The 50,446-nt window shown below is 67.8% G+C and carries 46 protein-coding genes and 6 pseudogenes; 22 read left to right on the top strand and 30 right to left on the bottom strand.

Annotation, left to right across the window (positions count from 1 at the left end):
- The 5 genes and pseudogenes from E3T25_RS16640 to E3T25_RS04255 form a co-directional block, all read left to right on the top strand.
- Positions 1 to 416 (top strand): annotated as a pseudogene (locus E3T25_RS16640) (hypothetical protein); the annotation flags it as partial.
- Positions 417 to 696: 280 nt separating this feature from the next.
- Positions 697 to 2,820 carry an APC family permease gene (locus E3T25_RS04270; protein ID WP_134372386.1) on the top strand — a complete coding sequence of 708 codons (2,124 nt, stop codon included), beginning with the start codon at positions 697 to 699 and terminating at the stop codon, positions 2,818 to 2,820.
- Between the two features lie 3 nt (positions 2,821 to 2,823).
- A complete protein-coding gene (locus E3T25_RS04265; protein WP_134372384.1) occupies positions 2,824 to 3,240 on the top strand; it encodes a fluoride efflux transporter FluC in 417 nt (138 codons plus the stop codon).
- The gene (crcB, locus tag E3T25_RS16635; RefSeq protein WP_166784841.1) at positions 3,237 to 3,605 is read left to right on the top strand and encodes a fluoride efflux transporter CrcB; all 369 of its coding nucleotides are present in this window, start codon (positions 3,237 to 3,239) and stop codon (positions 3,603 to 3,605) included. The genes E3T25_RS04265 and crcB overlap by 4 nt, the downstream gene beginning before the upstream one ends.
- Before the next feature lie 171 nt (positions 3,606 to 3,776).
- Entirely contained in the window at positions 3,777 to 4,034 is a 258-nt protein-coding gene (locus tag E3T25_RS04255) for a DUF3073 domain-containing protein (protein WP_134372380.1), read from the top strand.
- Positions 4,035 to 4,282: 248 nt separating this feature from the next.
- Here E3T25_RS04255 and purM read toward each other — a convergent pair whose 3' ends face one another.
- The 6 genes from purM to E3T25_RS04225 all read right to left on the bottom strand — a co-directional run bounded on the left by purM (position 4,283) and on the right by E3T25_RS04225 (position 9,336).
- A complete protein-coding gene (purM, locus tag E3T25_RS04250; RefSeq protein WP_104099463.1) occupies positions 4,283 to 5,386 on the bottom strand; it encodes a phosphoribosylformylglycinamidine cyclo-ligase in 1,104 nt (367 codons plus the stop codon).
- Positions 5,383 to 6,990 carry an amidophosphoribosyltransferase gene (gene purF / locus E3T25_RS04245; protein WP_104099462.1) on the bottom strand — a complete coding sequence of 536 codons (1,608 nt, stop codon included), beginning with the start codon at positions 6,988 to 6,990 and terminating at the stop codon, positions 5,383 to 5,385. Before purF ends, purM begins: the two co-directional genes overlap by 4 nt.
- Positions 6,991 to 7,106: 116 nt before the next feature.
- Positions 7,107 to 7,505 carry a hypothetical protein gene (locus E3T25_RS16975; protein ID WP_174843922.1) on the bottom strand — a complete coding sequence of 133 codons (399 nt, stop codon included), beginning with the start codon at positions 7,503 to 7,505 and terminating at the stop codon, positions 7,107 to 7,109.
- Positions 7,506 to 7,775: 270 nt separating this feature from the next.
- On the bottom strand, positions 7,776 to 8,228 hold the full coding sequence (locus E3T25_RS04235) for a MarR family winged helix-turn-helix transcriptional regulator (protein ID WP_134372378.1): 453 nt from the start codon (positions 8,226 to 8,228) through the stop codon (positions 7,776 to 7,778).
- The gene (locus E3T25_RS04230; protein ID WP_134372376.1) at positions 8,225 to 8,857 is read right to left on the bottom strand and encodes an NAD(P)-dependent oxidoreductase; all 633 of its coding nucleotides are present in this window, start codon (positions 8,855 to 8,857) and stop codon (positions 8,225 to 8,227) included. Before E3T25_RS04230 ends, E3T25_RS04235 begins: the two co-directional genes overlap by 4 nt.
- Before the next feature lie 119 nt (positions 8,858 to 8,976).
- A complete protein-coding gene (locus E3T25_RS04225; protein WP_134372374.1) occupies positions 8,977 to 9,336 on the bottom strand; it encodes a sterol carrier family protein in 360 nt (119 codons plus the stop codon).
- A gap of 199 nt (positions 9,337 to 9,535) precedes the next feature.
- Between E3T25_RS04225 and purD the strand changes: the two genes are divergently transcribed.
- The 4 genes and pseudogenes from purD to E3T25_RS04200 all read left to right on the top strand — a co-directional run bounded on the left by purD (position 9,536) and on the right by E3T25_RS04200 (position 13,723).
- Positions 9,536 to 10,813 carry a phosphoribosylamine--glycine ligase gene (gene purD / locus E3T25_RS04220; protein ID WP_134372372.1) on the top strand — a complete coding sequence of 426 codons (1,278 nt, stop codon included), beginning with the start codon at positions 9,536 to 9,538 and terminating at the stop codon, positions 10,811 to 10,813.
- 355 nt (positions 10,814 to 11,168) lie between these two features.
- Complete coding sequence (locus E3T25_RS04210) at positions 11,169 to 12,089, top strand: phosphoribosylaminoimidazolesuccinocarboxamide synthase (protein WP_134372392.1); 921 nt, start codon at positions 11,169 to 11,171, stop codon at positions 12,087 to 12,089.
- A 128-nt stretch (positions 12,090 to 12,217) separates the two neighbouring features.
- Entirely contained in the window at positions 12,218 to 12,601 is a 384-nt protein-coding gene (locus tag E3T25_RS04205) for a VOC family protein (protein WP_104099457.1), read from the top strand.
- Between the two features lie 298 nt (positions 12,602 to 12,899).
- A pseudogene (locus E3T25_RS04200) lies at positions 12,900 to 13,723 on the top strand (VOC family protein).
- 57 nt (positions 13,724 to 13,780) lie between these two features.
- Here E3T25_RS04200 and E3T25_RS04195 read toward each other — a convergent pair.
- A complete protein-coding gene (locus E3T25_RS04195; RefSeq protein WP_166785940.1) occupies positions 13,781 to 14,515 on the bottom strand; it encodes a TetR/AcrR family transcriptional regulator in 735 nt (244 codons plus the stop codon).
- 136 nt (positions 14,516 to 14,651) lie between these two features.
- Between E3T25_RS04195 and kynA the strand changes: the two genes are divergently transcribed.
- From kynA to E3T25_RS04160, 7 genes are all read left to right on the top strand, one after another.
- Entirely contained in the window at positions 14,652 to 15,506 is an 855-nt protein-coding gene (gene kynA, locus E3T25_RS04190; protein ID WP_134372368.1) for a tryptophan 2,3-dioxygenase, read from the top strand.
- Between the two features lie 154 nt (positions 15,507 to 15,660).
- Positions 15,661 to 16,674, top strand: coding sequence for an amidohydrolase family protein (locus E3T25_RS04185; protein ID WP_134372366.1), 1,014 nt, complete (start codon positions 15,661 to 15,663; stop codon positions 16,672 to 16,674).
- Between the two features lie 173 nt (positions 16,675 to 16,847).
- Complete coding sequence (locus E3T25_RS04180) at positions 16,848 to 18,251, top strand: kynureninase (protein WP_134372364.1); 1,404 nt, start codon at positions 16,848 to 16,850, stop codon at positions 18,249 to 18,251.
- Positions 18,252 to 18,290: 39 nt separating this feature from the next.
- Positions 18,291 to 18,560, top strand: coding sequence for a phosphoribosylformylglycinamidine synthase subunit PurS (purS, locus tag E3T25_RS04175; protein ID WP_104099452.1), 270 nt, complete (start codon positions 18,291 to 18,293; stop codon positions 18,558 to 18,560).
- The gene (gene purQ, locus E3T25_RS04170; RefSeq protein ID WP_104099451.1) at positions 18,560 to 19,258 is read left to right on the top strand and encodes a phosphoribosylformylglycinamidine synthase subunit PurQ; all 699 of its coding nucleotides are present in this window, start codon (positions 18,560 to 18,562) and stop codon (positions 19,256 to 19,258) included. The genes purS and purQ overlap by 1 nt, the downstream gene beginning before the upstream one ends.
- A gap of 59 nt (positions 19,259 to 19,317) precedes the next feature.
- Positions 19,318 to 20,421, top strand: a complete 1,104-nt coding sequence (locus tag E3T25_RS04165) for a tellurite resistance/C4-dicarboxylate transporter family protein (protein ID WP_104099450.1) — start codon at positions 19,318 to 19,320, stop codon at positions 20,419 to 20,421.
- Positions 20,422 to 20,431: 10 nt separating this feature from the next.
- The gene (locus E3T25_RS04160; RefSeq protein ID WP_104194316.1) at positions 20,432 to 20,764 is read left to right on the top strand and encodes a cupin domain-containing protein; all 333 of its coding nucleotides are present in this window, start codon (positions 20,432 to 20,434) and stop codon (positions 20,762 to 20,764) included.
- Positions 20,765 to 20,819: 55 nt separating this feature from the next.
- On the opposite strand, the gene E3T25_RS04155 is transcribed toward E3T25_RS04160, so the two are convergent.
- From E3T25_RS04155 to pdhA, 3 genes are read right to left on the bottom strand one after another with little or no spacing between them, the layout of a single operon-like run.
- Positions 20,820 to 22,112, bottom strand: coding sequence for a dihydrolipoamide acetyltransferase family protein (locus tag E3T25_RS04155; protein ID WP_174721914.1), 1,293 nt, complete (start codon positions 22,110 to 22,112; stop codon positions 20,820 to 20,822).
- The gene (locus E3T25_RS04150; RefSeq protein ID WP_104099447.1) at positions 22,109 to 23,125 is read right to left on the bottom strand and encodes an alpha-ketoacid dehydrogenase subunit beta; all 1,017 of its coding nucleotides are present in this window, start codon (positions 23,123 to 23,125) and stop codon (positions 22,109 to 22,111) included. Before E3T25_RS04150 ends, E3T25_RS04155 begins: the two co-directional genes overlap by 4 nt.
- Positions 23,122 to 24,252, bottom strand: a complete 1,131-nt coding sequence (gene pdhA / locus E3T25_RS04145; protein WP_134341990.1) for a pyruvate dehydrogenase (acetyl-transferring) E1 component subunit alpha — start codon at positions 24,250 to 24,252, stop codon at positions 23,122 to 23,124. The genes E3T25_RS04150 and pdhA overlap by 4 nt, the downstream gene beginning before the upstream one ends.
- 138 nt (positions 24,253 to 24,390) lie before the next feature.
- Between pdhA and E3T25_RS04140 the strand changes: the two genes are divergently transcribed.
- On the top strand, positions 24,391 to 25,041 hold the full coding sequence (locus E3T25_RS04140) for a TetR/AcrR family transcriptional regulator (protein ID WP_134341991.1): 651 nt from the start codon (positions 24,391 to 24,393) through the stop codon (positions 25,039 to 25,041).
- On the opposite strand, the pseudogene E3T25_RS17325 reads toward E3T25_RS04140, so the two are convergent.
- Positions 24,974 to 25,248, bottom strand: a pseudogene (locus tag E3T25_RS17325) (hypothetical protein); the annotation flags it as partial. The gene E3T25_RS04140 and the pseudogene E3T25_RS17325 sit on opposite strands and share 68 nt — an antisense overlap.
- A gap of 21 nt (positions 25,249 to 25,269) precedes the next feature.
- Entirely contained in the window at positions 25,270 to 28,077 is a 2,808-nt protein-coding gene (locus tag E3T25_RS04130; RefSeq protein ID WP_134372362.1) for a vitamin B12-dependent ribonucleotide reductase, read from the bottom strand.
- A 457-nt stretch (positions 28,078 to 28,534) separates the two neighbouring features.
- Between E3T25_RS04130 and E3T25_RS04125 the strand changes: the two genes are divergently transcribed.
- The gene (locus E3T25_RS04125) at positions 28,535 to 29,086 is read left to right on the top strand and encodes a cob(I)yrinic acid a,c-diamide adenosyltransferase (protein WP_104099443.1); all 552 of its coding nucleotides are present in this window, start codon (positions 28,535 to 28,537) and stop codon (positions 29,084 to 29,086) included.
- 66 nt (positions 29,087 to 29,152) lie between these two features.
- Here the strand turns inward: E3T25_RS04125 and E3T25_RS04120 are convergent, their stop codons facing one another.
- Entirely contained in the window at positions 29,153 to 29,503 is a 351-nt protein-coding gene (locus E3T25_RS04120) for a hypothetical protein (protein WP_134372360.1), read from the bottom strand.
- A 116-nt stretch (positions 29,504 to 29,619) separates the two neighbouring features.
- On the opposite strand from E3T25_RS04120, the gene E3T25_RS04115 reads away from it, so the two are divergent.
- Positions 29,620 to 30,246 carry a wax ester/triacylglycerol synthase domain-containing protein gene (locus tag E3T25_RS04115; RefSeq protein WP_166785815.1) on the top strand — a complete coding sequence of 209 codons (627 nt, stop codon included), beginning with the start codon at positions 29,620 to 29,622 and terminating at the stop codon, positions 30,244 to 30,246.
- 516 nt (positions 30,247 to 30,762) lie between these two features.
- Here E3T25_RS04115 and E3T25_RS04110 read toward each other — a convergent pair.
- From E3T25_RS04110 to mgrA, 5 genes and pseudogenes are all read right to left on the bottom strand, one after another.
- A complete protein-coding gene (locus E3T25_RS04110) occupies positions 30,763 to 31,983 on the bottom strand; it encodes a type II toxin-antitoxin system HipA family toxin (protein ID WP_134341996.1) in 1,221 nt (406 codons plus the stop codon).
- Positions 31,976 to 32,308 (bottom strand): helix-turn-helix domain-containing protein, encoded by a 333-nt coding sequence (locus tag E3T25_RS04105; RefSeq protein ID WP_134372356.1) that lies wholly within the window; start codon positions 32,306 to 32,308, stop codon positions 31,976 to 31,978. The genes E3T25_RS04110 and E3T25_RS04105 overlap by 8 nt, the downstream gene beginning before the upstream one ends.
- A 359-nt stretch (positions 32,309 to 32,667) precedes the next feature.
- Positions 32,668 to 32,940 (bottom strand): annotated as a pseudogene (locus E3T25_RS04100) (IS1380 family transposase); the annotation flags it as partial.
- A 121-nt stretch (positions 32,941 to 33,061) separates the two neighbouring features.
- Complete coding sequence (locus E3T25_RS04095; RefSeq protein WP_233191140.1) at positions 33,062 to 33,580, bottom strand: hypothetical protein; 519 nt, start codon at positions 33,578 to 33,580, stop codon at positions 33,062 to 33,064.
- A 148-nt stretch (positions 33,581 to 33,728) separates the two neighbouring features.
- Positions 33,729 to 34,754 carry an L-glyceraldehyde 3-phosphate reductase gene (mgrA, locus tag E3T25_RS04090; protein WP_134341997.1) on the bottom strand — a complete coding sequence of 342 codons (1,026 nt, stop codon included), beginning with the start codon at positions 34,752 to 34,754 and terminating at the stop codon, positions 33,729 to 33,731.
- Positions 34,755 to 34,906: 152 nt separating this feature from the next.
- Here mgrA and E3T25_RS04085 point away from each other — a divergent pair, with 152 nt between their 5' ends.
- The 3 genes from E3T25_RS04085 (at position 34,907) to E3T25_RS04075 (ending at position 38,933) form a co-directional block, all read left to right on the top strand.
- Positions 34,907 to 35,368: a DUF3817 domain-containing protein gene (locus E3T25_RS04085; RefSeq protein WP_134372354.1), complete on the top strand. Its 462-nt coding sequence runs from the start codon at positions 34,907 to 34,909 to the stop codon at positions 35,366 to 35,368.
- A gap of 116 nt (positions 35,369 to 35,484) precedes the next feature.
- On the top strand, positions 35,485 to 37,794 hold the full coding sequence (gene purL / locus E3T25_RS04080) for a phosphoribosylformylglycinamidine synthase subunit PurL (protein WP_134341999.1): 2,310 nt from the start codon (positions 35,485 to 35,487) through the stop codon (positions 37,792 to 37,794).
- A gap of 185 nt (positions 37,795 to 37,979) precedes the next feature.
- On the top strand, positions 37,980 to 38,933 hold the full coding sequence (locus E3T25_RS04075) for a hypothetical protein (RefSeq protein ID WP_134372352.1): 954 nt from the start codon (positions 37,980 to 37,982) through the stop codon (positions 38,931 to 38,933).
- Positions 38,934 to 39,047: 114 nt separating this feature from the next.
- Here E3T25_RS04075 and E3T25_RS04070 read toward each other — a convergent pair whose 3' ends face one another.
- The 12 genes and pseudogenes from E3T25_RS04070 to E3T25_RS17195 all read right to left on the bottom strand — a co-directional run.
- Positions 39,048 to 40,001: an SDR family NAD(P)-dependent oxidoreductase gene (locus E3T25_RS04070; RefSeq protein WP_104099433.1), complete on the bottom strand. Its 954-nt coding sequence runs from the start codon at positions 39,999 to 40,001 to the stop codon at positions 39,048 to 39,050.
- A 101-nt stretch (positions 40,002 to 40,102) separates the two neighbouring features.
- Positions 40,103 to 40,429, bottom strand: a pseudogene (locus tag E3T25_RS04065) (chorismate mutase); the annotation flags it as partial.
- Positions 40,430 to 40,640: 211 nt separating this feature from the next.
- Complete coding sequence (locus E3T25_RS04060; protein WP_338145463.1) at positions 40,641 to 41,714, bottom strand: DMT family transporter; 1,074 nt, start codon at positions 41,712 to 41,714, stop codon at positions 40,641 to 40,643.
- A 355-nt stretch (positions 41,715 to 42,069) separates the two neighbouring features.
- Positions 42,070 to 42,729, bottom strand: coding sequence for a GNAT family N-acetyltransferase (locus E3T25_RS04055; RefSeq protein ID WP_241980612.1), 660 nt, complete (start codon positions 42,727 to 42,729; stop codon positions 42,070 to 42,072).
- Positions 42,730 to 42,956: 227 nt separating this feature from the next.
- Positions 42,957 to 44,243, bottom strand: a complete 1,287-nt coding sequence (locus E3T25_RS04050; protein ID WP_104099431.1) for an adenylosuccinate synthase — start codon at positions 44,241 to 44,243, stop codon at positions 42,957 to 42,959.
- Positions 44,244 to 44,738 (bottom strand): DUF3151 domain-containing protein, encoded by a 495-nt coding sequence (locus E3T25_RS04045; protein WP_241976913.1) that lies wholly within the window; start codon positions 44,736 to 44,738, stop codon positions 44,244 to 44,246.
- An 8-nt stretch (positions 44,739 to 44,746) separates the two neighbouring features.
- Positions 44,747 to 45,340 carry a TetR/AcrR family transcriptional regulator gene (locus E3T25_RS04040; protein ID WP_134342002.1) on the bottom strand — a complete coding sequence of 198 codons (594 nt, stop codon included), beginning with the start codon at positions 45,338 to 45,340 and terminating at the stop codon, positions 44,747 to 44,749.
- 151 nt (positions 45,341 to 45,491) lie between these two features.
- Positions 45,492 to 47,582: a YhgE/Pip family protein gene (locus E3T25_RS04035; protein WP_134372350.1), complete on the bottom strand. Its 2,091-nt coding sequence runs from the start codon at positions 47,580 to 47,582 to the stop codon at positions 45,492 to 45,494.
- Entirely contained in the window at positions 47,583 to 48,293 is a 711-nt protein-coding gene (locus E3T25_RS04030; protein WP_134372348.1) for an ATP-binding cassette domain-containing protein, read from the bottom strand.
- A gap of 142 nt (positions 48,294 to 48,435) precedes the next feature.
- Entirely contained in the window at positions 48,436 to 49,671 is a 1,236-nt protein-coding gene (locus E3T25_RS04025) for a baeRF2 domain-containing protein (RefSeq protein ID WP_134372346.1), read from the bottom strand.
- A gap of 111 nt (positions 49,672 to 49,782) precedes the next feature.
- Positions 49,783 to 50,151 (bottom strand): DUF4440 domain-containing protein, encoded by a 369-nt coding sequence (locus E3T25_RS04020; protein WP_104099425.1) that lies wholly within the window; start codon positions 50,149 to 50,151, stop codon positions 49,783 to 49,785.
- Between the two features lie 84 nt (positions 50,152 to 50,235).
- Positions 50,236 to 50,446, bottom strand: a pseudogene (locus E3T25_RS17195) (hypothetical protein); the annotation flags it as partial.

Here is a 50,446-nt window from a genome sequence, read left to right as displayed (position 1 = left end):
CCGCCGCCGGCGCGGCAGCCGGCGCCGCGGCCGGGGCCCGAGCCGGTGCGGCAGCCGCATCAGCCGCGGCTTCAGCCTCGGCCGGTGCGGGATGGCAGACCGGCCCAGCGGAATCGGCAGCGAGCGGCAGCACATCGGGAACCACATTCGACGGAACAGGTGCCCGCGCCGGAACCGTCGAAAGCGATTCGGGATCCACGGCCGCCTCGACGCCCGACCCGCGTCTCGAGTCCAACCGGGCGCTGCATGAGGCCGACCTGGTGCTGAACGAGTTCCGTCAGCAGCTGCGCGCGGACCTGCGCCAGGCTGCCACACGGTCCGGCGTGCCGACCACGCTCGTGCCGGAACTTCGGGCTCGCCTGGTCGAGGTGCGCGCGGACATCCTCGCCGCCCTGCACCGGCAGCGCGGCCACTAGCCCGGAGCGGTGCAACAGCACCCCCACCCCCCACACAGAACACCCTCGCCAGCTGCGCGGGTGTTCTGTGTGTCACCGTCGCAACCGGGTCAGACGGCACGGACCGCGGTCTCCTCGGCGGTGGGGTGGGCGCGGTCGGTGCATCCCGCCGAACGGTCGATCGCGTGCAGGGACATCAGGGCGCCGCAGATCGGGCAGACCGGGCGCACCCGACACGCCCGCACGGCGGCCGACTCCCCTGGATTTGACAGAGGAATCCAAGGGAGTAGTGTCGTCCCTCGTGACACCAGAGGGAACCCCCCAGGCACCAGAAACACGTTCACCGAAAAGGTGGATCATCGGCGACCCGCTCTCGACCGAAAAGCTCGACGGCCAGTTGCTGCCCAAGCACCTCGCCCTCCCCATCTTCGCGAGCGACCCGCTGTCGAGCGTCGCGTATGCGCCGCAAGAGCTCCTGATGATCCTGACGCTCGGTGGGCTGGCTTTTCTCAGCTTCGCGCCCTGGGTCGCGGCGTGCGTCGTGCTACTGCTCGTCGTGGTAGTCGCGTCGTACCGCCAGCTGATCAAGGCCTACCCGTCCGGCGGCGGCGACTACGAGGTCGCGCACAAGAACCTCGGAGAGAAGGCCGGCCTCGTCGTCGCGTCCGCCCTGCTCGTCGACTACGTGATGACCGTGGTCGTGTCGGTGGCCAGCGGCGTGGACAACATCATCTCCGCACTGCCGGGCCTGGCGCCGTTCCGGGTGGAGTTCGCGGTCTTCTTCGTGATCCTGCTCGCGGCGGTCAACCTGCGCGGCGTGCACGAGTCGAGCAAGGCTTTCGCCATCCCCACCTACCTGTTCATCGCCAGCGTGCTGCTGATGGTCGTCGTGGGCCTCGCTCGGGTCGCCCTCGGCGATACCCCGATGGCCGAGTCGGCGAACTACGACGTAGAGGCCCAGAGCCTGGCCCAGTCGGCGTTCATCCTGCTGCTGCTGCGCTCCTTCGCGAGTGGGTGCAGCGCGCTCACCGGCGTCGAGGCGATCGCCAACGGGGTGCCCGCGTTCAAGCATCCGAAGGTCAAGAACGCCCAGCGCACGCTGGTGCTCATGGGCGGCATCGCCATCACGCTCTTCATCGGCCTGACCGCGCTCGCGCTGTTCTCGAAGGTGCACTACGCGGAAAATCCCTGCGACCTGATCGGCTGGGAGGAGTGTGCGACTTCCCCGCAGCGCAGCCTGATCGCCCAGATCGCGGCGGCCACCTTCGGCAACAACTCGATCATGTTTTTCGTGCTCCAGGCCGCGACCGCGGCGGTGCTGCTGCTGGCCGCAAACACGGCGTTCAACGGCTTCCCGCTGCTCGGCTCCGTGCTCGCCAAAGACTCCTACGCCCCGAAATCGCTCAGCACCCGCGGCGACCGCCTGATCTACTCCAACGGTGTGCTGCTGCTGGCCCTCTTCGCCTGCATCATCCTGGTCATCTACCAGGCCAACCTGACCGTGCTGATCCAGCTCTACATCATCGGCGTCTTCGTCTCCTTCACACTCGGGCAGACGGGCATGGTGCGGCACTGGCTGACCCTGCTGAAGACGAACCCGCCGAACCGGGCATCCATCATCGCCAGCCTCTCGATCAACGGCTTCGGCGCGCTGCTCACCGGCGTGGTGCTGATAGTGGTCACCATCACCAAGTTCACCCACGGCGCCTGGCTCGTCTTCGTTTTGATGCCTGTGCTGTTCACCCTCATGCTCGGCGTCAACCGGTACTACCGCGACGTCGCCAAGGAAATCGAAGTGGATGCCGACACCATCTTCGGCTCGTCGGGCGACCACGCGATCGTGCTGGTCGGCAAGATGCAGAAGCCCGTGCTCAAGGCGTTGGACTACGCGATCGCGGCCCGCCACGAGAGCATCGAGGCCGTACACATCTCCGTCGACGTCGACGAGACCAAGGCGCTCAAGCGCGCCTGGGTGCAGCAGAATATCCAGGTGCCGTTGCGCATCGTACAGTCGCCCTACCGGGATATCAGCTGGCCTCTGATCAGCTACATCAAGGATCGGCGCGAGGACCACGGCTCCGAGGTCGTCACCGTGTACACCCCGATCTACATCGTGGGCCACTGGTGGGAGGGTCTGCTGCACAACCACAAGGCCCGGCGGCTGCGCCAGAAACTCATGCTCGTGCACGGCGTCACCATTGCCCTGGTGCCGTGGCTGCTCGACTCCTCCGAGCTCATCTACGGCCGGCGCTCCCGGCCCGTGCCCGGCCAGGACCGCCGCGGCGAGCCCGTGCGCCCCCGCCCGATCCCGCGCCGCCCGCTCGCTCCGGCGACCAAGGACATCTCGATCCGACCCACGCCGGTCGTCGGCACGGTTCCGCCAAATTCCCGGCCGTCCGCCGCGCGGCGCCGCAAGAGGAAGTAACGGATGCGCCTTGCTCCCGGCGTCTTTCTCGGCGGCATGGTCGGCACGGGCCTTCGACTCGGCATCGATCAGGCTCTCCCGCACGCCGACACCGACTTCACGGCGAGCACGCTGATCGCCAACACGATCGGCGCGTTCATCCTCGGCTGGCTGGTGGCAGGCCTGTGGACCCGCCCGGGCCTGCCGGCCTGGGTCAAGGCCGCCCTCGGAACGGGGGTGCTCGGGTCGTTCACGACCTACTCCGCCGTCATGGTGTCCCTGGTCGCGCTCGGCGCGGCCGGATTCCCGACTCTCGGCTGGATCTACCTGGCGGCCACTCTGCTGCTGGGGTTCGGGGCCGCGGCCCTCGGCCTGCAGCTGGGGGCGCAGCTTCGACACCGCGTGTTGCCGGACATTCCGGATGCCGGGAGCACTCTGTGAGCACCTGGCTGGTCCTCGGCGTACTCGTCACCGGTGGCGCGGCGGCGGTCATCCGTTACTTCGTCTCGCGTGCCCTCCCCGTCGGCCCCGGGCGGCTGCCGCTCGGCGTGTTGATCGTGAACGTGGCCGGATCGTTGATCGGCGGCGTGGTGCTCGGTCTCTCCGAGCGTGCCGCGGTGTCCGCCGACGTGCAGCTGATCCTGTTGACCGGGGTCTGCGGCGGCCTGACCACGTTCAGCACCTGGAGCGTCGAGACCGTCGAACTGACGCTCACCGGGCGTCGGCGAGCTGGCATTGTCAACCTGATCGGCACTCTCCTGCTCGGGTTCCTGGTCTGTGGTGCGGGCTACCTCCTCTCCCGCTGAGGTACAGTGAAGGAACGCTGATTGTGAACGTGCTCGGCGAACCGCTGCTCAGGATTTGCATCCTCGGCCCGTTCGGCCCGCCATGCTAAACTGACGGCTAGTTTTCACCATATTCGGCAACTCCCGGGAGACGTTCCTCTCACCCGGCCTGGCATCGTTAGGGGGTCTCGCATGGGGCGCGGCCGTCAAAAAGCAAAGCACACCAAGGTTGCCCGCGAGCTGAAGTACTTCAGCCCGGACACCAACTACAACGCGCTTGAGCGCGAGCTCACCGGGCATCCGGCCAACGACCCGCGCCTCGATGAGGACCTGGCGAAGTGGCCGGAGTACGAGGCCGGCAAGCCCGGCAAAGACACCGACGACGAAGCCGACGCCGACGACCAATACGTCGACCATTACGCCACCGAAGACGAGCAGAAGCGCGCCTGACGCTCGGCTCATCTCGGCTCGGCTCATCTCATCTCGGCTCGGCTCGGCTCGGCTCGGCTCGGCTCGGCTCATCTCGGCTCGGCTCAGCTCGGCTCATCTCGGCTCATCTCGACTCGGCTCGGCTCGCCTAGCTTTGCTCCCCCGCGGCCCCGTGCCTCAGCGGGTGCGCGCAAATGGCCGCCATCGTTTCACCGATGGCGGCCATTTACGCGCACGGGCCGCCCGGCGGGCGCCCGACGGGCTGCCTGCTAGAGCGCGTAGCCGCCGACCAGGCGCACGGCGCCGCCGTTCACGCCCTTGGCACCCTGCTCAAAGCCCGCGAGGTCGTGCGGGGCGGTCGAGACACGGCCGGCCACCCAGGCCGGCACTCCCTCGGTGGCGAGGCGCGCGATGACGGATGACGCCGATTCGGCCGCGACGACGGCGAACATGCCGACACCCAGGTTCCAGGTGCCCTCCGCGCTCTCGAGCGAGGAGCCGGCGAGTTCGCTGAGCACCCGGAAGACCGGGGACGGCGACCAGGTGGACCGGTCGACCTCCACCCAGGCGCCGAGCGGGAGCACGCGAGCGAGGTTCGCCGCGATGCCGCCGCCGGTGACGTGGCTGAGCGAGTGCACGACGCCGGCGAGCTCCGGGTCGGAGATCACGCCGAGCAGCGGCCCGGTGTAGAGCCGCGTCGGCTCGAGCAGGACCTCGCCGACCACGCCTCCGAAATCGGCGGACGTGTCGGTGTAGCCGATGCCGCGGTTGGCGAGGATGTGCCGCACGAGCGAGTAGCCGTTGGAGTGCAGGCCGGAAGAGGCCAGCGCCACGACGACGTCACCATGGCGGACCTTCTCCGCGCCGAGCACCTGGTCGGCTTCCACCACGCCGGTGGCGGCGCCGGCCACGTCGTAGTCGTCAACGCCGAGGAGGCCGGGGTGTTCGGCGGTCTCGCCGCCGACGAGTGCGGTGCCGGTGGCGGCGCAGGCGCGGGCGATGCCCGCGACGATGTCCGCGATCCGCTCGGGGACGACCTTGCCGCACGCAATGTAGTCGGTCATGAAGAGCGGGCGGGCCCCGACGACGATGATGTCGTCGACGACCATGCCCACAAGGTCCTGGCCGATCGTGTCGTGCTTGTCGATGGCCTGGGCGATCGCAACCTTGGTGCCGACGCCATCCGTTGACGTGGCCAGCAGCGGGCGCGTGTAGCCGGTGAGGAAGGAGACGTCGTAGAGGCCGGCAAAACCGCCGAACCCGCCGAGCACCTCGGGACCGTGCGTGTTCGACACGGCCTCCTTCATCAGGGAGACGGCGAGGTCGCCGGCCGTGGTGTCCACTCCGGCCGCCGCATAGGATGCGTTGCTCATTCTTGTCTTCCTGGGTCGCCGATCGGGGGCTTACCCTGTGTGACCAAGGATTCTTCGCGCAGTGCTTCCTGGCGCAGTGAGGTGGGGGCGAGCAGAGGCTCGAATTCCGAGTCGGGGCCCGGGTCGCATCCGTTCGAGGCGGCGGCCGGACGTTCCAACAGGTTCTTGCCCAGGTGTGCTGAGTCGGGCAGCGGGATCGGATAGACCCCGGTGAAGCAGGCCGTGCATAGGCGTTCGGGCGGCTGCTCGGTGGCGGCGATCATGCCCTCCGGTGAGAGGTACCCGAGCGAGTCGGCGCCGATGGCCTGGCGCACCTCGTCGACGCCGAGGCCGGTCGCGATCAGTTCCGCGCGGGAGGCGAAGTCGATGCCGTAGAAGCAGGGCCAGGTGATCGGCGGGCTCGAGATGCGCACGTGCACCTCGGCCGCACCGGCCTCCCGCAGCATGCTGACCAGGGCACGCTGGGTGTTGCCGCGCACGATCGAGTCGTCGACGACGATCAGCCGTTTGCCCTTGATCACGGCCTTGAGCGGGTTGAGCTTGAGCTTGATTCCCCGCTGGCGGATGGTCTCCGACGGCTGGATGAAGGTGCGCCCCACGTAGGAGTTCTTCACCAGACCCTGGCCGAACGGAATTCCGGATGCCTGCGCGTACCCGATCGCGGCCGGCGTGCCGGACTCGGGGGTCGGGATGACGAGGTCGGCCTCGACGGGGTACTCCTGGGCGAGGCGACGGCCCATCTCGACCCGCGCCTCGTGCACGCCGCGGCCGGCGATGGTGGTGTCGGGCCGGGCCAGGTAGACGTACTCGAACACGCAGCCGGCGGGCTTCGCTTCGGCGAAGCGCTGCGTACGCAGGCCGTCCTCGTCGATGGTGATGAGCTCGCCCGGCTCGACCTCGCGCACGAAGCTGGCGCCCACGATGTCGAGGGCGGCGGTTTCGGATGCGACCACCCAGCCACGCTCGAGGCGGCCGAGCACCAGCGGGCGCACCCCCTGCGGGTCGCGGGCGGCGTAGAGGGTGGTCTCGTCCATGAAGACGAGGCTGAAAGCGCCGCGCAGACGCGGCAGAACCTCGAGCGCCGTGGCTTCGAGGGTGTGGTCGAGATCGCCGGTGAAGAGGGCGGTGATCACTGCGGTGTCGGTGGTGTTGCCGCGGGCGAGCTCGCCCTCCACCTTCGGGTAGCGTTCGTGCACGAGCTGCAGGAGCTCGGCCGTGTTGGTGAGGTTGCCGTTGTGGCCGAGGGCGACCGTGCCGCCCGAGGTTCGGCCCAGGGTGGGCTGGGCGTTCTGCCAGCTGGACGATCCGGTGGTCGAGTAGCGGGTGTGCCCGACGGCGATGTGGCCGATCAGTGTGCTCAGCGCGGCCTCGTTGAAGACTTGGGAGACCAGGCCCATGTCCTTGTAGATCAGGATCTTCGAGCCGTCACTCGTGGCGATCCCGGCCGATTCCTGGCCCCGGTGCTGCAGGGCATAGAGGCCGAAGTAGCTGAGCTTAGCCACCTCCTCACCGGGAGCCCAGACGCCGAAAACGCCGCAGGCATCCTGCGGCCCCTTCTCTCCGGGGAGTAGATCATGGCCTAAAAGTCCGTCGCCGCCAGCCAAATCGGTGCCTCTTCTACTATCAGTGCTCGGGGAAGTGTGTGCTGAGAGTTGTGGGGTAACCGGGAGCTTCTCCGCTTCGGTCCGGTGAGCCGTGTTGTTGGGACGGGCGGGTTGAGCTAGCCCCGATCAGAATTCGACGAGTCGGATACGGCATCCGGAGACTCGGAATCGCTCGGACCGACAGCTGCCATTCTATCGACGACGACCGTCTTCCCGCGGCGGGAGATGACACGGTCGATGATGATGGCGACGACGGCACCCAGGGCGACGCCCAGCGTGAGGAACGCGAGCAACAGGAATCCGAAGACCTGGGTAGCCCCGAACTCGGCGTTCTCGGGAAACACGACCGTGAGAACCAGGGCCGCGATCGCACCGATCAGGGCGCCGAGGAGCATGAAGTTGAAGAAGCGGGGCGAGCGCCGCACGGTGACGGTGGACTTGTCGACGATCGATTCGCCGGCACTCTCACCGGTGCCGGAATCGGACTCCTGCTCGGGCTGTTGGTCTGAGATCACGCTTTCATTCTCGCACGCCTGGTCGGTCCTGCGGCTGTGTGTTGGCTCTGCCCGGCGGATGCCAGCCTGCCCGGATGAATGAGATTGCGGTACGCGGGAGCGCGAACATCGACCTCGTCGTGCGGCAGCCGCGGCGGCGCGTCAGGGTGGCGCGGTGGACTTCCGCGGACACGGAGGTTCAGTGTTCGGCGATCACCGCGGCGGCCGGTGGACGATCCACCACGGCCGAGCCGAGCGCCCCGGTCGCGCCTGTCACAATGACCGCACCTCTCAGGATCCCTTGACCTGTGCGAGCAGTCCAGCGAGCTCGGTCAGTGCGTCATCGGTCAGCGTGTCGAACCATGGTGCGGAGCGTTCTATCGCGAGAGTTTCGAACGCCTCGACCTGGGAACGCGTGACTCCGGTGAGCCTGAGGAGCCGCACCCGTCCGTCCTGGTCGGATGCGAACTGCTCGACCAGGTCATGCTCGCGCAATTGGTCGACGAGTTGAGTGATGGCCCCCGGTGTGACGTGCAACAGTGCGGCAAGCCGGCCCGGAGTGACAGAGTCCTGCGCGTGAGCGAGGACGAAGAGGACATCCAGCTGGGTGCGTGTGAGGACCGTGCTGCCGAACGGAGTCGATCGCGGGCTCGCGATCGACCGCGACAGACGAACGACCGCCGCCAGGACCTCCCCCATCTGCCCGGACCGGTGCGAGGTGAGCAGGTGCGCCGATTGTGTCATGCGCTGATAAACGGCATCTGCCCGATGAAGGTGCGATCCTCCACCTGGGTGAGGATGAAGTCCGCGAGATCATCTCGACTGATCTGGGTGCTCGCATCAACGCCCACCCATCCCACTCGGTAGGTTCCAGCACCCGGCTTCTCGGTCAACCGCGGACCACGAACGACCGTCCACTCCAGCCCGGACGCCTCGAGCACCCGAAGGTGCTGCTCCGCGTCGGCGAGAACATGCCCGGACAGGGTCTTCAGCAAGAACCTGATGACGCGGTCTGCGGGCCCGGGCCGGTCCAGTGGAGCGGTTAGCCCGCCGCCCGACAGGGTGACGATCCGCTTTACTTCGTGCCGCCCCATCGCGTCCACGATGAGCTGGTTGCCCTCGGTCTGCAGGGTCGGCGGCGACCCCTTGACCTGCCCGAACAGGCTGAGCACGGCGTCTGACCCCGCCACCGCCTGATCCACGGCATCCGCGTCCAACACGTCACCGCGAATAACCGTCAGAGCCGGCGACGTGGTGACGAGCTTGGCCGGATCACGCACCAGAGCCCGCACCTTGCATCCAGCGGCAAGAGCTCGCGTCAGCACGCGATGACCGGTCTTACCGGTCGCACCGAACAAAGCAATCACTGTCATGAGAATTAGTTTAGTCGCTAAATGTTGTGATCGGATGATGCTGCCACCGAACCACAACGACGGGGAAAACTAACGAGGGAGAAAAGGGGGAGTCGCGTCCGAGACGGAGGTGGGAGGCGTCAGAGAAGCGGTAGGTGCCCGACCAGGTCGGCGCGCTGGCCGGAGGCGGCGATGCGACCGGATGCGATGCCATCAGCCCACGAGAGCGTTCCGATGGCGAGGGCGAGCCAGGTGGGGGCATCCGTCTCAATGACGTTCGGCGGTGTGCCGCGGGTGTGGCGCGGACCGGCGATGCACTGCACGGCCCCGAACGGCGGCACGCGAACCTCGAGTGTGTTGCCGGTGGCCTTCTCGGCGAGCAGCTGCAGCGTGTACCGAACCGCCAGGGCACGGATGTCTCGGCTCGCCTCACCCTGCTGCGCCGCGTATTCGCGCACCGCCGCGCGCCCCACGCCGTCGTCAATCCTCGCTCGTGCCACGCCACCAGTCTGCCTCCTGTCTGCGGTCCGTGCCGGCCGCCCGCTCCTTGCGCCGCCAGCCCACCTCGCGCGCATGCTGCGCCGCTGCGCGCCTGGCACACCATGCGCGTATCGGCGCAGCATGGGCGCAGCGCTCTTGCGCCAATGCCCGCTGTCCGCCGCCCGCGCGGGGCTACGCGGCATCCGCTAATCTGACGGGGTGAAGATTCTGGTCCTCGGTTCCGGTGCCCGCGAGCACGCCATCATCACCGCGCTGCTCCGCGAGGAGCCGCGCCACGACATCGTGGCGGCGCCAGGCAATGCCGGCATCGCCCGGGATGTGCCGGTGATTCCGCTCGACCCGGCCGACCCCGAGCAGGTCACGAACTACGCGAATCTCAACGGCATCGAGCTCGTCGTGGTGGGGCCGGAGGCGCCGCTCGTCGCCGGGGTCGCCGATGCGCTGCGCACCCGGGGCATCCCGGTATTCGGTCCGGACCGGGCCGCAGCCGCCCTCGAAGGCAGCAAAACCTTCGCCAAACGCATCATGGACGCCGCGGGCGTGCCCACCGGACGCGCTGAACGCGCCGGGTCGCTCGCCGAAGCCACGTCCGCACTCGACGAGTTCGGGGCGCCCTACGTGGTGAAGGCCGACGGCCTCGCCGCCGGCAAGGGCGTGCTCGTCACCGTGGACCGTACGGCCGCGATCAACCACGCCACCTACTGGCTTCAGCACGGCAGCGTGCTGATCGAAGAATTCCTGGACGGGCAGGAGGTCTCCCTCTTCCTGCTCAGCGACGGCCACAGCGTGCTGCCGCTCTCCCCCGCCCAGGACTACAAACGCCTCGGCGACGGTGACCTAGGCCCGAACACCGGCGGCATGGGCGCCTATTCGCCGCTGCCCTGGCTCGACGCCGAATTCGGCAGTGAACAGGCTTTCGTAGACGAGGTCATCGAAACGATCGCGTTGCCCACGGTGCGCAAGCTCGCCGCCGAGGACACCCCCTTCATCGGTCTGCTCTACTGCGGCCTCATTCTCACGACCGAGGGCATCCGGGTGATCGAATTCAACGCCCGATTCGGCGACCCGGAGACCCAGGTGGTTCTACCGCGCCTGGTCACGCCACTGTCGGGTCTGCTGCTCGCGGCCTCCACCGGCGGCCTCGGCGGCCTGGCCCGCCCGGTATTCTCGGCTGACGCCTGCGTCACGGTCGTGCTCGCGAGCGAGAACTATCCGGATGCGCCGGTCACCGGACGCGCTCTCACCGGCCTTGCCGCGGCATCCGCTGTGCCCGGCGTCAGTATTGCGCATGCGGCGACGGCCGTCGTCGACGACACCCTCGTGTCCACCGGCGGACGCGTGCTCAGCGTCGTCGCGGTCGGCGACGGCTTTACGGATGCCCGCGCCCGCGCCTACGAGGCGCTCACCCTGATCACGCTTGAGGGTTGCCAGTTCCGCACCGACATCGCGGCCCGCGTCGCCGCTGTCGCCCGCTGAGCCCGCGTCGCCGGTGTCGCCCGCTGAGCCCGCGTCGCCGGCGTCGCCCGCCGAGCCCGCCGAGCCCTCGTCTCACTGGCCCGGCTGAGCTGTCGCCGCCCGCTGTTTCCGTGGCCAACTCAGGAGATCCATTCGGCGAGCGCTGAGAACACCCGAGAACACCAGGCCGGATGACACCGGCAGCGCAAATCTCCTGAGTTAGCCCCTCCCCCTGGGATCCTCGGCACGGAAGCGCGGCACGCCGCGGGCGGCACGAGCCCGGCACGAGCCCACGCCGGCACCGCGTTGGCGCGGGCACCGGCCGGTGCGCAAGAATATAGCCGTGACCGCACTAGACCAGCCCGCCGCATCCGCTCTGCCCGACCTGCCGGGATGGCGTCACGCCTACTCGGGCAAGGTGCGCGACCTCTATGTTCCGGATGCCGCGGCCGACCTCGCGACCGCCGCACGCGTGCTCGTGGTCGCCAGCGATCGCGTCAGCGCGTTCGACCACGTTCTCGAGCCCGGCATCCCGGGCAAGGGCGAACTGCTCACCACTCTCAGCCTCTGGTGGTTCGACCAGCTCGTGGGCTTCCCCAACCACCTCGTGCCGGACCACACCGTCAACGGGGCTGTGACCAGCCTGCTCCCGTCCGCCGTTGCCGGGCGCGCCATGCTCTGCAAGACCCTCGACATGTTCCCGATCGAATGCGTCGTGCGCGGGTACCTGACCGGATCGGGCTGGAAGGAATACCAGTCCACCCAGACGGTGTGCGGCATCCAACTGCCTGCCGGCTTGCAGAACGGCGACCGCCTGCCCGAACCCATCTTCACCCCGGCGTGGAAGGCCCCGATGGGCGAGCACGATGAGAACATCTCGTTCGAGCGCACGGTGGAGCTGGTCGGGGCCTCCGTTGCCGACGAGCTGCGCCGCCTGTCGCTGGAGATCTTCGGCCACGCCTCGGCGATCGCCGAGAAAGCCGGGGTCATCCTGGCCGACACGAAATTCGAGTTCGGCGCCGACCGCCTCACGGGCGCCATCACGCTCGCCGACGAGGTGCTCACCAGCGACTCGAGCCGCTATTGGGACTCCTCGCTCTGGCAGTCCGGCACGACCCCGGAACAACGAATGGCCAGTTTCGACAAGCAGATCGTTCGAGACTGGCTCGCGGCCAACTGGGACCTGACCGGCACACCGCCGGCACTTCCGGCGGAGATCATCGGGCAGACCGCGGCCCGTTACCTGGAACTGCTGGCGCGGCTGACGCACGCGGCTTCCGCGGCGGGCGCGGCGTAGGCGCGGCTGCGGTGGCCCGCGTTTCTCCGCGGGCACCGCACCGTCGCTGGGTTTCCCCGCAGCCGGGCGTGCCGTCGCGAGGCGTCACGGCCCGGCGGCCACGGGCCGCAAACTGATACGCTCCGGCCATGCGAATCAAGATGTGCAGCGTCCACGTGAACGATCCGTCCGCCGCGTTCGACTTCTACACGTCCGTGCTCGGATTCGAGAAGCTGATGTCCATGCCGGAGCACCAGCTGTACATCGTGAAGTCCCCGGAAGACCCCGACGGGGTCGGCCTCCTCCTCGAGCCGAGCGACAACAAGGTCTACCAGAAGTACGCTCAGGGCATCCGCAGCCTCGGGCTGCCGGCCATCGTGTTCGGCACACCGGATGTGCAGGCCGAGTACGAGCGACTCCGCACCCTGGGCGTTCAGTTCGCCGGCGCCCCCAGCACGGATGCCTACGGCACCTCCGTCATCTTCGACGACACCTGCGGCAACCTGATCCAGCTCCACGAAGACGAGCAGTAGCGAGCGCCCGGACTGCTGGGTCGCGTTCTGCGCTCCGACCCGCTCCCGACTCCCGATCCCCCTACAACTCCCGACTCCACCTCCCGACTCCAATCTGGGGCTAACTCAGGAGATCCCGACCAAGGCCGTCCCCGGGGTCACTGTTTCCGCGGCGGATGGCGTCCGATCGCGACCGTGCCGCCGGATCTCCTGAGTTAGCCCCCGCCACGCGGCGCACGACCGGAATACCGAGCCCGGATCATCCGTTGGGGCCAGTGTGAATCGATTTGCGAACGATCTGCTGCCCGCATCCACCGGCATGGGCGCGGTGACCCTGCGGGTGGGCGACCTCGACGCCATGATCACGTATTACCGCGACGCGGTGACCCTCGAGCTACAGAGCCACGAGGGGCCGGTCGCCGTGCTCGGGCGCGGAACCACACCGATCGTTGTTCTGCAGCACGCCCCGGAGCTGGCCGCCGCCGAGCCCCGCTCGAGCGGGCTGTTCCACACCGCCATCCTCTTCGATACGCAGGCGCAGCTCGCCGCGGCCGTCTACTCGGTGGGCACAACGCATCCGGGATCGTTCACCGGCAGTGCCGATCACCTGGTCAGCCAGGCCTTCTACTTCACCGACCCGGAGGGCAACGGCATCGAGCTGTACTGGGACCGCGACCGCACCGAGTGGAGCTGGACCCACGGCCAGGTCGAGATGGCCACCCTATACCTCGACCCGAACACCTTCATCGGCGAGCACCTGACCCGGGACGGTCAGGCGCATCCGTCGGTCGGCAACGCCATCGTCGGGCACGTGCACCTTTCCGTCGGCGACGTGGGCACGGCCCGCGAGTTCTACGTGGACCGCCTCGGCTTCGAGGCGACGGCGACCCTCGGCGGCCAGGCCCTGTTCGTCTCGGCCGGCGGCTACCACCACCACACGGCCATGAACACCTAAGCGCCGGCGCCGGCAAGCGCCGACTGGCCCTCGGGCTCGGCGAGGTCGATATCATCCTGCCGGGCTCCGACGACATCGGCGCCCTCAACGAACGGATGTCCCACTTCGGCGTGCAGACCCGTCACGACGGGCAGACCCTCGGCTTCGACGACCCGTGGGGCAACCAGATCGTGGTGCGCACGAAGTAGCCCGCGGTCCGCACGGCGTCAGCGCGGCGCACCCCGCCGACGCCGAACGCAGATGTCCTATGCGCCGGCCTCGGGCGCAGCGCCGGCTCCCGGCGCCGCACCCGTGCCGCGGGAGGCCACCCGGGTGGCACGGCGGCTCAGGCCGTGCACGGCCGCCTGGTATTCCTTGGCTCCCAGCGGACGTCCCGGCAGCTTGGGCCGGCCCCGGTCGACGGCCCGCAGCCCGTCGAGCACGATCGACAGCTGGCGCCGCCACTGGCCGGTGTAACCGCCGCCAAGGGTGCCGAGCGAGCCCACCATGGTGACGAGGACCGCGAGGTCGACCGCATCGACATCCGTTCGGAGGTCGCCGTCGCGTTTGGCCTGCGTGACGAGGGCCGACAGCACCGCTTTGAACGAGGCCGCCTTGCCGCGCGCCGGGTCGACCGTCTCCATGCGCTTGAGGATGGGCGGCAGCGACGGGTCGGCGACGAGCCACTCGGCGACGCGTTCGGTGTAGACGACGATGCCGTCCCACGCGGTGGGGGCAGCCGCGATCTCGTCGCGCACCGAGGCCAGCTCGGCGAGGGAGATGTCGTGCAGGGCCCTGACCAGGTCGTCCCGGGTGGAAAAATTGCGGTACAGCGTGGCTACGCCCACGTCGGCGCGGCGGGCGATCTCCTCCAGCGAAGCGTCAACGCCGTGCACCGCGATCAGTGCCCGCGCCTCAATGAGGAGACGCTCACGGTTCTGCCGGGCGTCACGCCGTCGAGGCTGCGCCCCATCCTGCGGGGTCGATTCGGGCGAAGTCATGACCCTGAGTCTAGGTCCCGAACCTTGGCATCGCGGAGGCTCACCTCCACGCCTCCCCCTGGCAGGTGTCAGCCAGTTGCGCCGGGCCGGGGCTGTCCCGCACAATGCAGTCAGCACCCGAACGAAACGGAGCACCATGTCGGTCGAGCACAACACCCGCGAGTTCGATCCCGAGATCGTGACGGATTTCCGGGAGCGGATGAGTTACGGCTCCTACCTCGATCTGGACACCCTGCTCGGTGCGCAGAAGCCGGTCAGCTCACCCGAGCACCACGACGAGCTTCTGTTCATCATCCAGCACCAGACCACCGAGCTCTGGCTGAAGCTCGTGCTGCACGAGCTGCGCGCCGCGACCGCGTTCCTGCGCCAGGACCAGATCGCCCCGGCCCTCAAATGCATCGCCCGGGTCAAGCACATCCAGCGCACCCTGACCGAGCAGTGGTCGGTGCTGGCCACGCTCACGCCCAGCGAATACGCCGAGTTCCGGCATTTCCTGGGCAACTCGTCCGGGTTCCAGTCGTATCAGTACCGGGCCGTCGAGTTCGCGCTCGGCAACAAGAACCGGCGCATGCTGAGCGTGTTCGAGAGCGATCCGGATGCTCACGCGATCCTCTCCGAGATGCTTGCGGCCCCCAGCATCTATGACGAGTTTCTGCGCTACCTGCACCGGCAGGGGTTCGCTATCCCGGCACCCGTGCTGGAGCGCGACGTCACGGAGGCGTGGGTGCTGCATCCGGAACTCGTGGCCACCTTCCGCGGGATCTACGAGAACGCGGGCGAGCACTGGGGTGCCTACGAGGCCTGCGAGGAACTCGTCGACCTGGAGGACAACTTCCAGCTCTGGCGGTTCCGTCACCTCAAGACCGTGCAGCGCATCATCGGCATGAAGACCGGTACCGGTGGGTCGAGCGGGGCCGCCTTCCTGCAGAAGGCGCTCGAGCTGACCTTCTTCCCCGAGTTGTTCGCCGTGCGCACCGAACTCGGCACATGAGGCACGGATGACCGGCGGCCGGCCAGGCGGATCGGTGCCAGGCGGATCGGTGCCGGGCGAACCGGTGCCGTGCGGATCGGTGCCGGGCAGGACGGTCGGCAGGACCGTCGGCAGGACGGTCGGCAGGACCGTCGGCAGGACGGTCGGCAGGACCGTGCTCCTGGGCTTCCTCGATGCGCATGTGCACCTCGCGCTGATCGACCCGGCTCCGCTCACCGCGGCCGGCATCGCCCGCGTGCTCGACCTCGGCGGGTGGACGCCGCCGAGGTCGACGCTTCCGGTCGAGTCCGACCCGGGTGCTCGACCTCGGCGGGTGGAGGTGGGCGCGGGAGAGCCCCAGCGAGCGGGGCGTCCCGCGAGCGCGGTCCTTCCCGAGACCGTGTTCGCGGGGCAGTTTCTCGCCGCGCCGGGCGGCTACCCGAGCGAACGGTCCTGGGCCCCGGCAGGCAGCGTGCGCTTCGTGGCCCAGGCAACGGATGCCGCGGCCGCCGTCGACGACCAGCTGGCGCTCGGGGCATCCGTGATCAAGGTCACGCTGAACGGCGACGCCGGGCCAGTGCTGCCGCGCGCGGTTCTCGCGGCCATAGTCGGGCACGCCCACGATCGCGGGGCCCCCGTTCTCGCCCACGCCGAGGGGGCCGGCCAGGCGCTCCGCGCGTTCGAGGCCGGGGTGGACGCCCTGGCGCACACGCCGTTCAGCGAGCGGCTGGGCGACGAGGTGATTGCGGCCATGGCCAGGCGAATGGCATGGATCAGCACCCTCGACATCCACGGCTGGGGCGAGCCGACCGACGACTTCGATCGCGCGGTCGACAATCTGCGCCGCTTCCACCGGGCCGGCGGACAGGTGCTCTACGGCACCGACCTCGGCAACGGCCCGCTGCCGCTCGGGCTGAACCGGCGGGAGATCAACGCGCTGCTCGGCGCCGGCCTGAGCGGCGACGACGTGCTGCGGAGCCTGACCATGGGAAACCTCGGCGGCTTCCGGACCGTGCTGCGCGGCCCAACAGGCAGCGAGCGCCTGGTCACGGTGCTGCGTGGCAAGCGCCCGGCCGACCCGGCCGCGTTCAGCGCCTGGCTCGGCACCGCCCGGGCGATCAGCCCGGTCGACCTCGGCGACCTCGGCGACCTCGGCGACCTCAGCACCCTCGACCCGCCGGATTCCTGAGCGCACCCCCGACCGCATCCACCGCCGCACGGCCGTCCGCGCTTTCCGTAGTCGCGCGGTCACCCGCGTGGGTGGGATACTTCCAGCGCGGCACGGTGTCGGCGAGTCCCCGGGAAGCGCGCATCGCTGCGAGAGATGGCTGCCCATCATCCGTTCGACCTCGAGGAATCCAGATGACCCCCCACACCGACACCAGCCCCGCCGGCAACGGCAGCCAGGATGCCCAGCTCGCCTTCGCCCGCCGGATGGACCGCATCGACGGGCTCGGGCACTACCGGCGGCAGTTCGTCGGCATCGAACCCGACAGCGCGACCGGGCACACCCCGAGCCTCGTCGCCTACCTCGACGGCAACTCCCTCGGCCGGCCCACCCGGGCCAGCGTGGCCCGGATCACCGAGTTCCTCACCCACGACTGGGGCACCCGCCTGATCCGCGGCTGGGACGAGGCCTGGCTGGACCTTCCGCTGAAAATCGGCGACGACATTGGCCGCGCCGCCCTCGGTGCCGCGCCCGGCCAGGTCTTCGTCGGCGACTCGACCACCGTGCTGCTCTACAAGTTGGCGCGGGCGGCCGTCGACTACCTTCGCGTCGACGCGGAACCGACGCGCACCGAGATCGTGCTGGACACCGACAACTTCCCCACCGACCGCTACCTGCTCGAGGGCATCGCGGCCGAACGTGGCATGACGCTGCACTGGATCCACTCCGACCCCGCGAGCGGCGTCACAGTGGAGCAGGTGCGGCAGGCCGTGGGCCCGCAGACAGCGCTCGTGCTGCTCAGCCACGTGGCCTACCGCTCCGGTTTCCTTGCCGATATGCGCGAGATCACCGCGGTGGTGCACGCCGCGGGCGGCCTCGTGCTCTGGGACCTCAGCCATTCGGTCGGCTCCGTGGTGGTCGAACTCGACCTGTGCGACGTGGACCTGGCCGTCGGCTGCTCCTACAAATACCTGAACGGCGGCCCCGGCGCCCCCGCGTTCGCCTATGTGCGCAGCGACCTGCAAGACGTTCTCACCCAGCCGATTCAGGGCTGGATGGGAACGAAGGATGTCTTCACGATGGGCCCGGGGTATGTGCCGGCCAACGGCATCCGTCGTTTCATGAGCGGAACCCCGCCGATCGTGGGGATGCTGGCCATGCAGGATTCGCTCGCGATGATCGAGGAGGCGGGCATCGACCAGGTGCGCGCCAAGTCGGTGGCGCTGACCGAGTTCGCGCTGACCCTCGTGGATGTCTGGCTTGCCCCGATGGGCGTGACTGTGTCGTCGCCGCGAGAGCCCACGCACCGCGGCGGTCACGTGACCGTGAACCACCCCGCCATGCGGCAGGTGACGCAGATTCTGTGGGAGCACGATGTGATCCCCGATTTCCGCATGCCCGACGCACTGCGCATCGGCCTGTCCCCGCTGAGCACAAGCTTCGTCGAGACCTTCGAGGGGGTCGCGGCGATCCGGGACGTGCTGCGCGGTGTGCTGCTCGGGCAGAGCGGGCTTGCCGGCGGAGCCAACGGTGGTCTCGGCACCGGCCTGGGCACCGGCCTGGCCGGTGCGCTCGGCGTCCCGGGGGTCGGCCTGTAGGATCGTGGAATCCACCCCCCGACGCCTCCGGAGTGAGCTATGCCAACAATCGTCGTAGAAGTTATGCCCAAGGCCGAGCTGCTCGACCCGCAGGGGAAGGCCGTCGCCGGCGCCCTGGGTCGCCTCGGCAAGACCCGTTTCACCAGCGTTCGCCTGGGCAAGCGGTTTGAACTCACCATCGACGGCCACGTCGACGACGCCGTGCTCGCCGAGGTGCAAGAACTCGCCGACACCGTGCTGTCCAACACGGTGATCGAGGATGTCATCGGCATCCACGTGCTGGAGGCACCCGCCGGAGAGACGCACTGATGCGCATCGGCGTCGTCACGTTCCCCGGTTCGCTCGACGATCGCGACGCCGCGCGCGCGATCCGCTTGGCCGGCGCCGAGCCCGTCGCCCTCTGGCACGGCGAGCACGACCTGCACGGCGTGGACGCGCTCGTACTGCCCGGCGGCTTCAGCTACGGCGACTACCTGCGCTGCGGCGCCATCGCGAGCCTCTCTCCGATCATGGCGGAGGTCATCAGCGCGGCCAACAGCGGCATGCCCGTGCTCGGTGTCTGCAACGGCTTCCAGATGCTGACCGAGGCGCACCTGCTCGAGGGCGGCTTGATCCGCAACGACCACGGCTCGTTCATCTGCCGCGACCAGAAATTGCGCGTCGAGAGCGCCCTCACCGACTGGACCGGTGGTTTCGCGGCCGGCCAGGAGATCACCATCCCGCTCAAAAACGGCGAGGGCGGCTTCATCGCCTCCGCCGACACGCTCGAGCGCCTCGAGGGTGAGGGCCGCGTGGTCGTGCGCTACGTCGGCATGAACCCGAACGGCTCACTCAACGACATCGCCGGCATCAGCAACATGCGCGGCAACGTCGTCGGTCTGATGCCGCACCCCGAGCACGCGGTCGAGCCGGGCTTCGGCCCCGACACCGTCGACGCCATGCGCAGCGGCACCGACGGGATCACCTTCTTCACCTCCGTGATCGAACGGATGCTCGTCAGCGCGTAACAGCGTCCGCACCATGCGGTTGTCGGCGCGCCGGAGCGCCGGCGCGCTAGCCTGTCAGGGTGACGTCTAACAGCGGTGTGCGTGTGGGTGCCGCTGTCCGAGGGATGCCGCCTGGCTACTTCGCGTTGGTCATGGCCACGGGGATCATCTCGGTCGGGATGCACCTGATCGGCGTCCAGACGCTCAGCTTCATCCTCATGGTCGTGTGTGCCGCGGCCTACCTGATTCTCGTGGCGCTTACCGGGTGGCGGCTCATCGCCTATTCCGCGGCCTTCCTTGCGGACATGCACGATCCCCACCGCGGATTCCAGTTCTTCACTTTCGTCGCCGGCACCAACGTCCTGGCTGCCCGTCTCGCCATCGAGGGCTGGTTCGGCCTGGCGACAGTTCTCCTCGGGGTGTCCGGAATCACCTGGCTGTTGCTCGGCTACGCTCTCCCGTGGTTCGCGGTCCTGGGCCGCAGCGTGCGCCCCGTGCTCAACGCCGCGAACGGGACCTGGTTCATCTGGGTCGTCGCCAGCCAGTCGGTCGCCGTCGTGGCGGCCTCGTTGGAGCCCGTGTCGGGCGATGCCAGGGCACTGCTCGCAGTCCTCGCGATCTTGTCCTGGTCGGTGGGCATCTTCCTCTACGGTGCCGCGGGTGTTTTCGTATCCTTACGGCTGGTGCTCTATGACATCCGGCCTGAGCAGTTGGACCCGCCCTACTGGGTGTCTATGGGCGCGTGCGCGATCACGGTGCTGGCCGGTGCCCGCATCGTCGAAATGGCGGACGCCCCGATGGTGACCGCGACCCGGGGGCTCGTTGCGGGCGTCTCCGTCATGTTCTGGGCGTTCGCCACCTGGCTCATCCCCGTGCTCATCGCGGTGGGGTTCTGGCGTCACGTCACACACCGAGTGCCACTGCGCTACGAAGCGACGCTGTGGAGCATCGCATTTCCCGTCGGGATGTACGCGGTCGCCGGAATCTACCTGGGCCAGGCCGATGACCTTCCACTGGTCGGGCAGATCGGGACCGTCTCACTCTGGGTGGCTCTCGTGGTGTGGTTGGTCATGTTCACCGCGATGGTCCGCCAGCCGCTGCGGGCAGGTGGACTGTTTCGTGGATCCCCTGACCCGCGGCACCTGACCGTTGAGCCCGCAGTCACCGGCCAACCGAGAAAGTGAGAACCGACCCGTGCAGAAAATTTCGATCGAGGCGTTCGCCCGCGAACACCTGAAGGCAGCCGCAGCCGGCACCAGTGGTCGCGCAGCCGGAACGGTCTTCGGCGGCCACGAGAAGGTGATGCGTCAAACCGTCATCGCGCTGCTGGCCGGAATCTCCCTGAGTGAGCATGAGAATCCGGGTGAGGCGACGGTCTATGTCCTCAGCGGGCGCGTGCGGCTAAGAGCCGGCGACGACGTCTGGGAGGGGCGCGCCGGTGATTTCCTGATCGTTCCGGACGCACGGCACAGCCTTGAGGCGGTCGTAGATTCCACGGTCCTGATGACCGTTGCCAAGAAGGGCTAGAACGCCAGATCGAGGACCGCCGCGACAGGCGCGCAGCGGTCCCCCGTGCAGGTGATCAGGCGATGATCGTCCACGGGTTCTCGATCAGTCGGGTCAGCGTTTGCAGGAACTGTGCGGCCACAGCGCCGTCGATGATCCGGTGGTCCGCCGACAGGGTGTAGCGCATCCTGTGCCGGGCAACGATCTCGTCCCCGACCACGACAGCCTCGCGGGCGGTGCCGCCGACGGCCAGGATCGCCCCTTCGGGCGGGTTGATGATCGCGGTGAACTGCTCCACACCGAACATGCCGAGGTTGCTGATGGTGAACGTGCCGCCCGACATCTGACCGGCTGTGAGCTTCTTGGCGTTGGCCAGGGAGACGAGCTGCTTGGCTTCCGTACCGAGCTGGCTGACGGTCTTCTGGTCCGCGTCCTCGATCACGGGAACCACGAGGCCGTTGCCCGAGGCGACAGCCACACCGATATTGACGCGGTGGTGCACCAGCATCTCGACGCTCGCGTCGTCGATGTAGGACGCGTTGACCTCGGGGTGCTCGCGGAGGGCGAGCGCGCTCGCCCGAATCAGCAGGTCGTTGATGCTCACCTTCGGCCGACCGGCCTGAACGAGTTGCGCGTTCAGCTCGGTGCGCAACTGCACGAGGTTCTCGGCGTCGGCCGCGGCGGTGACGAAGAAGTGCGGAATGGTGCGGGCGCTCTCACCCAGCCGCCGCGCGATGATGCGGCGCATGTTGCTCAGCGGGATCGCCTCGGACGCGCGCTTGTCGAGGGTGTCCGGTGAGGGTGCGGCGGCTGCCGCGCTCGGAGCGACCACGGTCGCGTTAGGGACGGCGGAGTCGGCACCGGGCGCGGTCGCCTGGGCGAGCAGTGCGTCGGTATCCGAGCGGATGATGCGGCCGCCGGGGCCCGTGCCGCGCACCTGGCTCAGGTCGAGATGGTTTTCCCGCGCGAGCTTGCGCACCAGCGGTGACGCGAAGAGGCGCTCACCGCGCCCGGCGGCGTTCCCGTCCGCATTGCCATCGATCGGAGGAACTGCCGGTGCGGCCTCGGCCGCCGGCGTAGCCGCCGGTGCGTCGGCAGCGGCGGCCGGCGTCGCCCCCGGCATGACACTCGGCTTGCCGTCGTCCAGCAGTGCGATGGGCTCGCCGATGGAGACCAGCTTCCCCTCTGCCACGAGATGCTCCGAGAGTGTGCCGGCCTCGTAGGCTTCGTACTCCATCGTGGCCTTATCGGTCTCGATCTCGACGAGCAGGTCCCCGACCTCGACCCGGTCACCGGGCTGCTTGTGCCAGATCGCGATCGCGCCTTCCTCCATCGTGTCGGAGAGGCGGGGCATTGTGATTTCGATCATGATTTTTCACCCATCGGGTAGCGGCGGCGACCGACGGCGTCGAGGGTCTGACGGATGGCGCCGATGACGTCCTCCGCCGACGGCAACGCGGCCGTCTCCAAAGGTTTTGAGTACGGGAGCGGCACCTCTGCCATCGCGACGCGTCGAACGGGCGCGTCCAGGTAGTCGAAGGCGCCATCGGAAATCGTGGCCGCGATCTCAGCGCCGATTCCATAGGTCAGCCAGTCATCCTCGAGGATGACGGCGGCATGCGTCTTCTTGACGGACTCCACAACCGTTTCGCGGTCCAGTGGACGCAGACTGCGCAGGTCGATGACCTCGATGTCGAGGCCGTCCGATTCCGCGAGCTGCGCCGCGACCTGCGACGCGACGTGGGCCATCCGTGAATAGCCGATCAGAGTGATGTCGCTTCCCTTGCGGGTGACGGCAGCCTTGCCGATTTCGGCCGACACGTCGCCGTCAGGCACCTCGCCCTTGATGTTGTAGAGCGACAGGTTTTCCAGGAACAGCACGGGGTCATCGTCCCGGATCGCCGCGATCAGAAGCGCCTTGGCGTCGGCCGGCGTGCTGGGTGCGACGACCTTCATCCCGGGGACGAAGGCGTAGAAGAGCTCGATGTTCTGCGAGTGGGTCGCACCCAGCTGCTGTCCGCCGCCACCCGGCGTGCGGATGACGAGAGGCACTCGGGCCTGTCCACCGAACATGCCGTAGATCTTGGCGGCGTGGTTCACGATCTGGTCGAGCGCGAGCAGGGAGAAGTTGATGGTCATGATCTCGACCACGGGGCGGAGCCCGAGCATCGCGGCGCCGATGGCGGCACCGGTGAAACCCTCTTCGGCGATCGAGGTGTCCCGCACGCGCTTCTCGCCGAACTCGTCGAGCATGCCCGCGGTGATCTTGTACGCGCCTTCGAAGAGACCGATCTCCTCACCCATCAGGAACACATTCTCGTCACGCAGCATCTCGGAACGCAGCGTGTCGTGCAGTGCCTGGCGATAGGTCATGATGCTCATTGGTTGACTCCGTAGTCGGGGATCGGTGCCGGCTCGAACAGAGGCTGCCCGGGCAACCGATGGGAGTCATTGGCCACGGCTGTGGCGTAGGTGTAGTCGAACAGGGTCGACACATCCGGGAACGGGCTGTTCTCGGCGAACGCCGCCGCCTCGGTTGCCTGAAGGGTTACTTCCTCGTCGATCTTCGCCAGTTCCTGCTCGTCAAGCAGACCGTCCGCGACCAGCTTGGCGGCGAAGGTGTGCACCGGGTCTCGTTCCTTGACCAGGGACATCTCCTCGTCGGAGCGGTACTTGGCCGGGTCGACGACGGAGTGCCCACGCAGTCGTTCCGTCACGACCTCGAGAAGGAAGGGCTTACCGCTGCGAGCCTGAGCAACGGCACGCTGGGCGGCCTCGAACACGGCGACGGGATCGAGCCCGTCGACGCGTTCCGACGCCATCCGGTACGCGGATGCGCGCTTGTAGAGGTCCGGCTCAGCCGAAGCCTTGTCGACCGTGGTGGCCATTCCCAGCCTGTTGTTGATGATGACGTAGACGATCGGAAGGTTCCAGAGAGACGCGATGTTCAAAGACTCGTGGAATGCTCCGATGTTCGTGGTGCCATCGCCCATCGTGCACAGCACGATCTCGTCGCCGGCGCGGTAGTCGATGGCCAGGGCGGCCCCCGTCGCCAGCGGGATCTGGCCGCCGACGATGCCGTAGCCGCCCAGCATCCGCTTCTCGAAGTCGAACATGTGCATCGAGCCGCCCCACCCCTTGGACACCCCGTCGGATCGGCCGTACAGTTCGGCCATCACCCGGTTGGGGTGGATGCCGCGGGTGATCGCGTAGCCATGCTCGCGGTAGTTGGTGAAGAGGTAGTCGCTCGGGCGCAGCGCGGACATGAGCCCGACGACCGCAGCCTCCTCGCCGAGATTCAGGTGGCAGTAGCCGCCGATCAGCGCTTGCGTGTAGGCCCGTGCGGCTCGCTCTTCGAACCGGCGGATGAGCATCATCTGGCGGTAGAACCCGGTCAAGAGTTCCCGGTCGGCCGGGGAGACATCGGGTTTTGCGCCCGGGGTCGGCCGATCCGGGGAGGTGGTTGGTCGGGACTGAGTCGCCACGGATGTACGCGCTCGAGTGGTCATGAAAGAACTCCCTGCTCGGCCTTCGTGAGGTCGGAGATCGAAGAGTCGCATCGAATTTTAATGATACGAATTAGTTTCATTCTACATCCGAGAGTACGTTTGCGTTTAACGTTTTTTTGAAGATCCGAAGGGCCGGACATGGACTCAGCGACCCCAGCGAGCCCGGTTCGCAAGCGCGGCCGACCCACGGAGGCGGGGCGCGTCGAGCGTCGAGGCCAGATCCTCGACGCCGCGTTGCCGGTCTTCCTCGAATATGGCTTCGGCAAGGCGACGGTGGACCGGATTGCCGCCGCGGCCCGCGTCACCAAGCGCACGATCTACACCTACTTCGGTGACAAGGATGGCGTCTTCACCGAGATGCAGCGACGCCTGGCCGCGAACGTCAGTGGCGAGCCGCTCCGCACGGAGACGCTGGAATCACTCGCCGCGCGTATCGTGTACGGGTTGCACTCGGCCCAGATGATCGGACTACACCGCCTCGTGATCGCCGAGTCGCTGCGTTTTCCCGAACTCGCCCGACGGCTGCACGACAACGGCGACATGCGCCACATCGCGCGCCTCGCAGACCACATTCGGGCCGAGCACGGCCAGGCGGCCGCTGCCCATGCCGAGCAGCTCTACGCACTGCTGCTGGGCGAAGACTACCGGCGGCGGCTGCTCGGGCTGCTCGAACCGGTGACCGCCGCCGAGGCCGCGGTCCACGCTCGGTCCGCGCTGGCCGTCATCCAGTTGACGACGGCGAGCCCCCTGTCCGGCGCCGCATCGGCAGCGGGTGCGCCGAGTCCGTGATGACGACCCGGTCGTCGATCCTGCCCTGGCGCATCTCGTCGAGGACGTCGGCCAGCTCCTCGAGGCGGCCAGTGGCGACAGCCGGGTGGAACACTCCACGGTTGTGGAAATCAGGGCTTCGACAAGGTCACGGCGGGTGCCCCCGATCGAACCGCGAATGGTGAGGCCCTTGAGCACGATGTCGAAGATCGGCGCCGACAGCCCACCGCCGTCAGGCAGCGATGGGCCTCAGCTGCAGCCGCTCGTGCTGCCACAGCTTTCGCAGACGTAGCACGAACCGGCCGGACGCATGGCGGTGCCGCACGACATGCACAGCGGCGAATCCAAGCTGAGACCCTGCTGAGCCTCGAGTAGTTCCGCCGAGGAATGCACCGCTCGAGTCGCCCCTGCAGGCGGCTGGGCCGGAGGCAGCACCTGGCTCGGTGGCGCCGTTTCCGTTGCTTCAGAGCCACCCGCATCGAGCTGGGAAACGCGCTCGGCGGTCGTGAAGATCCCCATCGACGAGCGCGTGGCGAACGGCAGGTGGTCCAGGGCCAGGCGGCGGAAAATGTAGTCCATCATCGACTGCGCCATCCGGATGTCCGGGTCATCGGTCATCCCCGCCGGTTCGAAGCGCAGATTGGTGAACTTCTCGACGTAGGTCGGCAGCGGCACCCCGTACTGTAGGCCGATCGAGACCGCGATGGAGAATGCGTCCATGACCCCGGACAGAGTAGAACCCTGTTTGCCCAGCCGGAGGAAGATCTCGCCGAGTTCGTCGTTGGGGTACAACCCCGCCGTGAGATGCCCCTCGGCGCCGGCGACAGCGAAGGACGTGGTGATCGACGTGCGGGACTTCGGGAGTCGCCGCCGGATCGGCGACGCGGGCTGCACGACCGGCAAGGACGCCGGGGCGGCCTTGCCGTCCGATAGGGGCTGACCGACCTTGCAGTTGTCGCGGTAAATGGCCACCGCCTTGAGCCCGAGCTTCCAGCCCTGGAAGTAGACCTCCTCCACTTCGTCGACCGTTGCGCTCTGCGGGAGGTTGACGGTTTTGGAGATGGCTCCGGAGAGGAACGGCTGAACCGCGGCCATCATGCGCACGTGGCCCATCGGCGCGATGGCCCTCTTCCCCATGGCGCAGTCGAAGATCGCGTAGTGTTCCGGTTCGAGCCCGGGGGCACCGATGACCTGTCCGTGCAGGGCGATGTGTTCGACGATCGCTTCGGCGGCCTCCTGCGGGTACCCCAGGCCACGCAGCGCTCGGGGCACGGTCTGGTTGACGATCTGCATGGAGCCGCCACCCACCAGCTTCTTGAACTTCACCAGTGAGAAATCCGGTTCGATTCCCGTGGTGTCACAGTCCATCATGAAGCCGATCGTGCCGGTCGGAGCGAGAACACTGGCTTGCGCGTTTCGCCAGCCGGACACCTCCCCCAACATCAGGGCCTGCTGCCAGGCCGCCGACGCCCGATCATGGATCTCGCCGCTCATGCCACCCGAGGTCTGCAGGGCGATGTCGGCTGCCTCATGCTTGCGCATGACTCTCGTGTGGGCCTCCGCATTGCGCGCGAAGCCCTCGTACGGGCCAACCACCCCGGCCAGTTCGGCCGAACGCCGGTAGGCGGTTCCGGTCATCAGGGAGGTGATCCCGGCGGCCACGGCCCTGCCCGACTCGGAATCGTAGGCGTGACCGGCGGCCATCAGGAGAGCACCGAGGTTGGCGTAGCCGATGCCCAGCTGGCGGAACGCGCGGGTCGTCTCACCGACGGCCGGCGTCGGGAAGTCGGCGAAGCAGATCGAGATGTCCATCGCCGTGGTGATCAGCTCGACCGCTCGAACGAAGGCATCCGTGTCGAACACGTCCTCCCCCGGGACGGCGTCGGCGCGCAGAAACTTGAGCAGATTGAGCGAGGCCAGGTTGCAGGACGAGTTGTCGAGCGACATGTACTCCGAGCAGGGATTCGACGCCGTGATCCGACCCGATTCAGGATTGGTATGCCAGTCGTTGATGGTGTCGTCGTACTGGATTCCCGGGTCGGCGCAGTCCCACGCCGCTTGGGCGAGTTGACGGAACAGGCCCGGTCCGTGCACTGACTCGATCTCGCTTCCGTCCTGCCGGGAGGTGAGGGAGAAGCTGGTGCCGTTTTCCACGGCTCGCATGAACTCGTCACTGACCCGAACGGTGTTGTTGGCGTTCTGGTACTGCACGCTCGCCATGTCCGCACCGCCGAGGTCCATGTCGTAGCCGGCATCCCGCAGAGCACGGATTTTGCCTTCCTCCCTCGACTTGGCCTCGATGAATTCCACGATGTCCGGGTGGTCCACGTCGAGCACCACCATTTTGGCAGCACGCCGGGTCGCCCCGCCGGACTTGATCGTGCCCGCGCTGGCATCGGCGCCGCGCATGAACGAGACGGGCCCACTGGCCGTTCCGCCGGAGGAGAGCAGTTCCTTGGAGGAACGCAGTTGGGACAGGTTCACCCCCGCCCCAGAACCGCCCTTGAAGATCATCCCCTCATCGCGGTACCAGCCGAGAATGGACTCCATTGTGTCCTCGACCGAGAGGATGAAGCAGGCGCTGACCTGCTGCGGCGATGGCGTCCCGACGTTGAACCACACCGGGGAGTTGAACGAGAAGACCTGATGCAGGAGCAGCCAGGTCAGTTCCGCACCGAAGACCTCCGCGTCGCCGTCCCCGGCGAAGTACCCGTTCGCCGACCCGGCAACCACATACCGCGTGACCACCCGGTCGATCAGCTGCTTGAGGCTGGACTCCCGCTCGGGCGACCCGATGGCCCCGCGAAAGTACTTGGTGCTCACAATGGTGGAGGCGTTCGCCGACCAGGTGTCCGGGAACTCGACACCCTTCTGCTCGAAGACGGTTTCGCCATTCTTCCAGTTCGTCTGCACGACATCGCGAAGCTCCCAGACCACCTCGTCGTACGGGTGGACCCCGGGCGTGCTGAAGTGGCGCTCGATGGCCAGTCCGGCACTATGCGCACCCTGATCGCTTCCGTCAGACCCGGCTTCGGCGTTCTGATTCCTGCTACTCATGTTCGCTCCCCACTCACGACACCCGAATGCCGAATTACTACCAGTGGGCGTCGACTCCTCAGTGAACCACTACATGTAGTGATTGTGTTTTTCTGCTTCGGCTCGGGCGTGTCCTCGACGGGCAGTGCTGCAGAAAAAAACCCGCCTGGCGGTGCGGAGCAGGGCTGCACGCACAGGCCGGCCGATCAGTGCCGCGCCGTCGGCCAGGACGACGGCCCGCATCAGATCCCCACCAAAAAACGTTGCGCTGCTGAAGGGGAAAATCTGAGCCCCGCGGCGCAACCACGTCGATAGAGGGGTGGTGTTCCGTGCGGTGTGCAGCATCCCGACGGTGGCCGGGCACCCGCGCACCGACGGCAGACAGTCGCACCGGCACGCGAATGCATGAAACGATGGATTTGTCCGGTACCGGCCCAGCTTCGTCAACCTAGTCCGGCGATCAACGGGAGGCCACGAAATGGCAAGAATCTACACCAGAACCGGCGACGCCGGCAGCACCGGGATGCTTCATGGCGGCAGGGTCTCCAAGGGTGATGAACTCATGGACGCGGTCGGCGACATCGACGAAGCGGTGTCTGCCCTCGGTCTGGCGCGAGCGGGATGCGCCGAGCCCGAGCATGCCGCGATCCTGTTCCGCGTGCAGCGCGATTTGTTCGTCGTCGCAGCTGATCTGGTCGTGAACCCAGCTCACCGCGACCGCCTCGTCCCGCGCATATCGCTGGTCGTTCCGGACATGGTCACGGAGCTGGAGGGAATCATCGACGGGCTGGTGACCGCCCGGCCGCTGCGGCCGGTTTTCCTCATCCCCGGGTCGACGCCCACCGAGGCCGCCATCGATCTGGCCAGAACGGTGGTGCGGCGGGCCGAGCGGCACACGGTGCGGGCCGGTGTGGTCGGGCATCCGGTCAGCGACGACGCGCGGCACTACCTCAACCGGCTCTCCGACCTGCTCTACGTGCTTGCCCGGCACTCGGCGGGCCCCGAAACAGAGCCTGCCAGCCACGACTGAGGACGACTCAAAATTGAATTCTCTCCCTCGCCGGTTCCTCCTCCGCTTAGCCTCAATACCGTTCAGTTAAGCGTTTGAGTGGTGATTTTGGCTCGTGGAGGGGTAGTACACGGTCGCGAGTTCTATCGCGGAGGCCTCGGCCGGATCAAGGATCGTGGTCAGCAGCCGGTCGGCGTCAGGGTTGTCGCGTCCGTCGTCGATCGTGTAGTCCACGACCCGCACGGTCAATGGTGGTGTCGATTGCCGCCCCGGGCCCGAGGTCGGGATGATCGTCGCCAGCCAGGACCCGTCAGCGAGGGTCTCCTGATGCCGAGGGCGGAGGTTCGTCTTGACCCACCAGAGCAGGTCAGCGCCCGTCGCTGCCGCTTGAGCCCCCAACCGGAAGCCGGAGAAGCCGCGGTCGGCGAGGACCAACATGCCCGGTTCGAAGCGCCCTGCGAGCTCTCGGGAGAGTTCAATTTCCAACGTCGCGCACGGGCCCATCACCGCGTCCAGAATGGCATGCGTTCCGCACTCAGCCAGGGCCACCAGGCGTGCTTGCGGGAAAGCAGATTGTTCGCCCCGGCTGCCCGGCCCCCGGGGGCGAGCAGGCGGTACTCGATCTAGCCGCAGTGCTGCTCGTCGCTCCGCTGCCGCGCACCCGTGCGCTCTGGGCAGCCACACTTGTCACCGGAGTAGCGCGGCACCAAGCCGCGTTGATCGTCGTCTTTCACCACGTGCTCGCCGACGGAGTGGCCGGCCTGGTCGTGCTGGGCGGGCTCGTAGACCAGTCGGACGCTACCGGGACGCCCAGGGCCGTGGGCCCGAAGACGCATGAATCCGATTTCCCGCGGCCGCAAGCCTCCATTCGCCAGCTCGCCATCGACGCCTGGACCCGCCGGCTAGGTTCACTGCGTGCTCTCCCCGCTCTGCTGCGCCGCCTCCAGGACGCGGCCCGGGAATTGCGGTCGGTGCGGTGGACGCGCCTGAGGCCAACGTCGCTTAACCGGCCGACCGGCCCGCGACGAAGCCTCGCTACGGTCACGGTGGCGCTGGACGGGATCCGCAACGCCGGTCACGCCCAGAAAGCCACGGTCAACGACGTCGTGCTCACCGCGATCGGTGGCGCACTGCCGAACTCTCCTGCCACTGGCCAAGGCCCTGCACGAAGGTTCTACTGAGGCAATTTGGGAAAGTCGCGTCGGGGCCGCTGCCGGGTAACGTTCCGACGAGACCGCCCAGGATGCGCCGGTCGATCGCGACGAGTCGCCCGAGTCCCCGCAATAAATTCCTTGGCCGACATTCAGCCCTAGAAGTCGGGCACGTCGGGCAGAAACTACTGCGGGCGCGGGCTGTGCCATCCACCAATAGCGTTGTTCCCGACGATCTGCACGACGCCAATGGTCGGCCGGGCGAGTCCGGTCAGTATCTACTGGAATTCAATCCTCGCAGAACCCTCAGCGGATATGGAGCGAGGGAGAGCTCCATCGACCGAGTCTCTGTTGCGCGCGGTTAGCCTCCGCGCAACAATGCCCCTCGAACGGCTTATCCGATTACTCCTACGCCTGGTCTCGGAAATCGCGGATACCGTGCTCGCTCCGGCTCTTCAGCGCCAGCGTGAGCAGATGAATCAGATCGCGAAACCCCCGCTACCGGCGTCGAGTACTTGAACACTCGGTCCGTCCAGCCTTCTGGGCTCATCCGGCAACGAACGCGCCAGCCATCAGGTCAATTTCGCTTTCCGGGATATTGAGTCGGCGGGCTTCCACGACCCACCCGGAAACAGCGGCCTTGACTTCTAATAGCAATGCGACGGCGTCTTTCACACGGAAGTACCGAGCCACGTCTAGGAGGGCGGCGGTGTCCGCGAAAAAGGTGTCGTAGTCGATGGACGTGGACAACTCTTTGGGTCCCGCTGCCGGGTTGGGGTTGAGGTCGAACGCGGGAGACAAGTCCCAGCTGCGTGTGGTGTCCGACCGGAGGAACCCGTGGTTTCTGAGATGGTCGTCGGTGTTAGAGATCAGGATTGAGAACGCGATCCGGCGCCACAGCTCGCGAAGGTCACGCGTCGCAGATGAGGATGACTGCTCAATGACCTCGGCGATTTCCAAGTAGCTGCGGTGCTCGCCGTCAACTGCTTCGAGCATCGTCATAGCGCTCACATATCCGATGCGACTATCCCCGACTCTGTCGAACCTGTTGAGCAGCAGCACGTTCCGGCCTGCGACACTCATCAATTCAGTGCGCGGCGTTCGAATGCCTGCCCGGCTGGCCAGCGTCAGAGCAAGCTGCTCCCACGCCATGACGTCCCATTCGTCGGAGGCAACACGGGGGAACTTCGCAATGAGCAATGCACCCCGGCCGTTGACAACGGAAGCTTTGGGCCGGGCACCACCGATAGAGCTTCCCGCACGCAGGAGTAGCCGCAACGATTCGTCATCGGGATGGTCGCTCTCAACAGATTCAACAGCGTGGAGAAGTCTCGGCAGGCCGACCAGGTGCGGCACGCTTGCAGCCGCCGGCCCCAGCCAATCAGTGGTCCCCGGACGACGGAACCGGAAGGCGCCCTGACGAAGGTCGTCGCGAACACCGAGCGTGTAATCGAGTTCGCCGAAACTGCGTGCAGCTCCACCGCCTTGTGCGGCACGGTGGTGTTCGGATCTTTCGATGAGTTTGCGTCCCCAGCGGTCGGGAGCGCAGTCCGTGAACGCCCCGAAAAGGCGACGCCCGTCCGCAGTGTTGAAAGACCCGGATGAGAGGGGTAGTCCCGGATCGAGCGAGTACGCGTCTGGTCTGGCCAGATAATCGATGTCGTAGGTGAAAGTGGCGCTCTCGGAGTTGCGTCGACGATGCGCGTAGACCGTGCCCGCGCGGACGTCGACACCGTCTATTTGCACCCAGACTTCCGCGTCAGACATCGGCCTGTTTCTTCGGCCGGCTCTGACGCACACGCTGCGGGAGAACTTCCTCGGAGCGAAGCCGGCCGATGTCGCTGCGATAAGGGTCGGCGCTCTCAACGACCGTGTCCATGATTCCAAGTGCCCGGAAGACACGCAGCGCGGTCTCGAGGCTGACGCCTCCCTGCCCTGATTCCAGCTTGTGGAGGGTTGCCCGGCTCATGCCCGCGCGGTCCGCGACCTGCGTAGCAGTCAACCCGAGAAGTTTCCGCCACGTCTGAATGTCTGTGCCAAGTTCACGGAGAGCACGCCGGACGGGGATGGGGGTTAATCGCTTCTCAACCATTGACTCTCCTCCCTAACGTCTATTATTTTATACACTAACGTTTATAAAGCATTTGATACTTCGCCTTAAATTGGTTTCCCGTCTGCGGCGGATCGCAGCGCACCGGACGAGTGTGCCGCGTGTCGGGCGTGTGGCGGGCAGACTCCGGTGCCTTTACGGGCGGAGAGGTTCACGCGTGCCCACATTTGGCAGGAATGTCGGGTGCGGCCCAAGCTCACACGACTCACAAATCGCACCAGACTCACAAGACTCACGAGGGACTGCCTCGAGTTCAGTTGACTCCAGGGGTGAGTGGTTACAGGCGGCCGCGCGAGCCGGGCGAATGGCCCCTTCGATCTCCGCGCAGGCGCCTGATGTCTGGCATCGGCGAAGAGTTTCTTCATCCCGCCGTGGCGGAGCAGAGCCATGTCATCGATCGAGTCCGCGCCGGCGAGCATCCCCGCGACCAACGCGGTGACTTTCAACCCTGCGTTCGCCCCGAGGTACCCCGGCAACGTCAATCACCGGCTGGCAAGCTCGCCCAAGCCCGTGGAGGCGGCCAACATCATCGCAGGGACGAGTCCGGCGGCCGACACGAGATTGGTGTCATCGAGGGACGCTGACAAGGCCGTGGGCCTATGGAAAAATTGCATCTACGAGATGCCTTTCGTGTCAGTCGAAATGAACCCTAAGTGAGTTCTATTTTTCCTGATCTGGAAGGCATTCTCTGTTTAACGCGCCGTCAACTCCCCAGCCTCACCGGTGGATTGAGGCTTAGGACACCGTGACCAACACCGGGGGGACCGGCAGGCGAGGTGACGGCGTGCGTCGAGCACCCCAGGTTCGCCGCCATCCGGCACGGTCGGGACCGGATGCCGCCGACAGGCCCCCCGGTGGAACAGTGCGTGCTCGGGTGGTCGGCCGTGCACTGACGTCGGTGAACTCCGGGACCGCAATTTCGTGGTCGATGACCGCACCGTCGGCGATGAAAGCCCCACGGCCGATGTCCGTGTTGCTGGCCAGGCGCGCCTCGTTTCCGACAATCGCATCGGCCCCGACATGCACGTTCGCGCCGACGAAGACCCGCGCGCCGATGATCGCCCCGTGGTCGATCCAGCTCCCCTGCCCGATCCACGATTCAGGCCCGACCTGGGCGTCACTTTCCACATACGTTGCGCTCGACACGTAGGCGCTCGGGTTCACCTGGGCACCGGGCGACACCAGTCCACGCCCGTTCTCGTGACGCCGGTACTTCGTCACCTGGCCCTTCTCGAGTTCCACTTCCACACTCATTCTTGCCACTAGCAGTCTCCTCGATCTCATCGTGTGATTTATTAAAAGGATAACTCTGCTTTTAATAACCTGTCCAGGAAAGTTGCCCGGCGATCACGGCGCGGGCGCCGCAGCGGCCCGCCCGAATCATCCGTCGATGTCGCCCGGGCTAGACGGCGCTGGACGGCTCCCACAGGTTGATGCCCATGTCGACGGCGTGCTCGTCGATCGCCGTGATCTCGGCGTCGGTGAACGCGAGGTTGTCGATCGCGGCGATGTTCGTCTCCAACTGCTTCACCGAGGAGGCGCCGACGAGCGCCGTGGTGACGGTTTCGCGTCGCAGCACCCACGACAGGGCGAGCTGGGCGAGCGACTGACCGCGGGCATCCGCGATCTCGGTCAGGGCACGGATGCGCCCCACCGTCTGGTCGTTCACCATGTCGCGGCTCATCGAGCCGGCCTGCGAGGCTCGGGACCCCTCGGGCACCCCGTTCAGGTAGCGGTCGGTGAGCAGCCCCTGCGCCAGCGGGGAGAAGGCGATGCAGCCGACGCCGAGGTCGTCCAGGGTGTCGAGCAGTCCGTCTTCGACCCAGCGGTTGAACATCGAGTACGAGGGCTGGTGGATCAGCAGCGGCGTGCCCATCTCGGCCAGGATCGCGGCGGCCTGCCGGGTGCGCTCGGGCGAGTACGAGGAGATGCCGGCGTACAGCGCCCGACCGCTCGTGACGGCCGTGTGCAGCGCACCCATCGTCTCCTCGAGCGGGGTGTCCGGGTCGGCCCGATGGGAGTAGAAGATGTCGACGTAGTCCAGGCCCATGCGGCCGAGGGACTGGTCGAGGCTCGAGAGCAGATACTTGCGGGAACCCCACGAGCCGTACGGGCCCGACCACATGCCGTAGCCGGCCTTGGTCGAGATGACCAGCTCGTCGCGGTGCGGGGCGAAATCCTGCGCGAGGTGCACGCCGAAGTTGCTCTCGGAGCTGCCCTTGGGCGGGCCGTAGTTGTTGGCCAGGTCGAAGTGGGTGACGCCTAGGTCGAAGGCGCGGCGCAGGATGGCGCGCTGCGTCTCCATCGGTGCGGTGCCGCCGAAATTCTGCCAGAGGCCCAGCGAGATCGCGGGTAGTTTGAGGCCGCTGCGCCCGGTGCGGCGGTAGGGCATGGAGTCGTAGCGGGTGTCCGCGGGAAGGTACGTCATCCCTTCAGACTCGCACAGTCGGCTGGGTAGCCCTCTGCCCCACTGATCCGCCGTGTCATCCGTTCGGCCGATGCGCGGCTCCCCCGCAACCCTGCGAAGATCGAAGCTCCCCCTTCTTTCGTCCCGTTCCCCACCCCCTGGAGTGTTCCCCCGTGTCTCCCCGCCTCTTCTACCGCACCATCGCCATCGCTGAGGCGGTGACCTGGACCCTCCTGATCGGCGGCATGCTGCTGAAATACGTGGCGGATGCCGGCGGCACCCCGGTGCGGATCGCCGGCTCCCTGCACGGGTTCGTCTTCATCAGTTACGCCCTGACCGCCGTGCTGGTGGGCCTGAACCAGCGCTGGCCGGTCCGGCTGATGGTGCTCGCCGTCGCCACGGCGATCGTGCCCTACGCAACGGTGCCGTTCGACATCCGTCTCGACCGCAGCGGCCGGCTCGTCGGCGACTGGCGCCGCGTCGCCACCGACGACCCGCGCGACCACACCTGGGTGGGCACGCTGCTGCGCTGGATGCTGAACCGTCCGGTGATCCTGATCAGCAGTTTCGCCGTGGCCGCGGTGGCGATCATGACGGTGATGCTGTCGCTTGGTCCTCCCGGCGGGCGCAGCTAGCGGGCGGCCAGGCCGCTGCCAGGCTATAGCCGGGCGGCCTCGGAACCGGCGCTGGAGCGGCGCGGCGGGTAGACTCGCCAGGTCAAGCATCCGTTATCTCTGGGAGAACGCCACTCGTGACCGCTGTTACCACCACACCCTCCCGCGGCATTGCCGACACCGTTGCAAACGCGATTGCGACGCCCGAGAAAGAGCAGCCGTTCGACGCGCTGGGGCTGACCCCGGGCGAGTACGCCGAGATCCGACAGATCCTCGGCCGCCGCCCCACGAGCGGCGAGCTCGCGATGTACTCGGTGATGTGGAGCGAGCACTGCTCCTACAAGAGTTCGAAGAAATACCTGCGCTCGTTCGGCGAGAAGGTCTCCCCCGCCATGAAGAAGAACCTCATGGTCGGCATGGGCGAGAATGCCGGTGTGCTGGATGTCGGCGAGGGCTGGGCGGTCACGTTCAAGATCGAGTCGCACAACCACCCCTCCTACATCGAGCCGTTCCAGGGTGCCGCGACCGGCGTCGGCGGCATCGTGCGCGACATCATCTCGATGGGCGCCCGCCCCGTCGCCGTGATGGACGCCCTCCGTTTCGGACGTCTCGACGACCCCGACACCGCCCGCGTCGTGCACGGCGTCGTGTCCGGCATCTCCTTCTACGGCAACTGCCTCGGCCTGCCCAACATCGGCGGCGAGACCTGGTTCGACAAGGTCTACCAGGGCAACCCGCTCGTCAACGCGCTCTCCGTGGGAGTGTTGCGCCACGAGGACCTGCACCTCGCCAACGCCACCGGCACCGGCAACCAGGTGGTGCTCTTCGGAGCCCGCACCGGCGGCGACGGCATCGGCGGGGCATCCATTCTCGCCTCGGACACCTTCTCCGAAGGCGGCCCCACCAAACGCCCCGCCGTGCAGGTCGGCGACCCGTTCGCCGAGAAGGTGCTGATCGAGTGCTGCCTCGAGCTCTACCGCGAGAAGCTCGTCGAGGGCATCCAGGACCTGGGCGCCGCAGGCATCTCCTGCGCCACCAGCGAGCTCGCCTCCAACGGCGACGGCGGCATGTTCATCGAGCTCGACAAGGTGCTGCTGCGCGACCCCACCCTGACGGCCGAAGAGATCCTGATGAGCGAGAGCCAGGAACGCATGATGGCCGTCGTCACCCCGGAGAAGCTCGCCGGTTTCCTCGCCATCACCGCCAAATGGGATGTCGAGACCAGCGTGCTCGGCGAGGTCACCGACTCCGGCCGGCTCATCATCGACTGGCACGGCGAGGAGATCGTCAACGTGGACCCGCGCACCGTCGCGGTCGACGGGCCGGTCTACGACCGCCCGGTCGCCTACCCCACCTGGCTCGACGCGCTGCAGGCCGACAGCGCCTCCGCGCTGCCCCGCCCGACCTCACCCGAGGTGCTGCGCGAGCAGTTCCTGGCCTTGCTCGGCTCGCCGAACCTGGCCGACCCGAGCTGGATCACCGACCAGTACGACCGCTACGTGATGGGCAACACGGCCCTCTCGTTCCCCGACGACGCGGGCATGATCCGGATCGACGAGGAGTCGGGCCTCGGCTTCGTCATCGCCACCGATGCGAACGGCCGTTATTGCCAGCTTGACCCGTACCGCGGCGCGCAGCTCGCTCTGGCCGAGGCCTACCGCAACGTGGCCGTGACCGGCGCGGTGCCGGTCGGCATCAGCGATTGCCTCAACTTCGGTTCGCCGGAGAACCCCGAGGTGATGTGGCAGTTCGCCCAGACCGTCGACGGTCTGGCCGACGGATGCCTGGCGCTCGAGATCCCGGTCACCGGTGGCAACGTGTCGTTCTATAACCAGACCGGCGACCAGCCGATCCACCCGACCCCTGTGGTCGCCGTGCTCGGCGTGATCGACGACGTCGCCCGCCGCGTGCCCAGCGGCTGGCAGGACGACGGCCACAACATCTACCTGCTCGGCGTGACCCGCGAGGAACTGGACGGCTCGGCCTGGGCCGAAGTCATCCACGACCACCTGGGCGGGCTGCCGCCCGTCGTCGACCTGGCCGGCGAAGCCGCCCTGGCGGGGCTGCTGCACGCGGCGTCGATCGAGGCGCTCATCGACAGCGCCCACGACCTCAGCTCGGGCGGGCTGGCGCAGACGCTGGCCGAAGCGGTGCTTCGGTTCGGGGTCGGAGCCCGCGTGTGGCTCGGCGACATCTGCGAGCGCGACGGGATCGACGCATCCGTCGCCCTGTTCTCGGAGTCGGCCGGGCGCGTGATCGTATCGGTTCCTCGGGAAGACGACGTGAAGTTCCTCGGCCTCTGCGAGGGGCGAGGCTACCCGGTGCTGCGCATCGGCGTGACGGACTCGACCTCGGCGAGCCTGGAGATCCAGGACCACTTCACGGTGTCGCTCGCCGACTTGCAGACGCGTCACCGCAGCACCCTCCCCTCCCGTTTCGCGCAGTAGGGGTTCCTCCTCCGCCCGTTCTCCCGCTCCCCTCCGACCGACCGTCCCCGTTTCGCCCCTGCGTGCGACCAATCGGCCGCCATCGCCGGGATCAAAGTGGCACTTTCCGCGCACGCGCGAGCACCTGCGGTCGGCGCCTGTGGATAGAGCACCGTGCGAATCGCAGCGGGTGGCATCATCGTGCGATGAGACCGCCTTCTGAGCTGCCGGCCGGGCTCGGTGATGGGCCGTTTTCCGTCGCCGACGCTCGACAGCGGGGAGTCAATTCCGGGCGACTGCGGCGCAGCGACCTCGCGCGGCCCTTCCACGGCGTGCGGGCGCCTGTGGGGCGCGGCCCGTCACCGGCCCCCATCAGCGACGCGGACAGGTGGGCACGGATCCGTGCAGCAGCGCGCACCCGGGCCTATGACTACGCGGTGCGGATGCCGTCAGATCAGTTCTTCAGCCACGCGACGGCCGCGCTTCTCCACGGGCTGCCTCTCCCCGCACGACTCCTCGAGCGGTCAATCGTGGATGTAGGCACAGGCATTCGGACCCGGCGCCGCCGGGGCAAGGGCGTGCGCGGACATCTGATTCCGCTGGACCGGGTGCGCGTCGTTTCGGTGGGACACCTCGCCGTCGCTTCAGCGGTCGACGCGTGGGTCCAGCTGTCGACGGTCCTCACCCTCGATGAGTTGATCATCATTGGCGACTCCCTCGTGCGCCGCCAGCGGCCTGCGGCCACGATGGCGGAACTTCACCTGGCCGTCGCGCGGCACGCGGGCTTGCCCGGTGCCTGTCGTCTCCGCGAGGCCCTCGCCCTGGTCCGTCCGCGCACCGATTCTGCAAAGGAAACAGTGCTGCGACTTCTCATCGTGCGGGCAGGCCTGCCGGAGCCGGCAGTGAACCTGACCCTCGTCAATCGATACGGCGCCTTCATGGCCTTGGGTGATCTCGCCTACCTGCGCTACAAGGTCCTGATCGAGTATGACGGCGGCCAGCACCGCGAAGACGAACGACAGTTTCACCGCGACATCGACCGGCTGGACGAGCCCATGGAAGAAGGGTGGCGGGTCATCCGTGTCAACAAATCCCACTCTCCCCATGCGGTCATCGCCCGAATTCGCACCGCCCTTCTCGATCGCGGTTGGATCCCCTAAATCCCATCTCCAGCCCCACACCCTCTCCAGGGGTCGCGTGCGCTAGAAACGCCGCCATTCCCCGTCGTATGGCGGCGTTTTGAGCGCACGCGGGGCCGTGCAGCGGGGCGCCCGCTAGATCGAGAAGGGGGCGCCGAGGTGGAGCTCCGAGCGTGACCAGAGCGACTCTGCGACCGCGGGGTCGAGCGAGGTGCGCGTGGGCTCCTGCAGCGTCGGCAGGCCGCGCGTGAGGTAGCGAGGGCCGTAGTAGTCGCCGCCACGGGCATCCGGGTCGACGGCCGCACTCACCGTGGGCCAGGCCCCGGCGTCCTTACCCTGAGCACCGAAGGACTGCAGGGTGTCGGCGAATCGGCTCGCACGCGACGGCTGATTGACCCCGCGGATGCCCGGCGTCAGACCCGAAATCGAGTAACCGGGGTGTGCGACGAGGCTTTGCACCCCGTCAGTGCCGCCGGCTCCGGCCGCCCGCAGCCGTCGATCGAGCTCGAAGCCGAACACCTGCATGGCGATCTTCGACTGCGCGTAGGCCTTCCACCGGTTGTAGCCGGACTCCAACTGCAGGTCGAGCAGCGGCGAGTCCAGCAGCCGCGAAATCATCGACCCGAGCGCGACGACCCGGCTGCCGGGCGTGCGCCGCAGAGCCGGCAGCACCCGCGCGGTGAGCGCGAAATGGCCGAGGTAGTTGGTCGCGAAGACCAGTTCGTGCCCGTCGGGGCTCAGCTCGCGCGTGCGCGGCGGGTGCACGATGCCCGCGTTCAGGATCAGCCCATCGATCCGCGGCAGCTCCAGCAGCGCGTCCGCGGCACGGTGTACCTGGGTGAGGTCGCTCAGGTCCAGCGGTATCGCCGACACGGATGCCCCGGGCACCCGGGCGTGGATGGCCGCGACCGCGGCTTCCGTCTTCGCGAGATTGCGGCAGGCCAGCACGACGTGGGCGCCCGCGGCGGCGAGTTGCTCGGTGGTGAAGTAGCCGAGGCCGGCGTTGGCGCCGGTGACGACGAAGGTCTTCCCGAACTGGGCCGGAAGGGCGCGCGACGCCCCGGGGAGCGCGGAGGTCTGAGAAGTCATGAGGTGGCCGGCGACGTGGTGGCGGAAGAATCGGGGCTGGTGCCCACGACCGGCCGTGCGACATCCGTTCGTGCCCCCGCAGCTCGCGGCGCGGACCCGTTCGCCGACTCGGTGCCGGCGATCTTCTCGTGGTGGTGGATGACCTCGGCGATGATGAAGTTCAGGAACTTCTCGGCGAAGGCCGGGTCGAGCCGAGCCTCCTCGGCCAGTCCGCGCAGTCGCTGGATCTGCAGCAGCTCCCGCTCGGGGTCGGCGGGGGGCAGGCCGTGCGTGGCCTTGAGCCGTCCGACCTGCTGGGTGAACTTGAACCTTTCCGCCAGCAAGTGGATCAGCGCGGCGTCGATGTTGTCGATACTCTGACGGATGCTGCCCAGTTCGTCGATCGCTTCCTGCCCCGCGCCGGCGGGCAATTCCTCGTGTGCAGCCATGGTTCGACGATACCGTTTCGCGCGCGGTGACCGCACGACCGGCACTGCCCGCGGTCTTCGATGGAGGCCGCGGGCTACCACCCGGAAGCGGTCACCCGCTCCAACGCATTCCACGCCCGCTCCGCCGAGGTCGACAGTTCCGGTCGACTTCGCCCGGCGCGCGAGTCGATCTCGACCGGAAGTGTCGATTCCGGCGCCATACCGGTCGCCATTAACTCCGTGACCGCTGCAGCGGCGCGGGCGACTCCGCCGACCCAGACGACCCAGACGACCCAGACGACCCAGACGACTCGGACGACCCAGACGACTCCGCCGACCGGGCCGCCCTCACCGGCCGCGCCAACCGCCGCGCCGACCCCGCCCGCCCAGGCAAGCGCAGCCGCCGCTGGGTCAGCAGGATGCCGAGCAGCACCAGCGCCGCCCCGGCCGGCTCGTGCCACGAGAAGGTCTCCGAGAGCACGAGCACCCCCAGCAGCACCCCGACGACGGGTGTGACATACGTCACCGTCGACGCGTTCGTCGGTCCCCAGGCGCGCAGCACGTTGATGTGCCAGATGTAGGCCACGCCAGTGCCGAGCGCGCCGAGAGTGAGCAGTCCGGCCACGATCGGCACGGTCAGTGCCACCGGATGCGCCGCCACCACCGGGGTGGCCACAAGCATGATCGCCCCGGCGATGCCGATGTTCAAGAACGCGAAAGTCGCGGGGGCGATCGGCCGGCCGCTCAGGAACCGGCGGGTGTAGCCGAACGTGAAGCCGTAGCAGACCGCCGCGCCCAGGCAGGCCAGCTGGCCCCAGAGGTCGCCGGTCAGGGCCGCGTAGCGCCACGGCGCGATGATCACGACCACGCCGGCGATGCCCACGAGGATGCCTGCCACCTGCCCGCGCGCGAGCCGCTCCACCCGGAACGCGAGCGTCGCCATCACCGCGGTCATGATCGGCGTCACGGCGTTGTAGATGCTGGCCAGACTCGACGACACGTACTGCTCCGCCCACGCGAACAGAAGGTGCGGCACGACGCATCCGGTGATCGCGATCACCAGGAAATGCAGCCAGACCATCTTCTCGCGCGGCAGCACCGGCCCATTGGCCACACGCGGACGGCTGGTCAGCACGATCAGGCCGAGCGTGAAACCGCCGAGCACCAGCCGCGACCACGCCACCTGGCCGAACGTGACCCCCTCGAGGGCCACTTTCATGAACAGGAAACTGGATCCCCAGACCACACCCATGCCCAGGAACTGCAGGGTGACCCGGGTCCGTCCGGCGGCGGGAACGTCTCTCACCTGCCGACTGTACCGCGCCCCGCCGACACTCCGCACGGGTGCCGGACTGGTGCCGACCGCCGCGGCCGAAAGCCGCCGATCATTGGCAATGAGTGACCCGCCGCGCGCGCGAACGAATTCGACGGAGATTTTCACGAAAACGGATGCTGCGGGCCGGTTTTCGGCTCTTGGCGGCAAAATCTCCGTCGAATTCGTTCGGGCATCGAGCACGGAACCCACTCCGCACGGACGCGCTCGACCGCGGCCCGCTGCACGCGCCGAAGCGCGCCGGAACGCGCCGGAACGCGCCGGAAGACGCGCCGAAGCGCGCCGGAACGCGCCGGAGCACGCAAACGGGCATCCGGCGGTGCCGCCGTCAGGCCACTTCTCTCGTCTCGAGCGGCCGCACCCGGTACTGAACCGAACGCGCGCCGTACCCGTCGAGCCGCGCCCGCAGCCCGGCCCGCACCCGAGGCCACTCGCTGTCGAGGATCGAGTAGATCACGGTGTCCCGCCAGCTGCCGTCGGCCCGCCGCCGCTCCCGGCGGATAATCCCCTCATACGTGGCCCCGATGCCCGCGATAGCCGCGCAGGACCGCACGTTCATCACATCCGCCTGGATCTTCACCCGCCCGAACCCATGGTCGAAGGCCAGCCCGAGCAGTAGTAGCTTCGTCTCCGCGTTGACGGCGGTGCCCCAGACCCGCGGATCGTAAGCGGTCCAGCCCACGTGGGCCGACTCGTGTTGCAGGTGCAGGTCGCCCAGCGTGGACATGCCCACGAGGTCACCGGCGTGCGGGCCGCCGGCCAAGCGCACCGCATAGGGCAGTCCCGCCCAGTGAACGTAGGCATCCGCCCAGTCGGTGAACTCGGCCGGGTCCGTGCGGAGCCCGCCCGGGCCACCGCCAAAACCGCCGTCGAAAACCATTGGATGCGCGATCGCGCCGTGCAGCTCGGACAGCAGCGCACGGGTGAGAGGTTCGAGCCGCACATAGTGGCCCACGATGGCGATGCTCTGAGGTCGTTCGGCAGTCATGCCGACACTGTGGCAGCGCCAGGTTGCCACCGAATGAACGGCAGCGGTCAGGTCGGCGCGAACGAATTCGACGGAGATTTTGGCGAAACCGGATGCCGCGGGCCGGTTTTCGCCCTCCAGCAGCAAAATCTCCGTCGAATTCGTCAGGGCACCGAGCGGAGGCCTTCAGCACCGCCCGCAGCCCGCCGTTCACAGCCCGTGGCCCGCGGCCCACAGCCGCGCTTGCCTCAGTCGACGAGATCGTGGCGCGAGATGATCTCCTCGCGGCCGGGACCGACGCCGATCGCCGAGATGCGGGCGCCGCTCATCTTCTCGATCGCGAGCACGTAGGCCTGCGCGTTCCGCGGCAAGTCCTCGAAGGTGCGGGCGCCGGTGATGTCATCGGTCCAGCCGGGGAAGTCCTCGAAGATGGGCTTTGCGTGATGGAAGTCGGACTGCGACACGGGCACCTCGTCGAAGCGCACGCCGTCGACGCTGTACGCGACGCAGACGGGAATCGTGTCCAGGCCGGTCAGCACGTCGAGCTTGGTCAGCACGAAGTCGGTCACCCCGTTGATGCGGGCCGTATAGCGGGCGACGGGCGCGTCGTACCAGCCGCAGCGGCGCGGGCGCCCCGTGGTGGTGCCGAACTCGAAACCGTTGGCGCGCAGGAACTCGCCCGACTCGTCGAACAGTTCGGTCGGGAACGGGCCGGCGCCGACGCGGGTCGTGTACGCCTTGACGACGGCGATGATCCGGTCGATCCGGTTCGGGCCGATGCCCGAGCCGGTCACGGCGCCGCCGGAGGTCGCGTTCGAGGAGGTGACAAACGGGTAGGTGCCGTGGTCGACATCCAGCATCGTGGCCTGGCCGCCCTCGAAGAGCACGGTCTTTCCGGCGGTGAGGGCCTCGTGCAGCAGCAGGGCGGTGTCGGCGACCATCGGGCGCAGACGCTCGGCGTAGCTGAGCAGGTCCTGGACAATTTCGTCGACCGTGATCGCGCGACGGTTGTAGACCTTGACCAGCAGGTGGTTCTTCTGGGCCAGGGCACCCTCGACCTTCTGGCGCAGGATGTTCTCGTCGAACAGGTCCTGCACGCGGATGCCGACGCGGTTGATCTTGTCGGCGTAGGTCGGGCCGATGCCACGGCCGGTGGTACCGATCTGGCGCTTGCCGAGGAAACGCTCGGTGACCTTGTCGACCGTGCGGTGGTACTGGGTGATGATGTGAGCGTTGGCGCTCACCTTGAGTCCGGACACGTCCACGCCGCGGGAGATCAGCGCGTCAAGTTCTTCGAAGAGCACCTCAATGTCGACGACCACGCCGTTGGCGATGATCGGCGTGACACCGGCGGTGAGGATGCCCGACGGCAGCAGGTGCAGCGCGTACTTCTCGGTGCCGATGACCACGGTGTGGCCGGCGTTGTTTCCGCCGTTGAATTTGACCACGTAGTCAACCCGGCTACCGAGGAGGTCGGTGGCCTTGCCCTTGCCCTCGTCGCCCCACTGGGCTCCGATTAGAACGATCGCTGGCATTTAGTTTTCTCCTCGGATAAAGAACGCCTCGGTGGGCGGGGCCGGGTCGGTGGCCCGGTAGCCGTCCGGTGTGCTGGTCTCCTGATCAAGGCGGCTGATCACCGTGGGATCGGCGCCGTTCAGGAAGGTGGTGAGACGGTCGAACTCGTTCTGTTCATTGATCTCGCCCGCGGCCCGGCGCAGCGCATAGAGCGCCCGCAGGACTCCGCGATTGGGTTCGTGGGTCCAGCGCACCGGGCCCTGGCCGTGCCAGCCTGCCTTGCGGAGCGCGTCGAGGCCGCGGTGGTAGCCCACGCGCGCATAGGCGTAGGACTCCAGGGTTCGACCCTCGAGGTACGTGGCGTCGGCCAGCACGGCCCACGCCAGGGAGGACGTCGGATGGGCCTCCACCACGCCGGAAATACTGCCGCTATCGGCTCGGCGGAGCGCCTCGATCACCTCCGGTTCCGCGGGAAGAAGGGTCTCGGGCTGCTCAATCAAATTGTCGCCGGTCACACTCGATCCTAACAAGGCCCGGACCGCTCCTCGCCGAACAGGCCACCGGAGAGGGAACCGAGGATGGCCGCGGCGACCTCGTCCCGCGGCCGGTCCGGTTCGAAAACGAGCCATTCCAGGCCCGCCATCAGCACGGCACCGAACACGCTCGACGCCATCAGACCGCAGGTCGCGTCGGCACGGCTGCCCGGCTTCGCCTCCGCGATCGCGTCGGCGAACACGGCGAGGGCCTCGTGCCGTAGCGCAAAGAGCGTCTTCTGCCAGGTGCGGTCGGTGCGGAAGATCTCCGCCGCCATCAGCTTGGACAGTGCTGTGTTCGCCGCGATCCGGTCGAGCAGCGCGCGCACCAGCGCCTCGAGGGCCGCGCTGCCGTGCAGGCCGGCCGAAGCGGCGCGGAGGGTTTCGGCGAGCGCGCCGACCCCCTCCTGTAGCAGTTTCTCGAACAGTTTGTCTTTGGAGCTGAAGTTGTAATACAGGCTGCCCTTGGCCACCCCGGCCCGCTCGGCGACCTCATCCATCGTGGTGCCGCTGATGCCCCTGGTCGCGGCGAGCTGCAGCGTGGCGTCGAGGATGGCGCGTTTCGTTCCGGTGGCGCGTGCCATTGGAGTTCCTTTCCACGGGCAGGTTCGGTGCCGGCAGGTTCGGTGCCGGCAGGTTCGGTGCCGGCAGGTTCGGTGCCGGCAGGTTCGGTGCCGGCAGGTTCGGTGCCGGCAGGTCCGGTGCCGGCAGGTTCGGTTCGGTGCCGGGGCCGCGCTAGATGGTCAGTTCGGGGTGCAGCCGGCCCACGGTCCAGATCCTCTGGCGGCCGGCGCTCCAGGCGCTGATCGCGATCGAGCCGACCAGCATCACGGCGAGGACGGCAACCGAAACCCACAGTCTAGAGTCGATGCCTCCGGTGATCAGTTCGCGCAGCCCGGTCACGACGTACGACGCCGGCATGAACGGATGCAGCACCTGGAAGAACACGGGCGTGGTCTCCACCGGATAGGTGCCGCCCGACGAACTCAGCTGCAGCATGAGCAGCACGAGGCTGACCACGCGGCCGGCCGCGGTGCCGAGCAGGATGATGAACATCTGCTGCAGAGCCAGGAAGGCGAGCGTCGTCAGGTAGAGGAACGCGCTCATCCCGAACCAGTGTTCGGGCTGAAGGCCGATGCCGTAGACCAGCACGAGCACCATGATCACGACCTGGGCGAGCCCGATGGCCATCGCCGGCAGGAAGCCGGTCATGGTCGAGCGCAGCCCGGAGGCGGCGCTGGCGAGGGCCCGGGTTGGCAGAGCCCGCAGGATCAGCCAGGTGATCAGCCCGCCGACGAAGGTGGCCAGGGCCAGGAAGAAGGGTGCGAACCCCTCGCCGAAACTGTCGGAGGCGTTCTCCCACTTCTGCACGAGCGTGACCGGGCTGGCGATTACGGCCGTCTTCTCTGCAATCTGGTCCGCGGTGAGGTCGGGCGCACTTCGCCCGCCCGTGGTGAGGGAGTCGGCGAGGGTGCCGCTGCCGGCGGCGAGTTCGGCGGCGCCGGTGTTCAGGCTCGCGCCGCCGTCGACGAGCTGCCGGGTGCCGTCGGACAGTGACCCCGTGCCCTCGCCCAGCAGCTCGCTGCCGGCGAGTACGGAGTCCGCCCCGGAGGCCGCGGTGGCGGCCCCCTCGGCCAGGGAGGCCGCGCCGGCCGAGAGTTGCCCGGCACCGGTGGCCACCTGGGCGGCGCCGGAAGCCCCGGCAATCAGCTTGCCGGAGAGTTCCCCGGCTCCGGTGGAGAACTGGTCGCTGAGCCCGGCATAGGTCTGGGTCTGGGTGAGCGCGCCTTGGGCACCCGCGTTCACGGCGCCGGCGCCGGCGTCGAGGTGCTCCACGGCCGGCAGGAACGCCGACGCGGGGGTGCCTTCCGGTGCCGCCTGTATCTGCAGGAGCAGGTCGTGCAGTCCGGTCGACACCGAGGCGGTGCCGCTGGCCAGTGTGCCGGTTCCCGCGGCGATCTGGTCGGCGCCGTCGGCGAGCTGCACCGATTTATCGGAGAGGGTCGCGGCACCCGTGGCGGCGGCCTGCATCCCCTCGGACACCTGCACGGTGCCGTCGGAGAGGGTCACCGAGGAGCCGGCGAGCGCCCGGGCGCCGTCGGACAGCGTGTCCAGTCCGGTCGCCAGGGTGCCGGCGCCGTCGGTGAGGCGCGCAACGCCGTCGTCGAGGGTGAGCGCTCCCTCGGCAAGGGCATCGAGGCCGACCAGGAGGGAGCCGGTCCCGGCCGACGCTGTGGTGAGCCCGTCGAACAGCCGGCCGGCGCCACCCGCTGCCGAACGGATGCCGTCACCGGCCTCGTTCACCCCCACCAGGAGCGCATTGACGGTCTGGTCGCCGATCTCGGTGGCGACCGCGTCCCGCAGTTGAACCATGGCCTGCTTGCCCATGGTCGTGGCGAGAAAACTGTTGCTGTCGTTGTAGTCGACCTGCACGGTGGCCGAAAGCGGGGTGTCGGTGCCGGCGGAGACGGCGCTGGCCGAGAAGTCGCTCGGGATGGTGACCGAGAAGTAGTAGTCGCCGTCCCTGACGCCCGCGGCGGCATCCGCCCCGTTCGTCACGGTCCAGCCGAGCTCGTGGCCGTCGACCAGCTCGTCAACCAGGTCCTGGCCGGCGGTGACCGGTTCGCCGTCCCGGCTGGCGCCGGCGTCTCCGTTGACGAGCGCCACGGGGAGGTGGTCGAGTTCGTGGTCGGGCGCCCAGAAGGCCCAGAGGTAGAGCGCCCCGTAAATGAGCGGGATGAACATAAGCACGACGAGGGCGATCTTGGGCATCTTGCCCTTGCCGAAGCGGTGCAGTTCGGTGCCGGAGGAGAGGAAGGCGAACATTCAGCGGGTCTCCTGATTCAATGGGAGGGCCGGGGTCATCCCGGCCTTGGTCATCACGACAACGGCCGGGTCGATGCCGAGCTCGGCCCACATCTCGGTTTCGGGCGCGGTCGCGGACGCGATCACGCTGGTTCCGGCGGCGGCGACACAGGCGAGGCGCTGCCAGAGGATGCGCCGGGACTCCGGTGCGTGCACCTGCTCGACCTGGTCGAAGAAGAGGATGCTCGGCTCGTTCATGACCGCGAGCGCGGCCCTCAGCAGCACGGTCTGCACCTCATTGAGGTCCCAGATCACAGTGTCGGCAGCCGGAATCGGCACGCCGCCGAACACGGGGGCGCAGACGCGGCGCACCTCGGTGTCGTCGACCGAGCGGATGAACGCCCACCAGGGGGAGATCCAGGCCGTGCGCTCACGGATTGCGGCGCCGACGGTGACCGATTCCTCGAGGGTGTCGATGTCGTGGAAGCCGGAGATGCCGGTGCGCTTCTGCACCCGGCGGGCCCGGCGGGGCAGCTCGTGGCCAAGCACCTCGAGGGTTCCCTCGCTCGGCTTCATGCGACCGGCCAGGGTCAGCATCAGGCTGGTGCGGCCACTGCCGGTGGGGCCGCAGAGCACGGTGAGGCCGGTGCCGGCCTCAAAGCTCAGGGGCCCGTAAACCGAGCCCCGCTTGAATCGCAGGGCCAGGTCGTGCGCCCTCACTGTCGACTGCACGTCGATCCTCTCGTTTGTACTGACTAGTCAGTATAGAACAAGGGATCGACGTGCCGCGTGCCACGGCTCAGGCCGGCGCGCCCCGGGTGCCGCCCGGACGGTGACATGGCCTTCGCCACGTTGAACGCCGTTCTGGCCGCGGCTAAGACTCCGGAGTACCGGATGCTGCGCGACGACGCGGGAATGTCACCGCGTCGCCGCGGCTGGGAAGCTTCGCGAGCTCGGCCTCCGCGGGGGTGGGAGCTTCGGCCGGGGCCGGGAGGGTCGACCAGCGCAGCAGAGCGGCGGCGCTCGTCTCCGCCGGAAGCTCCCCGGGAGACACCACCATCACCCGCGCATCCGTCAGCATCGCCGCCCGGATCAGCGCGTCGGCGGCCGGCACCGAGCCGAGCTCATTTGCGCCGAGGGCATCGGCCGAGGTGGCTGCCAGCCACGGCTCGCGGTCGAGGGCGATCAGAGTCGTCCCCGCCATCCGGTCCGGGGCCAGCATCAGCACATCGACCTGGCCCTGCTGCAGGGCCCGCACCACGGCCGCGAAGTCGAGCTCGGAGAGGCCGCTGCCCTGTCCCGTCCCCAGCCGCTCGAGGGCGTCGTGCTCCTCCTGCGCGAGAATTGCCGCGAGGTGGCGATTGAGGTCACCTTCGAGTTCCTCCTGCGTGGCACCATCCGGGCGGGTGTTCGTGGCAACGACGTGCAGCACCTCGCGGCTGGCGGGAGAGAGCTGGTCGACGAGCAACTGGCGGGCACGCACGTCGCCGGTGAGCACGAGCAGCTCGGCCTTACTGTCCCGCACGACCTCGTCGATCGCGGCAGCGATCTGGCCCTCGTTGCGCTTCCACACCTCCTCGGTGCGGTGCTGATAGCGCCCGTTCGCAAGGAAGTCGTCTTCGGAACCCACCTTCGTGAGAAACTCCGTGTCGCCCTCCACCTTCACCTTGGAAACCGGGTGCGAGCGGCTGAGCCGGTAGAGGGTGACCTCGCCGCCGTCGCGCCCGGCCTCGGCCACCACGTACCTGAGGTCCCGTGGGCGGTGGATCAGCAGGGGGATCAGAGCGGGCACCGGCCCGTAGGAGACCAGCAACTCGCCGAGCGGCTCCCCCGAGAGCACCTCGTTGAATTCGACCACGCCCTGCCGCACGAACATCAGCCTGCCTATCGAACCGCCCACGCCCGGCGGCTCCTCAATCAACTCGATGATGGTGCTGATGTCGATCTCCGGGGCACCGGCATCGGTCAGCGCTTCCCGCAGGGTGCGCTGGCGCAGGGAAGAGGTTCGCCGGGGGTTCTGCGCATCCTGGGTCACGTCAACGTAGGCACTCGACACCGAACCGGATCGACGGTATAAGTCCGCGAGCCCCTCATTACCGAAATCAGCCATTGCGGAGTCCTTTCTGTGGCAGTTTATTAACCACGGTATCCCCGGGTTCCGGCGTTCACAACCCTGCCGGACGGTCCGCAGCGGAGCGGAAAAGCTGCCCCTCTCCGGTCGTTACAGGGCGGTCTGCTGGTGCGTCGCGACGCACCAGCCGCCGTCGGCGAATACGTAGGTCGTGGCCGCGTTCGCCTCGATCACCTCGTCGCCGCGGTGGGCCAGGAGCCGGTAGACGAGCACCCCGGCGTGTTCGTTCTGGCGCACCACGGCCGGCTCGCGGAGCTGGTAGCTCGTGATGGCGGGCATCTCCTTGAAGAAGGCGATCGCTTCGTTGCGGGTGACGATCCTGCCCGGCAGGATCAGCAGTCCGTCCGCGGTCATCGTTCGCCGGTAATAGTCTCCGCCGCGGCCGGCGAGAATCGCCTGCCACCCTTCGTGCTCTTCGTGAAGGAGGCGGGCGGGCAGATCGTCAGTGATCGCAGTCATGACCCAACGCTAGCCCCTCAAAGCACCGACTGAGCCTCTGGGAGCGGGACTGAGTTCTGGATCTGCGGCCGGGCGAGCCGCCCGTCAGTACGGCGCCGGGTCGAGCTCGGGATCGGGATCGGACTCGGGCTCGGGCTCGGACTCAGCCGCAGGCGTGCGCGGTTCCGGTGCGGGTCTCGGCGCAGGCGACGCCGAGCGGATGACCGTGGCCGGCTCACTCACGAACGTGCGCCCGGTCGGCGACGTCCACTCAAGCGTGCCGTCACCGAGGTGCAACACCCGCCACCCGGTCTCG

It is taken from the genome of Cryobacterium sandaracinum (assembly GCF_004403415.1).
Classification (GTDB): domain Bacteria; phylum Actinomycetota; class Actinomycetes; order Actinomycetales; family Microbacteriaceae; genus Cryobacterium; species Cryobacterium sandaracinum.
This window is presented reverse-complemented; position numbering and strand designations above follow the sequence as displayed.

What these genes read in the sequence shown, in the direction of transcription:
- E3T25_RS04265 (WP_134372384.1), top strand. Translation starts at nt 2,824, where the DNA reads ATGCGCCTTGCTCCCGGCGTCTTTCTCGGCGGCATGGTCGGCACGGGC.
- E3T25_RS04255 (WP_134372380.1), top strand. Translation starts at nt 3,777, where the DNA reads ATGGGGCGCGGCCGTCAAAAAGCAAAGCACACCAAGGTTGCCCGCGAG.
- purM (WP_104099463.1), bottom strand. Translation starts at nt 5,386, where the DNA reads ATGAGCAACGCATCCTATGCGGCGGCCGGAGTGGACACCACGGCCGGC.
- E3T25_RS04235 (WP_134372378.1), bottom strand. Translation starts at nt 8,228, where the DNA reads ATGACACAATCGGCGCACCTGCTCACCTCGCACCGGTCCGGGCAGATG.
- E3T25_RS04230 (WP_134372376.1), bottom strand. Translation starts at nt 8,857, where the DNA reads ATGACAGTGATTGCTTTGTTCGGTGCGACCGGTAAGACCGGTCATCGC.
- E3T25_RS04205 (WP_104099457.1), top strand. Translation starts at nt 12,218, where the DNA reads ATGCGAATCAAGATGTGCAGCGTCCACGTGAACGATCCGTCCGCCGCG.
- E3T25_RS04195 (WP_166785940.1), bottom strand. Translation starts at nt 14,515, where the DNA reads ATGACTTCGCCCGAATCGACCCCGCAGGATGGGGCGCAGCCTCGACGG.
- kynA (WP_134372368.1), top strand. Translation starts at nt 14,652, where the DNA reads ATGTCGGTCGAGCACAACACCCGCGAGTTCGATCCCGAGATCGTGACG.
- E3T25_RS04180 (WP_134372364.1), top strand. Translation starts at nt 16,848, where the DNA reads ATGACCCCCCACACCGACACCAGCCCCGCCGGCAACGGCAGCCAGGAT.
- purS (WP_104099452.1), top strand. Translation starts at nt 18,291, where the DNA reads ATGCCAACAATCGTCGTAGAAGTTATGCCCAAGGCCGAGCTGCTCGAC.
- purQ (WP_104099451.1), top strand. Translation starts at nt 18,560, where the DNA reads ATGCGCATCGGCGTCGTCACGTTCCCCGGTTCGCTCGACGATCGCGAC.
- E3T25_RS04155 (WP_174721914.1), bottom strand. Translation starts at nt 22,112, where the DNA reads ATGATCGAAATCACAATGCCCCGCCTCTCCGACACGATGGAGGAAGGC.
- E3T25_RS04150 (WP_104099447.1), bottom strand. Translation starts at nt 23,125, where the DNA reads ATGAGCATCATGACCTATCGCCAGGCACTGCACGACACGCTGCGTTCC.
- pdhA (WP_134341990.1), bottom strand. Translation starts at nt 24,252, where the DNA reads ATGACCACTCGAGCGCGTACATCCGTGGCGACTCAGTCCCGACCAACC.
- E3T25_RS04140 (WP_134341991.1), top strand. Translation starts at nt 24,391, where the DNA reads ATGGACTCAGCGACCCCAGCGAGCCCGGTTCGCAAGCGCGGCCGACCC.
- E3T25_RS04130 (WP_134372362.1), bottom strand. Translation starts at nt 28,077, where the DNA reads ATGAGTAGCAGGAATCAGAACGCCGAAGCCGGGTCTGACGGAAGCGAT.
- E3T25_RS04125 (WP_104099443.1), top strand. Translation starts at nt 28,535, where the DNA reads ATGGCAAGAATCTACACCAGAACCGGCGACGCCGGCAGCACCGGGATG.
- E3T25_RS04120 (WP_134372360.1), bottom strand. Translation starts at nt 29,503, where the DNA reads ATGTTGGTCCTCGCCGACCGCGGCTTCTCCGGCTTCCGGTTGGGGGCT.
- E3T25_RS04110 (WP_134341996.1), bottom strand. Translation starts at nt 31,983, where the DNA reads ATGTCTGACGCGGAAGTCTGGGTGCAAATAGACGGTGTCGACGTCCGC.
- E3T25_RS04105 (WP_134372356.1), bottom strand. Translation starts at nt 32,308, where the DNA reads ATGGTTGAGAAGCGATTAACCCCCATCCCCGTCCGGCGTGCTCTCCGT.
- E3T25_RS04095 (WP_233191140.1), bottom strand. Translation starts at nt 33,580, where the DNA reads ATGAGTGTGGAAGTGGAACTCGAGAAGGGCCAGGTGACGAAGTACCGG.
- mgrA (WP_134341997.1), bottom strand. Translation starts at nt 34,754, where the DNA reads ATGACGTACCTTCCCGCGGACACCCGCTACGACTCCATGCCCTACCGC.
- E3T25_RS04075 (WP_134372352.1), top strand. Translation starts at nt 37,980, where the DNA reads ATGAGACCGCCTTCTGAGCTGCCGGCCGGGCTCGGTGATGGGCCGTTT.
- E3T25_RS04070 (WP_104099433.1), bottom strand. Translation starts at nt 40,001, where the DNA reads ATGACTTCTCAGACCTCCGCGCTCCCCGGGGCGTCGCGCGCCCTTCCG.
- E3T25_RS04055 (WP_241980612.1), bottom strand. Translation starts at nt 42,729, where the DNA reads ATGACTGCCGAACGACCTCAGAGCATCGCCATCGTGGGCCACTATGTG.
- E3T25_RS04050 (WP_104099431.1), bottom strand. Translation starts at nt 44,243, where the DNA reads ATGCCAGCGATCGTTCTAATCGGAGCCCAGTGGGGCGACGAGGGCAAG.
- E3T25_RS04040 (WP_134342002.1), bottom strand. Translation starts at nt 45,340, where the DNA reads ATGGCACGCGCCACCGGAACGAAACGCGCCATCCTCGACGCCACGCTG.
- E3T25_RS04035 (WP_134372350.1), bottom strand. Translation starts at nt 47,582, where the DNA reads ATGTTCGCCTTCCTCTCCTCCGGCACCGAACTGCACCGCTTCGGCAAG.
- E3T25_RS04025 (WP_134372346.1), bottom strand. Translation starts at nt 49,671, where the DNA reads ATGGCTGATTTCGGTAATGAGGGGCTCGCGGACTTATACCGTCGATCC.
- E3T25_RS04020 (WP_104099425.1), bottom strand. Translation starts at nt 50,151, where the DNA reads ATGACTGCGATCACTGACGATCTGCCCGCCCGCCTCCTTCACGAAGAG.